We start from the raw sequence: 56738 nt of genomic DNA on the forward strand, positions 1-56738 counted from the left end.
AAGCGGAAAGCCTTTTAGGGTTGTTAGGATTTCCATAACACGAGTCATAAACATTAAAGTTAATACGGAATACCAGTCAGAGAAAAGCACACCGGATTATGAATATATTGGAAGGGGGTCTTATTGGGGAAACCCCTACTCTATGTATGAGCAGGGAGATGATCGTGAAGAGGTTATACGAAAATATAAATATGACTTTGATTATGAGAAATTCCCAAATAAGGAAAAATCAGAAGTGTACAAGTTAGCAGGAAAGCGCTTGGGCTGTTTTTGTAAACCACAAGCCTGTCACGGCGATGTTCTTGCTGATTTTCTAAATTCATGGGATGACGGCAAGTAAGCGCTTAACTAGGTGCTGCTGTCGGAAGATTTTTCCGCTGCGCTCCAAAATTGCCGCAGAGTATGGTGTTACATGAGGAAATATGAATTTCGCAAAACTTCTTGACTTAGCCAAAATAGACTTCACTAACTGCTTTGTTGAAGTGGATAGTGGAACCAGGCTTTCACACAGTTTTGACATTAATCCTTCAGAATTCCTTTCTTTCTCTAAGGCTGATTTAAAGGATAACTCTAAAAGAGGGTTGGTTAATGCCTTGTCTAATGCAAAAAGAACCATTGATTGCCAGATAGATAAAATATTCATGTCATTTGGATATGATCCAAAGAACTTCCCTAGTCATCTTGTTAAGTTTTCTGAGATCTTCTCAGATGCCAAAGATGGAAATAATATACCTATTAAGCTCAGAATAATCAATGCATTTGGCATGGCTCCAAGTGGCTTAGTTTCCCAAGTAAGAACTTTGAGGAATGGTTTAGAGCACAACTTTTCATCTCCAAATTATTCTGATGTTAAGAAGTCTATTGAAATTGCTGAGTTGTTTGTTGCTGCAACTGATAGAAAGTTAATGGACTTTTGGGGCTTTGAAATAACAGATATGAAACACAAGAAAAAAGCACTAGAAGGTAAGATTTCCGGAGTATATATTAATGAGGGTATGTATTTACCATCCTTAGATGTCAGGTACATAAATTCCTTTGCTGATGAAGATGTGAGGATAACAATTAGCCCGAATGATCCTGTTCATCCGCTACTCATGAGGCTTTGTATTTCCCTCGACCAATTTTCGGAATTTCAAGACTCTTTAATTGTACTTTTGAAATTCTGTAATCAAAGAATACCTCCAGATAAGGTATGTGTAATTCCTATTTAAAAAGTTCGTCCATGTGACGCCTTTGGCTCATCTGACGCAAGTATTATATTTACAGTGACACCCTTTTTTCTATCGCAATTCTTAGTGGCTATAGCTATTGGATTTGACCTGATGTCATTCCAGTTTAAAGACCGGAAAAGATTTTGGCGTGCCTGTTTTTTGCAGGCACGTTGATTTCGAGCCACTTTATTTTGCTGGAGCAGTAGACGACTGCAAGTTTGATGATTATCGCTGCTGTTCGCTATTTGGCGAGTGTGTTTTCTACGTCCTCAACGCTTAAATATCTATTTTGTACGGCGTCAGTTATTTCTGCTGTTGTGACTTACTCTGGTGTGGTGAGTATGTTGGTAGCGTTGCCAGCCCTTTTTATGGGGGTGAACTGGTCATCGGCAGCGCTGCTACGCAACGCTGCCCGCCACCGTCCGACATTGGGTAGATCAACCGCGTCATCATCGGCAGCAGCGAGCCAAGTGAAAGCTCAGGCACCCTACAAACGAAACTAGCCCGGCAGGGTAACTCCCTGCCGGGCTAGCGGTTGGATGCGCGTTACGTGAGCCGCGGTAGCGCTTAGTGGCGTTTGCCGTCCACCAAGCGCGTTACGTTGAGCGGGTTGTCATCGCGCAGCGCTTCGGGCAGCAGCTCGCCGGGCAGGTCCTGATAGCAGACCGGGCGCAGGAAGCGGAAGATGGCGGCGCTGCCCACCGAGGTAGTACGACTGTCGGACGTGGCCGGGTAGGGGCCGCCGTGGACCATGGCGTGGCCGACTTCTACGCCGGTGGGCCAGCCATTGACCAGGATGCGTCCGGCGCGCCGCTCAAGGGTCGGCAGCAGGCGCTTGGCCGCCTGCAGGTCAGCGTCTTCCATTTGCAGGGTGATGGTCAGCTGGCCTTCCACCTGCTTGGCGACCTTTAGCATCTCATCGGCGTCGGCACACTCAATGATCAGCGACGTGGCGCCGAAAATTTCTCCCTGTAGCGCTTCATCGGACAAGAAATCCTGGGCGCTTGCCACATAGAGGCCCGGCTGGCTGGTATGAGGGCCGTCGCCGGTTTTCCCGCGGGCGACTTCCTTCACACTGGCTTGCCTGGACAGTGCCGCCACACCGCTTTGGTAAGCGTCATGGATACCCGGTGTCAGCATGGTGAGGCCGGTGGTTTCCTTGACCGTCTCCCCGGCGGCGTTGATGAAGGTATCAAGCTCAGCGCCTTTGAGGCCGATCACCAGCCCAGGATTGGTGCAGAACTGACCGGCGCCCATGTTGAGCGAGCCGACAAAGGCTTCGGCGATTTGCTTGCCGCGTGCTTTGAGCGCCTCCGGGAGCAGGAAGACGGGATTGACGCTGCTCATTTCGGCGTAGACCGGGATCGGCTCGGGGCGCGCCTGGGCGGTCGCCATCAGGGCTTTACCCCCGCTACGCGAGCCGGTAAAGCCGACCGCCTTAATGTGCGGGTCAGCGACCAGCGCCTGGCCAATCTCTTTACCCGAGCCGAAGAGCAGCGAAAAGACGCCTTCCGGCAGCTTGCATTTCGCCACCGCGCGCTGAATGGCGCGGCCCACCAGCTCCGAGGTACCGGGGTGTGCCGAGTGGCCTTTCACGACGACCGGGCAGCCAGCGGCCAGGGCCGAGGCGGTGTCACCCCCCGCCACACTGAAGGCGAGCGGAAAGTTGCTGGCGCCGAAGACGGCCACCGGGCCGAGCGGAATGTGGCGCTGGCGCAGGTCACCCCGCGGCATCGGCTGGCGATCCGGAAGGGCCGGATCGTGGCGAATATCGAGCCATTCGCCGGCGCGTACCACGCTTGCGAACAGGCGCAACTGACCGCAGGTGCGGCCGCGTTCGCCTTCAAGGCGCGCTTCGGGCAGGCCCGTTTCCGCGACGCCGCGCTTCGTGAGGTCCGCGCCGATGGCGTCGATCTCGTCAGCAATGGCTTCCAAAAAGCGTGCGCGCTCCTCCAGCGAGGTGTCGCTATAGTGGTCGAAAGCCTGTTCGGCAAGTGCGCAGGCCTTTTCGACGTCGCTGCGCGTGCCGCCTGGGTACGTGGGCTCGAGCTGTTCGCCGGTGGCCGGATTGACCGCGTTGATGCCGGCGGCCGTGCCGATAACGGCCTGTTGGCCAATCAGTAGGGTACCTTCCAGATTCATCGTGCCTCCTTTACGTATTAATCGATGTCGTTACTTGATGACTGGTCGTCGCGGGAGTGTACTTTTGATCAAAGCGGCTGAATGTCGCCGGTCGCCCTGGTTGGCGTCGGGCGCAGCGTATTGCGCAGCGGGCGGCCAAAATCGTTGAGGGCTATCTCGAAACGGTCGCCTTCGCGGGTTTGGATCCCATCGGCAAAGCTGAGCGTTGCCGTGCCGAAGAAATGCACGTGCACATCGCCTGGGCGGCGAAAGCCTGGGTACTTGAAGTGGTGGTGCTCGAGGTTGGCAAGGCTATGCGCCATGTTGGCTTCGCCGGTGAGAAAGGGCTTTTCCCACAGCGTTTCGCCGTCGCGAACGATACGGCTGGTGCCCTCCAGGTGCGCGGGCAGCTCGCCCACCAGCAGCTCCGGCCCCATGCTGCAGGCGCGCAGCTTGGAGTGGGCGAGCCACAGGTAGTTGAAGCGCTCGGTCACGTGATCCGAAAATTCGTTGCCTACGGCGTAGCCCAGCCGGAAAGGGGTGCCATCGCCGCTGACGATATAAAGCCCGGCAAGTTCCGGCTCTTCACCGGCGTCTTCGGCGAAGCCTGGCGAGGGCATGTCCGCTTCGGGCGCCACGATGCAGTCGCCGTCGCCCTTGTAAAACCACTCGGGCTGGGCACCGATGCTGCCGGCCGCGGGTTTGCCTGCTTCGACGCCGAGCTTGAACATGCGCATGGAATCGGTCAGCTCATCGTCGCTCACTTGGGTCTTGGCATGCATGGCCGAGCGGGTGTCGGCGCTGCCCAGATGGGTCAGGCCCGTTCCCGTCACCAGGCAGTGAGCGGGGTCCGGGTGGGTGACCGGGGGGAGCAAGCGGCGTTCATCGATCAACGTTTGGTAGTCGATCAGCTCGTCGCTTTGGTGGGCCGTTGCCACTGCTTGCAAGGAGCGCCCTTCTGCCATGGCCGCTTGGGCAAGGCCATAGGTACCTCCTTCGATCTCGATAAGCCTGACCTGGTCATGGTTTTCGACGCAGGCGACCCGCAGGTCGTTGGCGTCGAGGTATTGAATAAGTCGCATCGTTATTTGTCCTTGTATGAGCTATTGCGTCTTGCTGCGTGCGGCGGGGCGTTGAGTCATTCTTTTAAATGTCTTACTTTATTTCTTTATGTTCAACATAGACTTTTGTATGTTTCTGGTAAAGCGAAAAGGCTGCTAACCGCCGAGTGACCGCTCGGCCGTCGAAGCCGCGGTTTTTAAAACGCGTGTCACAACCGTGGAGTGTCGTTGTTGAAGCAGGTGGGTGAGGCGCTGTTGGCGAGTCGCTGTGATGGCGCCCGGGTAATTACGTTAGGATGGATATGAATTGAAACAGGATCGATTTTAGTGACGTCATCTCTGAACAAGCCCACGGCTCGCCCCAGTATTGCGGAGCATTTGGTCAGCGAGATTCTGACCGGACAGTACCAGCCGGGTGACTTCGTGCCTCGCGAGCTGGATCTTTGTGAGCGGTTTGCGATGAACCGCTCGGCGGTTCGTAGCGACCTGCGCCAACTGGTCGACGTGGGCATTATCGAGCGCATTTCCGGCCACGGATCGAAAGTGCGCGAATACTCGGAATGGCACATTCTGGACCCGCAAGTGACCGATTGGCTAACCCGCTACGCGGTGCCCAACCCGGATATTCAACGCCAGATTCTCGCTTTCCGTTTGGATGTAGAACCCTACGTGGCCATGACCGCCGCCAAATGTGCCAAGGCACGGGATTTGGTCGCGATCGAAGAGGCTTTCGAGGGGCTGGGGCAAAACCTGCGCAATGCGACCTGCGCTGAAGAGCGCCGCCTGCACAGCGAGTACGACGTGGCCTTTCACGAAGCGATCTTCAAGGCCACCCACAATATCGTTTGGGCGCAGCTTTCGCATATTCTCCGGCCCTCCATCTACATGCTGATCTCCATGTCCAACGATAGCGCTTCCAACCCCGATGAAGCGCTGGAGCGCCATCGCGTACTGATGGAGAGCATTCGTATGCGCCGCCCCAGGGAGGCGTTCAACGCCGCCCTGGCGGTGCTGGCAGGAACCGCCGAAGCGTTAGGGCTCGAACACGGGGCCAGTTCCCTGGGGCGCAGCGTCGACCATCACTGACACAACGATTCATTTCTTTTCAAAAACAAGGCGAACGTATGTCGAAACTGAACATTGGGCTTGTTGGCGTCGGGAAAATTGCCCGCGACCAGCATTTACCTGCTATAGCGGCCACGTCAGCCTGCCAACTGGCGGCGACTGCAGATCCCCACGCATCCTTGGAGGGTGTTCCAGGCTTTGAATCGCTTGAAGCGATGCTGGATAACCAGCCGGATATTGAGGCCGTGGCGATCTGCACGCCGACCCACCTGCGCTATACCACGGCGCGAGCGGCGCTTTTACGCGGCAAGCATGTACTGCTGGAAAAACCGCCGGGGGCCACGCTCAGCGAAGTCGAGGCGTTGATAACCCTGGCCAACGCGCAGGGCGTCACGCTGTTTGCCGCCTGGCACTCACGCTTTGCCCCGGGGGTGGCGCGTGCTCGTGAGTGGCTTAGCCAGCGCGATGTACGCCGCGTCGAGATCGAGTGGAAAGAGGATGTGCGTGTCTGGCACCCCGGTCAGGCGTGGATCTGGCAACCCGGCGGAATGGGCGTGTTCGATCCGGGTATCAACGCGCTTTCGATTGCGACGGCCATTCTGGCACAGCCGTTTTTCCTGCGCGGTGCCACGCTACAGGTGCCCAGCAATTGCCAGACCCCCATCGCCGCTGAGCTGAGCTTTACCGACGCGCGTGAAGCCGTTATCGAGGCGCATTTCGACTTTCGCCAGACCGGGCCGCAAACCTGGGATATTCATGTCGAAACCGACGAAGGGTCGCTAAGCCTGACCCAAGGGGGCTGTCGTTTGACGATTAACGGTGAGGTCATCGTCGATGCCGAGGAGCGCGAGTACGCCGGGCTTTATGAACACTTTGTCGAGCTGGTCGGTCGTCATGAAAGCGATGTCGACGTAGCACCGCTTCGCCAGGTCGCCGATGCTTTTCTTTATGGCCACCGCGAAAGCGTCGATGCGTTCATCGAGTAGGGACTTCGTCGACCGGTTTTCATGCAGGCGTGAATTAAAAAAGCCCGGCGTTGGCCGGGCTTTTGGTTGGGTCGATGCCGCTTTAAAAGCGACACTTCTATTTTCATAGCGACGCTTCTATCACTCCACTGAGCCGATCTCGGTGCCCCAGTTGCTGATGATCTCTTTGACCAGGGTGCCGGAATCGGTCAGCTCGGATGCGTCCCACTGACCTGTAGGACTGGCGCCTGGCCTGATGATGGAGGCACCTTCATCCTTGTCGCTCACCGCCCAGTTGAGGTGCGTGATAGCGTTGTCGGCGAGAAAGTCCATCCATTCGCGAGTACTTTCCTCGGCCACGGCTCCGCCGCCATCGGCGTTGACGGCGCCCCACTCCGTCACCATCAGGGCGACACCGTTATTCAAGGCGGTTTCGGCCTTATCGCGTAGGGATTGACCGTGGGTGCCTGCGTAGAAATGCAGGGTATAGGCGATATTGTCGCCCTCGATCGGGTCGGCAGAGGCGGCATCCACGTCTTGCGACCAGGTGGGGGTGCCCACCACGATCAAATTGTCAGGGTCGATGTCACGGATAGCCGCGATCACATCTTCCGCGTAAGGCTTGACGACATCGCTCCAGCTCACCTGTAACGGCTCGTTATAGATTTCGTAGATGACGTTGTTGTAATCGCCATACTGCTGCGCCATTTGTTGGAAAAAGCGAATGGCATCCTCTTTTTTATCTTCACCGTGATGGGTGTGAAAATCGATGATGACATACATGTCATTGTCGATAGCCGCGTCGACGATCGTTTCCACCCGTTCGACATTGGCGTCAGGATCCTGCTGGTACGAGCCGCCTTCATCGGCGCCCATGGCCGCTCTAACGATCGTGGTGTTCCAATCCTCTTTTAACCACTGCACCACCTGCGCGTTATACATTTTTTCCTGGTCCCAGCCCGTATTGCTCCAGAAAAAGCTGTTACCGGCAAAGCTTTTGGCTTCTCCGCCGCTCAGGATTTGATTGCCTTCTACGCTCAGAGGCGGGACATCCGAAAAGGCTGCGGTACTCGTGACCATCGTGAGGGTGATGAATACGGGCTTTAGCCAGCCATGCTTCATCACACAGTAGAGGGGAAATTTCATTAAGCGCTCCTTTACTAACAGGTAAGTGACCTTTAGTGAAACGGCGAATGCTGAAGCAGCATTAAGAAAAGCTTAGGCCTTGGCTGGAAAAACACCCCCTGACTTTGCAAAAAATAACATTAATCTTTTAATACGCTGTAACGCGCTGGCGGGTTAGCGCCGCCAAACTTTAAGACGACGAGCCTCGTGTAACGGATGCGTTATTCGATCAGTTCGCGCAGCATGCTCATTAGCACCGCGGCCCCTGGCGAGAGACGTTGATGGCGCAAACTGACAAGGCCGTAGGGGGGCACGCTAAGGGTCTCGCTGAAGGGGAGTCGACAAAAGCGCTGCGGTGCACAGAGCAGGTCCGCCGTCTCCTGAGTGGTCACGGTGATCGTGTCCGATTTCGAGACCAGCGCCAGCGATACCAGCAAGTCGGCGGTGTCGACGACCTGACGCGGTGGCTCTATCCGATGATGCAGGAACAAGCTGTCGACACGCTGGCGCATCAGGGCACCCGGAGGCTGCAATGACCAGGGGAAGCGGGCCATATCGGCTAATGTCAGCGTCTCGGTACTCGCCAAAGGATGGCCCTCTCGGCAGACGAAGCAGAGTTTTTCCTCACCGATCTCCTCGAACACGAAATGCTCGATGTCATGGCCGGCAGGGATTCGCGTAATCGCGAAGTCGAGCTCGCCTTCCAGCAGGCGGGGGACAAGCGCTTTACTGACATCCACTTCAACGCTGATTTTTAGCGCCGGTCGATCGCGATGGACCTTTTCGATGGCGCTGGTCAGCAGCGTCACCGCGGGCGCCATGACGGTACCGACCGCGACGGTTCCCAGATGGCCACGTTGTAAAGCGTTCAGCTCTTCGCCGGTGTGGCGAAGCGTTGACAGTATGCTGTGCGCCTGACGAACCATCACCTCCCCATACCAGTTGGGCGTCAAGCCGCGGGAGTGGCGATCGAACAGGCGGACCCCCAGATTGAACTCCACATCGCTGAGTAGTTTGGAGGCGGCGGGTTGGCTGATATGGAGCTGGCGCGCCGCGCGGTGCAGGTTGCGCTGCTCCTCGAGCGCTAAAAATAGCTGAAAATGGCGCAACTTTAGTCGAGCGTCGAGAAACCAGTCATCCTCCAGAACACCCATGAAATAAGCCTTTTGTCGTTGTCGATAACTAAATGTATATGGATTTTAGCTTATCTTTGTATTGGTTGGTTATGCCCGAATTGTCTAGGGTTAGCGATGACCAGGCGGCATCTAAGTCGCCTTGATAATAACAATCACAAAGAGGGGAAGTGTCATGCCTCTAACGCACGCCACGCCGGGCCGTTTTGTCCCTGCGCTATTCATCGGAGTGGGTAGCGCGCTGCTGGTGATGAGCACCGCCCATGCGCAGAACGAGACGTCTACCATGGAGCAACAGCGCCCGACACATGCCGCTGAAAGCATCGAAAAAGCCACGTTCGGCCAACTGCCCGATGGTCGTGAGGTGGCGAGTTACCTGCTCACCAATGCCAACGGTGTCGAACTCAAGGTCATTACCTACGGTGGCACCATCGTGTCGCTTAAAGTGCCGGACAGTGCCGGCGATTTCGACGATGTCGTGCTGGGCTTCGATTCGATCGATGGCTATCTCTCGGACGCCTACCAGCAGGTCAATCCTTACTTTGGTGCGCTGATCGGGCGTTATGGTAACCGTATTGCCAGCGGCCAATTTGAGCTGAATGGCGAGACCTACATGCTTTCGACCAACGACGGCGACAACCACCTACACGGCGGCGAACAGGGCTTTGACCGCGTACTCTGGCAAGCCGAGCCGTTCGAGAATGAAAGTGGTCAGGGTCTGGTGCTGCGCTATACCAGCGCGGAGGGGGAAGAGGGCTACCCCGGCGAGCTGAGCGTCGAAGTGACGTATACGCTCACCGACCAGGATGAATTGATCATCGACTACCAGGCCGAGACCGACAAGGCCACCCCGGTCAATTTGACCCAGCACAGCTACTTCAACCTCAAAGGCGAGGGCAGCGATACCATCCTCGATCACCAATTGATGCTCAACGCCGAGGCTTTTACGCCGGTTAGTGAGTCGCTGATCCCAACGGGGGAGCTTCGCGACGTGGCGGGCACGCCGTTCGACTTTACCGAGCCAACGGCCATTGGCGAGCGTATCGAGCAGGACGACGAGCAGCTCGGTTTTGGCCAAGGGTACGATCACAACTTCGTGCTCGAGCGCGATGAAAGCCAAGAAGGCGAGCTGGTGCTGGCGGCGCGGGTATGGGAGCCCGAAAGCGGCCGATTGCTTGAAATCGAGACGACCGAGCCGGGTATTCAGTTTTACTCGGGTAATTTTCTGGGTGGCGAGCTCACCGGTAAAAGCGGCCAGGCGTATCAGCAGCGCTCGGGCCTGGCGCTGGAAACCCAGCACTTTCCCAACTCGCCCAACCAGGCCGACTTCCCCAGCACTACTTTAGAACCCGGTGAGCATTATCACTCGCGCACCGTGATGCGTTTCTCCACCCGGCAGAGCAGTGACACCCAGTGATACTCGCGGGCAAGCCAGCCTTGCCCGTCCGGCGACAAACAACCCGCCGCGATTGAAACAGCCAACAAAACAATGACGATAAAAGGAGCTTCACCATGCGACTAGCCACCTCTTTTGCACGCCTGGCACTATGCAGCGCCATCATGATGGCGCCATTGAGCGTTCAGGCACAAAGTGACGAGGATGTAAAAATCGGCTTTATCGTGAAAAAGCCGGAGCAGGCGTGGTTCATCAACGAGCAGCGCGCGGCGACCGAGGTGGGCGAAGAGCTCGGTTTCGAAGTCGTGCGGCTCGGCGGTGAGGATGGCCAGCAAGTACTGAGCGCCATCGATAATCTTTACGCCCAAGGGGCTCAGGGCTTTGTGATCTGCCCGCCGGACGTGCGCCTGGGGTCGGCCATCATGAACCGCGCCAACCAGTACGGTATGAAGGTCATCACCGTGGACGACCAGTTCGTGAATTCCAGCGGCGAGCCCATGGCGGACGTGCCTCATCTAGGTATGTCGGGCACCAAAATTGGCCGCCAGGTGGGCGAGGCGATTGCCGCGGAGATGCAGGCGCGGGGCTGGGACAGTGAACAGGTGGCCGCGCTGCGCATCACCAATAACGAATTGCCCACGGCGGTGGAGCGCACCGATGGCGCCACCCAGGCGCTGCTCGAGGCCGGCTTCCCCGAAGAGAACATTTTCGACGCGCCCCAGCAAAGCACCGATACCAACGGCGCCTTTTCCGCCGCATCCCCGGTACTTTCTCAGCGCGGCGGTTACGAGCACTGGGTGATCTACGCGCTCAACGAGGAGAGCGTGCTGGGTGGCGTGCGTGCGACAGAGCAGTATGGGCTGGCGCCGGAAGACGTGATCGGCGTGGGCATCAACGGCTCTGGTGCTGCCTTTGCCGAGTTCTCGCGCAACAACCCCACCGGCTTTCACGGCACGGTGGCCGTTAGCTCGACCATGCACGGCCGCCAAACCACAGAGGATCTGTACCACTGGATTAGCGAAGACCGCGAGCCCGAGGCCAATACGGAAACCACCGGCACTCTGATGACCCGGGATAACTGGGAAGAAGTGCGTGAGGAACTGGGACTTTAATGCGCTCTGTTCGTGGAGGGTCTGGATATGTCTGAACCGTATCTTCGTTTCGACGGCATTAGCGTGGTATTTCCTGGTGTGCGCGCGCTGGACGATGTGAGCTTCTCGGCCCACACCGGCCAGGTGCATGCGCTGATGGGCGAAAACGGCGCCGGCAAATCCACGCTGCTGAAAGTGCTTAGCGGCGTGAACCGGGCCGCCGAAGGAGCGCTTTGGATCGATGGGCAGCGTCACGTCTTCGGCAATGCCCGGGAGGCGCTGCGCGAAGGCATCGCGATCATCTATCAAGAGCTCACCCTCTCACCGAACATGTCGGTGGCGGAAAACCTGTTGCTGGGGCAGCTACCCACTCGCAGTGGGTTCGTGGACCGCCGCCGGTTGAAAGAGCGGGCGCTGGCGATTCTGAAAGATTTGGGCGAGGGCGCGATTCATCCCTCCACGAAAGTACGCGATCTATCGATCGGCCAGCAGCAGATGATCGAGATCGGCCGCGCGCTACTGCGCGATGCGCGGGTCATCGCCTTCGATGAGCCGACCAGCAGCCTCTCGGTACAGGAGACGCGCCAGCTCAAGCGTATCGTCCAGCGCCTGCGCGATGAAGGTCGGGTAGTGCTCTACGTGACCCACCGCATGGAGGAAGTGTTCGAGATGTGCGATGCGGTCACGATATTTCGCGACGGGAAGCACATTCGCACCCACGAGGACATGAGTACGCTCACCCACGACCTGCTGGTCAGTGAAATGGTCGGCCGCGATATCAACGATGTTTACGGCTACCGCTTTCGTGAAGCCGGCGAGACGGTGCTCAGCGTGGACGGCATCGAAGGCCGGGGGATCAAAGGCCCGGTGAGCTTCTCGGTGAAGAAGGGGGAAGTATTCGGGCTATTCGGCCTGGTGGGGGCCGGGCGCAGCGAACTTTTGCGCCTGGTGTGCGGGGTCGAGACACCCAAAGCGGGCAGCGTCACCTTCAAGGGCACCACGCGGCGCTTCAAAAGCCCCGGCGAGGCGATTCGTGCCGGGATCGCCATGTGTCCGGAAGACCGCAAGTCCCAGGGCATTTTTCCCGTGGCAAGCGTCGCTGACAACCTGAACATCAGCTGCCGGCGCTTTTTCAAGCGCTGGGGCGTGTTTCGCCACCCCGGGCGCGAGCGGCGTAATGCCGAAGACTACATCCGGAAACTGAGCATCAAGACGCCGGGCCCGCGGGCGCCGATCGGCAAGCTCTCCGGCGGCAACCAGCAGAAGGTGATTCTTGCTCGGTGGCTCTCTGAAGAGATCGATCTGTTCGTAATGGACGAACCCACCCGGGGCATCGACGTGGGCGCACGGCGCGATATTTATAGCCTGCTTTACGATTTGGCCGAGCAGGGCAAGAGCGTACTGGTGATCTCGAGCGACCTTGCCGAGGTGAGCTCGATCTGTGACCGCATTGCCGTCATGCGGGATGGCGAACTGGTGGAGGTGGTCCCGCGGGACGCCGCTACCCCCGAACGCCTGCTGGGGCTGGCGCTGCCGGCGTAACCGTCTCTGGGCTCAGGCTTTCTTTTAGGATTAACATAATGACAACCAATAAATTGACTCAGGATAGCGCAGCGCCAGAACGGCCTGCCGGGCGCCAGGGGCTGATCAAGCCGCTACGCACACTGCTCGATACCTCGGGGCTGATCGCCATTTTTCTGCTGCTGTTCGTGGCATTGGCGGTCTTCATTCCCGACTTCCTCACCGGGCGCAACATGGTCGGGCTGCTCTTGTCGATCACGCTGATCGGGAGTCTCGCCACCACCATGATGCTGGTACTGGCGCTGGGGGAAGTCGATCTTTCGGTGGCCTCCACGGTAGCGTTTGCCGGGGTCGTCGCGGCGGTGGTGACCTCCAGTACCGGCAGCGTGTTGACCGGTGTGCTCGGCGGCATCGTGGCCGGCGGCGCGGTCGGGGTCTTTAACGGGCTGGTGATCGCCCGATTCGGTATCAACTCGCTCATCGCCACGCTGGCCGCCATGGAGTTCGTGCGCGGGCTTGCCTACATCACCTCCGGCGGCGATGCGGTCATGATTACCGTACCGGGCTTTTTCGACCTGGGCAGCGCCGCGTTTCTGGGCCTGACACTGCCGGTCTGGACCATGCTTGCCTGCTTCGTGATCTTTGGCGTGGTGCTCAACATGACGGCGTTTGGCCGCAACGTGCTCGCCACCGGGGGGAACTCGGAAGCGGCGTCGCTTGCCGGGGTGAACGTGCGCCGTTTGAAAATTATCGTGTTCGGCCTTCAGGGCGTGGTCGCCGGGGTCGTGGGGGTGCTACTCGCCTCGCGCATGGGCTTGGGCGACCCTAACACCTCCATGGGGCTGGAGCTTGCCGTCATCTCCGCGTGTGTGCTGGGCGGGGTCGCGCTTTCCGGCGGGGTGGCCACGATTACCGGCGTGGTGGTCGGGGTGTTGATCATGGGCTGTGTGCAAAACGCCATGGGGCTTTTGAACGTGCCGACCTTCTACCAGTACCTGGTACGCGGGGCGATCCTTCTGCTGGCGGTGATGTTCGACCGCTGGAAGCAGACCCGCCGACAGCGCGCTTAACGCTTACCCACTCTCTTTTTAGTCACCCAATTTTGTCACCGGCATCGATACGGAGAGACTTTCATGTCCGCTCAAAAAACGCCTCTACGCTCCGCCCAGTGGTTCGGCACCGCTGATAAGAACGGCTTCATGTACCGCAGTTGGATGAAAAACCAGGGCATTCCCGACCACGAGTTTCAAGGCAAGCCGATCATTGGTATCTGCAATACCTGGTCGGAGCTGACGCCTTGCAACGCTCACTTTCGCAAGCTCGCCGAGCACGTCAAAAAGGGCGTACTGGAAGCGGGAGGCTATCCGGTCGAGTTCCCGGTGTTCTCCAGCGGTGAATCCAACCTGCGGCCCACCGCCATGTTCACCCGCAACCTGGCGAGTATGGATGTCGAGGAGGCGATTCGCGGCAACCCCATCGATGCAGTGGTGCTGCTGGTGGGGTGTGACAAGACGACCCCGGCACTGCTGATGGGCGCGGCCAGCTGCGATATCCCCGCCATCGTGGTGACCGGCGGGCCGATGCTCAACGGCAAGCATAAAGGCAAGGATATTGGTTCCGGCACCGTGGTCTGGCAGCTCTCCGAGCAGGTGAAGGCCGGCGAAATCTCGCTTCACGACTTCATGGCCGCCGAGGCGGGTATGTCGCGCTCGGCGGGCACCTGCAACACCATGGGCACCGCCTCGACCATGGCGTGCATGGCGGAATCATTAGGCGTGTCGCTGCCCCACAACGCCGCCATTCCCGCGGTGGATTCGCGGCGCTACGTGCTGGCGCATCTCTCCGGTAATCGTATCGTCGAGATGGTCCACGAGGATCTCAAACTGTCCAAAATATTGACCCAACAAGCTTTCGATAACGCCATTCGGACGAACGCCGCGATCGGCGGCTCCACCAACGCGGTCATTCACCTTCAGGCGATTGCCGGGCGCATCGGTGTCGATCTGAAGCTTGACGACTGGAGCCGCGTCGGTCGCGGCACGCCCACGGTGGTCGACCTGCAGCCGTCGGGGCGTTTTCTGATGGAAGAGTTCTACTACGCCGGTGGTCTGCCTGCGGTGCTCAAACGCTTGGGCGAGGCGGACCGGCTGCCGTTCAAGGACGCGCTGACGGTGAATGGAAAAACCCTCTGGGAGAACGTACAGGACGCGCCGCTCTATAACGACGAGGTAATCCGGCCGCTGGATAATCCGCTCACCGCGGACGGCGGGATCTGCATACTGCGCGGCAACCTGGCGCCCAACGGCGCGGTGCTCAAACCCTCGGCGGCGACGCCTGCGCTAATGCGCCACCGCGGCCGGGCGGTGGTATTCGAAGATTTCGACGACTACAAAGCGCGCATCAACGACCCGAACCTGGACGTCAACGCCGACGATATTCTGGTCATGAAGCACTGCGGCCCGCGGGGGTATCACGGCATGGCGGAGGTGGGCAACATGGGGCTTCCGCCCAAGATTCTTGCCCAGGGCGTGACCGATATGGTGCGCATTTCGGATGCACGCATGAGCGGCACCGCCTACGGCACGGTGGTGCTGCACGTAGCGCCGGAGGCCGCGGCGGGCGGGCCGCTTGCCGCAGTACACAACGGCGACTGGATCGAGCTCGACTGCCAAAGCGGGCGACTGCACCTGGATATCAGCGATGAAGAACTGGCCGAGCGCCTGAGCGCTGACGATGCCACGGCGGCCTCCACGATGATTGCAAGCCAGGGCGGCTACCGCCAGCTCTATATCGAACGGGTGCTGCAAGCCGACCAGGGGTGCGACTTCGACTTTCTGGTGGGCTGTCGCGGCGCCGAAGTACCCCGTCATTCGCACTAAAAGATAGCCAATGCCTTGCGAGGATCCCCCGGGCGCATTAACTGCAATTGACATGACCAACGCGGCCCATGTGCCAACCTTAAACATTAAAATACGTATTAAATGCAGGTTTGAGTACAGGTTGGCACACGCTTTTTTCTTTTTAAGTTTTTGATTTTAAGTTATTTTCCATTTTTTATTGAAAACCTGGTACGCCCGCTGCACTGGTTTGGCCAAGAGCGCAGCGTCAGGATGGCACGGTGCTCTTGTTTAAACTCAACGTACGATTTTTTACCGGGTAACGCTTTTATTGATACCCGTGTCGAAAAGCTGGAAAGTAAAGCCAATCAGGAGGCACGATCATGAAGAAGGAATCTCTCAAGAAACTAGGCATCCTTGGTGTATCTTTCGGCCTAATGGCCAGCCCGCTAGCCTTTGCTGGCATGGAAGAAGACACGGCGCCGCAAGAGCCGGTACCGCAGGAAGACACCATGCAGGATGAGCAGGGCACGTACAACTCCTACGACACCGAGCAGGAGCAGGGTGCGACAACCGAGTACGAAGAGGAAGAGCAAGAATTCACTTACGAAGAAGAGGAGGAGGAGCAAGAAGATTGGGATACCGATACTGACACGGATGCCGACTCTGACAGCAATTGGTAAACCCCGCTTGCTAAAGGACTAACCGCTTCCCTGGTTCAAGGATGAGCCACGAAATGCCCCGCCGAATGCGGGGCATTTTTGCGTTTAAACGTCCGCTACCCCTGTTACGGGCGATAAGCTAAAGTTGAGGCCCTCTCACTATAGCTTGGGTGATCGACATCGAATCGACGCCGTTTACAGGGATGTACGCCACGTGCTGAGCTTAAAATCGAGCTTAAAAGAAGTACCTGTTCTCCCCAGGGCACAAGGGCGGATCGAGGCAATCGACCTGGCCCGGGGGATAGCCATTGGTTTGATGATCATAAGCCATACCGTCAGCGGCCTGGTGGGGATTCCCAACGTGCCCGAGTGGGGCATGGTACCTGTACACCTTCTCACCAAGTTCTCCTCCTCGCTTTTTATCCTGGTGTTCGGCATGGCGCTGGCGGTGGCATTTTTACCGCGTACCCAGGACGAAGACTGGCCCAAGCGGCGTTTGAAACTGTGGCTGCGCGCCCTTGAAGTGTGGTTTTGGTACAAGGCGCTCACCATCGTCGAAATGCTCCCATTCAACGCGCCAGCGGATATCGTCGATACGCTGCTCTACGCCAACTTTGCCATCTGGGTCGAAATCCTCGGCTTCTACGCCATCGCGCTTTTGTGGGTGCCGCTGATACTTCCGTTCTGGGCCCGGGCACCGCTATGGTCGCGCCTGGCGGCTATCGCGGTGCTCACCGCACTCTCGGCCTGGTTGCAGGGGTTCGATTTTGGCGGCAACCCCCTTTTGAAAGCGCTGCTGGTCGATCACGAAGCGTATTACACCTGGGGGCAGCTAAGCCGCGCGCCGCTGATTCTTGCCGGGCTTTTGATAGGCGAGGCCATGCTTCGCTGCGTTTTCGAGCGCGCCCCGCGCCTTCGCCTGGTCGCGATATTGATCGCGCTGGGTGGTGCAATGATCGGCGCCTTTTATGGCCTGGCGGCACTGGATGATGGCCCCTATGCGGCCATGGTGGCGGTGGCGAACAATGCCGGTAAGCACCCGCCACAGCTTGCCTTCATGCTGTTCAGCGTGGGTGGGGCGCTGGTTGTTCTAGGGCTTGCGTTGGCCGGCGGCGCGGCGGCGGCCAAGGCACTTTTGCCGCTGAGCATTGTCGGAAGCGACGCGCTCAAGGCGTTCATTTTCCATATCATGCTGATTTTTTTAGTGCTTCGTTTTCTGCTGGAGCTTAACGGCACCTATACCTACCCGCAGGCGCTGGGCGTCGGTGGGCTTTTGATTCTCGGGGCCGCGCTGTGGATTTGGGTAACACGCTGGATAGCGGCGCACCGATAGCCACATGACAAACGATCGAGGTGACGATTTGCGATGGTTTAAATGCACGCTGATTGTCGCGGCGCTTTGTATAGCGCTGCCGGTACAAGCGGATTGGTACTACGAGACCGACAAACAGAGCTATTGGCAGGGGAGCCTGAGCACTCGCCTGGCCGCTATCGAGGATGCCTTTGGCGGAGCGCTCGGCGTTTACGTTCAAAACCTGCAAAGCGGCGAAGCCTTCTCCTGGCAAGCCGACATCCCCTGGTACCTGGCCTCGCTGATCAAGGTGCCGGTGGCCGCCGAGGTCTTCGCAAAGCGCCAGGCCGGTGGGCTGACGCTCGACGAGCGCATCACGCTCAACCAGAGCGACTACGTGGATGGCGCCGGGCCGGTGAACTGGCACGACCCCGGCACGCCGATCTCGATTACGTATCTGCTGGAGCAGATGATCACCGTTAGCGATAACACCGCCTCGGACATGCTGATCAACCGGGTCGGGCTCGAATCGGTCAATGCGCGCGCCAGGCAAATGGTGGCGGCCAGTGGCGGTGACCCCAATGAGCTGGGGCCGATCACCCGGCTGGTGGGCGTGCGCCAGGGGGTGTATGGCGCGCTGCACCCACAAGCGAAAGCGCTGGGCGGCAGCGATTTCATGGCGCTTCGCCGAAACGGTATCGGTCAGCGCCCGGCGGCGCTTGCGCGCCTTTTAGGCGTTGCCAGTAGCGATTTACGCGAGCCCGATTACGACCGCGCGTTCGATGCCTACGAGCAAACCGGTGAAAACACCGGTACGCTCAAAGCCTACGGCGACCTGCTCGCCGCGCTCCACCAGGGGGGAGTGAGCGACCTGGCTTCCGACCAGCGTCAGGCGCTGATCGCCCTGATGACGCGTACCCGCTCCGGCGAGGCGCGCTTGAAGCGGGGCATGGGCGAGGCCATCACGTTCGCTCATAAAACCGGCACCCAGCACCGGCGTAGTTGCGATGCTGGGCTGGCCTCGCGGGGCTCTTTGGGCTCGGCCGAGCAGGGCCCCTGGGTGGTCGTTGCCTGTGCCCGGGGGCCGCTTTCGCGCAGCCAGCACGAACAGGCCCTGGCCGGCGTGGGCGAGGCGCTGAGGGTGACCGGCGCGCTAGGTACGCCCTAGCGATCTGTAACGTGTTCAAAGCGGGTGTCGAGCCCAGCGTGACCAACCGGGTTAACGCCACCCACCCAAGCACAGCCGTGATAAACTAGTGACCCCTTAAAACCGATGTTCAGGAGGCTTATATGGCCAGTGCCAGCGCCCGTCATATTCTGGTAAATAGCGAAGAGCAGTGCCTTGCCCTCAAGCAAGAGATCGAAAACGGCCGCGATTTTGCTGAGGTTGCCAAGGAGCATTCGAGCTGCCCGTCCGGTCGCCAGGGCGGCGACCTGGGCACGTTCGGCCCGGGCCAAATGGTGCCGGAGTTCGATAAGGTCGTCTTCAGCGGCGAGCTCAATCAAGTCCATGGTCCGGTTCAAACCCAGTTTGGCTACCATCTGCTCGAAGTCACCAGCCGCAGTTAATCTGCCCTTGGGCGCTGGCGGCCCTCTTCCTTGCGCGTGCCAGTCGCCCTTGGCAGTCAAGCACCGCGGCCCGGCCGCGGTGTGAGGAGCACGCCTTGAACGACCCCATTATCTCTATCGAGGGCTTGAACAAAACCTACAGCGGTGGCTTTCAAGCGCTCAAGCACGTGGATCTCACTATCCAACGTGGCGAAATTTTTGCTCTGCTCGGCCCCAATGGCGCGGGCAAGACTACGCTCATCAGCCTGGTGTGCGGGCTGGTCAATCCAAGTGAAGGCCACGTGACCGTCGACGGTTTCGATAACGTCAAGCAGTACCGCCAGGCGCGTCAGCGCATCGGGTTGGTGCCTCAGGAACTCACCAACGAGGCCTTCGAGACGGTGTGGAACACGGTCAGTTTCAGCCGCGGCCTGTTCGGTAAGCCGCCAAGCCCGGCGCATATCGAAAAAGTGCTCAAGTCGCTTGCGCTGTGGGACAAACGCAACAACCGCTTGATTACCCTCTCCGGCGGTATGAAGCGCCGCGTACTCATCGCCAAGGCGCTCTCTCACGAGCCGCGCATTCTGTTTCTCGATGAACCCACCGCCGGCGTGGATGTGGAGCTTAGGCGCGACATGTGGCAGGTGGTGCGTGGGCTGCGCGATAACGGCGTGACCATCATTCTCACCACCCACTACATCGAAGAAGCCGAAGAGATGGCCGATCGCATCGGCGTGATCAATCACGGCGAAGTGGTGCTGGTGGAAGAGAAAGCGGCACTAATGAAAAAGCTCGGCAGCAAACAGCTCACCCTGGAGCTGCACACCCCGCTTGCCGCATTGCCTTCGCGCCTCGAGGGCGACACGCTGAGCCTGACCGACGATGGTCAAATGCTGGTGTACACCTACGATGGTCATCAGGAAGAAGAAGGCCGCGGCGTGTCCGGCTTGTTGGCCGCGCTGAGCGAAGAGGGCATTCGTGTGAAGGACCTGCACACCCGGCAGAGTTCGCTTGAGGATATTTTCGTCGATTTGGTCAAGGAGCGCTCATGAATCTCTACCCCGTCCGTTCGATCTACATGGCGGAGATGGCGCGCACCCGGCGCACGCTTTTGCAAAGTATCGTTTCACCGGTCATTTCCACTTCGCTCTACTTCGTGGTGTTTGGCGCGGCGATCGGCTCGCGTATCAGTGAAATCAACGGGGTCAGCTACGGCGCCTTCATCGTGCCCGGGCTGATCATGCTGATGCTACTGACGCAAAGCGTTTCCAATGCGTCCTTCGGCATTTTCTTTCCCAAGTTCTCCGGCAGTATTTACGAGATCCTTTCCGCGCCCATTTCGTATCTGGAAGTGGTGGTGGGCTACGTGGGGGCCGCAGCGTCCAAATCGATACTGCTGGGGCTGATCATTCTGGGCACATCGAGCTTTTTCGTGCCGCTTCAGATCGCCCACCCGTTCTGGATGCTGACCTTTTTGGTGCTCACCGCCGTCACCTTCAGCCTGCTGGGGTTCATCATCGGCATCTGGGCGGATGGCTTCGATAAACTCCAGCTGGTGCCGCTTTTGGTGATCACCCCGCTGACCTTTTTGGGCGGAAGTTTTTACTCTATCGACATGCTGCCGCCGTTTTGGCAAAGCGTGACGTTGGCAAACCCGGTGGTCTATCTGGTCAGCGGCTTTCGCTGGAGCTTTTACGGCATCAGCGACGTAAGTCTTGGGGCAAGCGTGGGTATGATTACGCTCTTTCTCGCCGCAAGCCTGGCCATGATCGGCTGGATTTTCCATACCGGCTACCGGCTGAAGCCCTAAGCGTCTCAATTTTTGATCATTTAAAAGGCAAGATTCCCCTATGCCGCTTTTGCAAAGCATCGTTCACCGCCTGGAACCCACCCTGGACGGCGAGCGCCTGACCGTGACCACCGCGCCAGCCGTTGGCGAAAGCGACGACCCGGTGATGGCAAACCTGGTGGGTAAATTGAATGATACCTACAACACCAAGGCCAAGGGTTGGGGGCGCTTCGCTCTCGAGGGCGAGCAGGCCGGGCCTCTGGTGGCCTGGCTTGCCGCATACCTTAAAGGTGATCAGGACTTTATGGCGTTCTCCACCGCCCTGACCGAGCGCCTGGCACGCGAGCTGCAGGAGGCGCTTTCGGTGAGCGGGTATCTGGTGATCGCCCACCAGCGCCAGGGCGATACCGAAACGCTCTTCTTTGCGCTCGTGCATCAGCGCGAAGGCATCGGTATTAGCGAATCCCACCAGGCCGTGCCTGCTGCCCAGCTCAATACCCAGCAGCTCACCCTGGCCGCGCGGGTCAACATTACCCAGTGGCAGGGCGATGAAACCGCCAGCCAACAGTACGTCTCGTTTCTAAAGGATCGCGGCGCGAAGAAGCTGGCCGATGGCGTGGCGGCGGTGCTCGGCATGGAGGAGGGCGTCGATGCGCCTGCCGAGACCCGCACGCTGCTCAAGGCCTTTAGCGACTTCGTCGAGCAGGAAGAATTCGACGAAGAGGCCAGCCGCGAAAAGACCGATACGCTGGTGGACTACGCCAACGAGCAGATGCGCCGCGGCGAGCCGATGACCCTGGAAGAGCTCTCCGGGCTCGTCGACGAACAGCAGCCCAAGGCGTTTTATGAGCACATCCGCAACGCCGACTACGGCCTTTCGCCGGAGATTCCGCCGGACAAGAAAACGCTGAGCCAGTTTCGCCGCTTTACTGGCCGCGCCGGTGGCGTCTCCATCAGCTTCGATTCGCACCTGCTGGGCTCCAGCATCGAGTACGACGAGGGCCAGGACCGGTTGATCATCAAGCAGGTGCCCAAGCAGCTCAAAGAACAGCTTGCCAAGCGTAAGGAGTGAGCCATGCTCGACGCGATTCGGGATTTTTTTCAGGACGCGCTCGCCGAGCCCGAGCGGCGCGAAAACCAGCACCTGACGCTGGAACTTGCCTCGGCGGCGCTGCTTTGCGAAGTGATGCGCGCGGACTTCGAGCAAACCGATGCCGAGCGCCAAACGCTCAAGCAGATACTCATGGCCCGCTATCGGCTGGGCGACGCAGAAGTCACCGAGCTGATGGCGCTGGCGGATGCCGAAGTGGAGGAGGCGGTGGACCACTACCAGTTCGTAAGCCTCATCAAGGAGCACTACGACTACGCAAAGCGCTGTGAGTTGGTGGCGCTGATGTGGCAACTGGCCTGGGCGGATGGCAGTATCGACCCCCAGGAAGAGCACCGCATTCGCCGCCTGGCGGATCTTCTGCATCTAAGCCACAGCGACTTCATTCGCAGTAAACTCGCCGCCGAGGAGCGCCAACGCCCCCATGAGTGACGACTCCCAGGCCGCGAGCTTGACTGAACTGCTCGACGCCATGGCGCAAATGGAAGAGGAAAAGCGCCGCGTCAGTGTCGAGGACATTCTCGACGCCGTCGGGCGGCGCTCCTTTGGGCCGCTGCTGCTGGTGGCGGGCATCATTACCCTGGCCCCCGTTGTGGGGGATATTCCTGGCGTGCCCACGCTCATGGCGGTGCTGGTGCTTCTAACCTCGAGCCAATTGCTTTTGGGGCGCAAGGCCTTCTGGCTGCCGGGCATACTCCTGAACCGGTCGGTCTCGCGCAAAGGCTTCGATAAATCACTGGGACTGATGCGCAAGCCCGCCAAGTGGGTCGACGGGCTTTTGGGCGTGCGCCTGGCCTGGATGAGCGGCTATATCGGTATGCGCGCCACCGCGCTTGCCTGCTCGTTGGTGGCACTGGCCATGCCGCCGATGGAGTTCATTCCCTTCACCGCCAACGGCGCGGGGCTTGCGCTAACGCTCTTCGGCCTGGGGTTGGTGGCAAAGGACGGACTGGTGCTCTCGCTGGGTTTTCTGATCACCGGCGCCACCTTCGCCGCCATTCTCATGTATCTGCTTTAAACCCCGCGCTGCGCTCGAGAGTTGAAGGGAGCGTTAGCGGTAGGTCAGTAAGTTCATCACCAGCCGGTTCAACTGCTGCTGAAACTGCCCGCCCGGCGAGGGGGGCGTGGGGTCGGAGGTGATCACCACGGTCATGTCACGCTCGGGAATGACGAACAGCGCCTGGCCGCCGTAGCCGCGCCCGTAATAGACCGGCGTGGTGCCAAGGGTGGTAACGAACCAGCCAAGCCCATAGCCATCCCCGGTCCACTGAGAGCTACCCCGCGGTGTCCAGGAGTCCTCCACCCAGCCTTCGGGCAGAATGCGTTCGCCGTCCACCACGCCATCATTGCGGTAAAGCTCGCCGATTTCCACCAGCGCCCGGGGCGAAAGCTGCATATCGTTGCCGCCAAAGTAGATGCCCTGCGGGTCCTGCAACCAGCGGGGGATGGCAATGTTCAGCGGCTCGGCCAGAAGCCGCTGGGCAAGCTGGTAGGTCGACTCACCGCTTGCGTAGGTGAGCGCGGCGGATACCAGGTGGCTCGAGCCGGTGGAGTAGAGCATGCGCCCGCCGGGTTCATCCACGAACGGCCGGCTCAGCGCATCCTCTACCCAGTTGGAGCTCGCCACCCAGCCGCTGTAGTTGCCGCCCGAGGTGCGCTCGAGCCCCGCCTGCATGGCGAGCAGGTTCTCGATGCTAATCTCGCTAACCTTCGGGTCCACACCTTGGGGCACGTGGCTGCCTAAAAGCTCGACCAGCGGCTGGTCGATCGAGTCGATCACACCGGCCTGGATAGCGGCGCCGGTAATCGCCGCCAGCACGGTTTTGGAGAGCGACTTCACGTTCGCCGGGGTGGCGACTCCCGGGCCGCCCTGATGAAATTCGTGAACGATTTCACCTTCGACCGCGACGACCACCGTATGCAGGCGGCCAAGCGCGCTGGCTTGCTCGTCCAGCACGTTAAACGCCTCTCTCGAGGGCGCGTCGGCCTGAGCGGTAAAAGGCAGCCCCATGGCCATCACCACCCCTAACCCCATTAACATTGCGCGCATTGGCATTCCTTTTTGACGACGACTCGACTGTTAAAAAGCGTAGAGTCTTCGCCACGCTAGCGCACGTAAATTACGCAAAGAACCCAAAAGCCTGCTAGGATGTGGGTGTTGCCCCGATGGGGAAAGCAACCCGTTGATTTTTCTAAACGCAAAAAAGCAAGGAGCGCCGTTATGCGTAATATCATCTACATCGTGGGTCTGGTAGTCGTCGTACTGTTTATTCTTTCGATGCTTGGCCTTCGTTGATCACAACGCCGTGCCAAACACAAACGCCCGCATTCGCGGGCGTTTTTGCGTTTAGAGCGCTTTTTTAAGCGTGTTAGGCTATCCCTAGGCCCTAGGCGCAGTCCGCCGCCCCCTGGCCAAACATATCGAACATGATCTCGCGGCCCAGCGCCGTTAGTACGAATCGCCCTGCTGTGTTGAGGGTACCCGCTTCGCTCGCCTCGAGGGTTTTGCGACACCTGGCCCAGCCAGCGTTTTGCTCTTCCAGTACGGCCATCTCCCGCTTCGCCAGCCCACAGCCAGGTAGCGTAATGGTTTCCAGCACGTGGCCGTTCACATAGAGAAGCTCCGCCACGTTAAAAAGGCATCCACGCAGCTGCTCTCGGCTAAACGGGGCGGGGTGGGCAGTCGGGGTTTTGCCTTGGGCAGACATGAGGCTCTCCAGCAGTGAACGCGAAATACGCAGGCCAGTGTAAGTCACTCATGGGCATTAGACCAAGGTCTATATAAGACGATGGTTCAACGAACGCTTTTTAGCGAATTCTTTGGGTAGCGACGTAGTCTCAAAATTTCCAAACATTACAGAAAATAACCTTTTAATGAGTTAAAACAGGTCAAGAGCTAAAGAAAAAGCGCCGGATGCCGATATTCAATGCATCAACGCAGGCAAATTTCAGGTCGCGCGGTTAATTGAGCGACGCTAATCGAAGGGGCACTAATCTATGGCTTCCATTACCTCACTGGGTGTAGGGTCCGGGCTGGATCTAACTGGGCTGCTGGATCAGTTGGAGGATGCCGAGCGTGGCAAGCTCGAACCCATCGAACGCCAAATCGAGACCCAGGAAACCAAAATTTCCGCCTATGGCCAGATGAAAAGCACGCTAGCGCAGTTTCAAACCGCTGCGGCGGAGCTAAACGACTCCGCACTCTATGAAAGCCTTTCCACTAACGTGGGGGGGAGCGCCGCCACCGCCGCTGCCGATGCCGAGGCACTACCGGGCAGCTATAATATCAGTGTCGAAACGCTGGCCACTCGCGGCACGCTGGCCTCGGAAGGTGTCTCGCAAGACCAGTATGAACAGCCGCTGACCTCTACCGAGCAAAAGCTGACGCTTACGTTTGGCAACGGCGAAAGCGAAGACGTGATCATTGCGGCGGATAGCACCCTCGAGGACATGCGTGATGCGATCAACGCCGCCGATGCCGGCGTCAACGCCACCATCATTTTCGACGGCGACGACTACCGCCTAGCGCTCAGTTCCAGTGAGACCGGCGAAGATGCTTCGATCAGCGACTTCAGTTTTGGTGCGGAAGGTAACGCGCCCTTTGCCGCCGATACAACGACGCATCAGGCGGGCACCAACGCAGCGCTGGAAGTCAATGGCATCACTATTACCAGCCCCACCAATCAGGTCGAAGGCGCCATTCAGGGCGTGACGCTCAACCTGCAGGAAGAGGGCGAGAGCACCGTGGCGGTCGAGCAGAATACCCGCGCGGTGCGCGACGCCGTCAACGGCTTTGTGGATGCGTATAACGATCTAAAAGAGACCATTGGTACGCTGACGAGCTTCAACGCCGAGACCGGCGTAGCGGGTGAACTGAATGGCGACAGCGCCACGCGTAGCGTAGAAAACCAGCTGCGCAGTGTGTTGAGCGGGGGGATAGGGGGCGAGTACTCGCGACTGGCCGATATCGGTATCACCCTGCAGCGCGACGGCACCCTGGAAGTCGATGATGGCCAGCTCGATAATGCGATCGCCAATAACCAGGAAGCACTCTCGGCGTTCTTCGCCGGCGATGCCAGCGACGCGGGTATGGCAGGCCAGGTCAACCAGACGATCGAACAGCTGTTAGGCAGTAGTGGAGCGGTGAACGGTGCGATTAGCGGCGCAGAAAATCGCGTGGAATCGTTAGGCGAGCGCTATATACGCACCGAGCAGACCATCGAGCAGACCATTAGCCGCTACCGCACCCAGTTTGGCCAGCTCGACGGCATGGTGGCCCAGATGAACCAGACCAGTGATTATCTAACCCAGCAGTTCAGCGCAATGGATGCCCAGCTGGGCCGCTAGGCAGTAAAACTGAGCCGTTAGGCAGTAAAACGTAGTTAAAAGCTGGTAAGCCTTCCATTAATAAGGTATTAAACGCGCCAAAGCACGTTGAGTACCGCTTAAACGCCTGCTGTAAAGCAGGCGTTTTCGTGTCACTAAAGAAATCACGGCGTTGGCCGATACTAGTTATAGGTAAGTTTTAAACAGGCGGAGCACGCAGGCCGTGTCTACGCACCCTGGTTTAGCCTTTTGCATATAGGAGCCCCCTTGCATGGCGACGATAACCTCTTTAGGCGTAGGCTCTGGCCTCGATCTCACCGGCTTGCTGGATCAGCTTCAAGACGCCGAACGCGGCCGGCTAGCTCCCATTACCCAGCAGAAAAAAGATCAAACCGCTAAAATCTCCGCGTTTGGGCAGCTTCAAACCTCGCTGAATGGCTTTCAAGACGCGCTGGGCAAGGTCAACGACCCCAAGCTCTACCAAAGCCTTTCCGCCAATGTGCGCGGCGATGCCATTAAGGCGACCACCAGCGCGGAAGCCCTGCCCGGCAGTTACCGGGTCGAAGTGACCCAACTGGCCACCGCTGGTACTTGGGCCTCCACCGGTGTAGCCAATCGCGATCAACCGGTAGAGCTAAACGGCTCCGACCAAATGACGCTGACCCTGGGGGATGGCAAAAGCGTTACGCTTGCGCTGAAAGAAGGCAGTACGCTCGAGGATATTCGCAACGCCCTAAACGCCAATAAAGAGGCGGGCGTGAATGCGACCATCGTCAATGACGGCAGCGAAAACGGCTTTCGCCTGGCGCTAAGCTCTAAAACAACGGGGCAGGAAGCTTCTATTGAGAGCCTCACCTTTTCAAATAGCGCCACACCCGATGACGCCATTGCCACGGCCATCAGTGAAGACATCAAGCGCGTAGGTGAAAACGCCCGGCTCACCGTCAACGGTATCGCGATCACCAGCGAGAAAAACGAGATCGCCGGTGCCATTCAGGGCGTGACGCTTAATTTGAACGAGCTCAGCTTGGGCAAAGACGAAACCGCCACCAGCACCGTGGTGGTGGAGCGCGACACGCTTAAGCAGCGCGAGGCGGTCAACGGCTTCGTCAAGGCGTTTAACGAGCTGAAAACCACCATCGGCAAGCTCACCAATGTCACTGGCGAGCGCGCGACCGCCGGCGAGCTAGTGGGCGATAACTCCGTACGCATTATCGAATCGCGCCTGCGCAGCGTACTCACCGGCGGCGTACAAGGCGGCGAGTTCAACACGCTCAACCAGTTGGGCATTACGCTGGAAAGCGACGGCAAGCTGAAAGTGGACGATAACAAGCTTAGCGACATCGTGGCCAATAACCCCAAAGCGCTCAGTGACTTTTTCGCCGGCGATAAAAAAGAAGGGGGCTTAGCCGGCAAGCTTGGCAGCACCGTCGAGCAGATGTTGGGCAGCAACGGGGTGGTAAAGCTTGCCATTACCGGTGCGGAAAGCCGCGTGAAAGGCCTGGACGACCGCTTCGCGCGCATGGAAAAAACGGTGGATGCTACCATTGCCCGCTACCGCAGCCAGTTTGGCAAGCTCGATGCCATGGTCGCGCAAATGAACAGCATGAGCAGCTATCTCACACAACAGTTCGACGCCCTGGACAGCCAACTAGGCCGTAAAAAGTAGTAGCGCTCCCCTCGCGTTAACGCGGCTGTTATAACGCCCATACAGCAATATTCGACCCCCTGCCCGTAGGAGCAGGCTTCAGCCAGCGAAGCAGCGCGCCAAGCGCTGCCGGGGTTAAGCCTCTCATAGCCCCCGTTACAAAGGCCACTGCCCCTACCCCTGTAGGAGCAGGCTTCAGCCAGCGAAGCAGCGCGCCAAGCGCTGCCAACCAACCCCGGCACCCAAGCGTGATCAGATAAATGCCTCACCCCGCCATCCACCAACATTTAAACAAATTTTTTTACCACCCACCCTAAAGATTCTCCCACCCGCGCCGTTAATTAATATAACGGCGCACAACACGCCGCAAAGCAGGCCAAGTGGCCAATCTTATTGAAAGGGGAATACCACCATGTCAGTAATCAATACCAACATCACTTCCATGATTGGCCAGTCCAACCTGTCCAAATCACAAAGCTCTCTGGCCACTTCCATGGAGCGTTTGAGCTCTGGCCTGCGCATCAACAGCGCCAAAGACGACGCTGCCGGCCAAGCCATCGCCAACCGCATGAGCAGCCAGATCACCGGTCTGGGCCAGGCCCAGCGTAACGCCAACGACGGTATCTCCGTTGCGCAAACCGCTGAAGGTGGTTTGAACCAGATCAACGACAACCTGCAGCGCATTCGTGAGCTAAGTGTTCAGGCGTCCAACGACACTAACAGCCAGCAGGATTTGGGCTCTATCCAGGACGAAATCGATCAGCGTCTTAACGAAATTGATCGTATCTCCCGTGAGACCGACTTTAACGGCACAAAAGTACTTGGTGCCGATACTCGCAACCTGAGTATCCAGGTAGGTGCTGACGATGGCCAAACTATCTCGGTTGGTTTGGAAACTATCAACCGTGAGACTCTTGGTTTGACGGGCTTTAGCGTTGCTAATGGTATTGACGCAGATAACGTGGCTGAAAATGCTCCCACTGATCTAAGTGGCATTGAAGGTCTTAACGACGGCGCTACATTATCTGGTGACGATGCGGATAACGTCCGTGCTTACACTGGTACTGGCGACAACGATCCCGCATTCGTTATTGCGGTTGAAGACGGTGATGAGACCTCTTACTTCACCGCTAACATTGGTGCAGATGGTGCAGTAACTCGTGGTGCGGCTCTTAGAGAAGGTGGTCCTGCAACTGACGGTCCCATGGCAGCGCTTGACTCTGCGCTGAACAAGGTTGACAGCATGCGCTCCGAACTCGGTGCGGTGCAGAACCGTTTCGAGTCTGCTATCGAGAACCTGAACACCAACGAGACCAACCTCTCCGCGGCCCGTTCGCGCATCGAAGACGCCGACTATGCAACGGAAGTGGCCAACATGACTCGTAGCCAGATCCTGCAGCAGGCCGGTACCTCGGTTCTGGCCCAGGCGAACCAGATCCCGCAGAACGTTCTTTCTCTGCTGGGTTAATTGGTTAGCTACATCGCTGATCAAACGATACCTAACGGGGCCAAAAGGCCCCGTTTTTTAGTATGTCAGAAATCATAAAGCTTACTGACATACTTTCCTTGGGTATGTTTGCTTTTCTTCGAGGTTGTCATGGCATTTCGCGTTTCTAAGATTGACTATGTACCTGATGTTCCAGGGTTCGATTTTTATGTTTTTGTTCTTGGGAAAAACTGGCCCGGTGGGAGTTTGAGTGAAGTTGAGAGGAGCATGAATTGTTTGGGCGAGAAGATGTCAGGCAAAGGGGCTATTATAAGAGGTTACAATGATGACGAAATGCGGCGAGAGCTGGATGAAAAATTTCCTTCGCCGGGGTTTGGGTCAAGAGACTTCAATAGTTTTGTAGGGCTGGGGCATAAGGATGGAGCAGCACTATTTATAACAAGCGCTCATCCAAACAACTTCGTCGCAGAAAAGGATTTATCGATCTATCTTCCGCTGGATTTAATTCATAAAAAATACGACAGTATGGATAAATTCTACGATGATTTATGTCAGTTGGTCACTGGCCAAGACCAAGAGGTTTTGGATAAGTTTATAGATTTAAGTAAGGATGACACATACTTTAAAGCCTTTAAAGGCGCGGTTGAAGTAAAGCCAGGGTTTATGGGTGTTTCCTTCAATCTGGGAGAGTTTTTCAGGAAAATAAAAAAGCAGTAACGCTAATTACGATATCAGGCTAGCCAGCGCTTCTGCCCAAGAATGCTAGCTTATCCATGTAAAAATAAAACGATATTTTGTTAGCTCGCGACATTGATTGTCGCTTGCTTGTAGACGTCTTTTGTTACCCGATCCATGAAATTTGCAGGCCCACGAGATTCAGGCCCGCTAAAACAGGAGTATTATTATGCGCAAGCATTTATCCGTTGTTGCCTTACTAGCTATATCATGCAGTGCTGAAGCTCAGCCAAGCACTGGGTTGGATGCAGTCTTTAACGGGGACATGCTGGGCACTAACCTGCGTTACTTCGAGTCTGTCGCTGGTATCGCTCGGGAGTCTTGGGGCGACCAGCATACTTATATAGTTGATGGATGCCAGGTTGTCGCAGAAGCGCCGGGTGGAAGCATCACCAGCTTGGGTTTGGATATTAACGAGCGATGCCAAGTAGATTTAACTTCTTTTCTCGGAGAGTCCTTCGCGCCGGATATTTCTCGCCCATTAACGTTTGGCAATTTCATGGAGCACGCTGGCGAGGGCTTCTACTTTTATTCGGACTGCCTAACTCGCTGTGGCAATGCCTTCGATCCATCAGTATATGCTTACTGGGAAGGGCCGCGCGCTGTTGGCTTTATCAATATGAAGCTGGGCGCGAAGCTAATCAGCGGAGAGGCTTCTGATGCCGCTTCGCAATGGGCTGATGTGATGTATCAACAGCGTGGGGAAGATTATGTCATCGACACTGAGTTCAATTGTGATCGAGCCTTTGACGATGTTGCTGCTCAACTGTTATATGATGTTGAGATTACCCATCTGACTTTGGGCAATGTGGCAGGCGCCCGTTGCGAGTAATATATTATATTGTCATCATTTTTTAACGGCTTCGATGCTGATAATAGTTTGATTGGTAAGGCTAGTCAGTCACGACTGACTAGTTTAGAAGCTTCATTAGTGCTGTTTCTTTAGCCATAATTATAAAACAGATGTCGATTGCAGTTGAAGTGGCTGGCTAATATGGCTGTAGTAAGCAGGTGCTTCTGTACTGGCTCAAGCTAACGAAATCTCACAATCTATTCTTTCTCTGCTGAATTGGCCCCAGTCTTGGCTAAGGTGAGGTAACCACCTTATCGCTAATATGTAATATTTTGTTAAAGTTTTTCAAAATTGGGCCGATAAGCAAGTAATTACTTCTAATGCAGGCCCTCGAATGGCGTCTATCAACACTAACCTGCTCTCCTTGACCGGTCAGGCAAACCTGACGCGCTCTCAGTCGGCGCTTGCGACCTCCATGGAGCGTTTATCTTCAGGGCTGCGTGTGAACAGCGCAAAAGACGATGCGGCGGGCCAAGCCATCGGTAATCGCATGACCAGCCAGATCAACGGTCGCGCCATGGCCATCAAAAACGCAAGCGACGGCGCGTCGCTGTCACAAACCGCCCAGGGCGTTCTGGAATCGGTCAATAACAATTTGCAGCGTATTCGCGAGCTAACCGTGCAGGGGCTGAGTGAGATCTATAACGGCGAGATGGGGGATCGGATTCAGGCGGAGATCAACCTGAATCTGAAAGAGATCGATCGGCTGAGTCGCACTACCGAGTTCAATGGTATTCCGCTGCTGGATGGCTCGGCAGGCAAAATTCCTTTGCATGTCGGCGCCAATGATGGTGAGACGATCGATATCAACCTGGGGCAGCCAGGCTTTGGCGTCGAGGCCCTAAACCTCAAGGACTTTACCTTTCAGGGCGAGCCCGGCACGATCAATCACATCGATACCTTATCGGGGAGTGCGTCGCGTATTCCTATCGATGATGCGACTTACTCTAGCGTGAACTATGTACCTGAGGAAAACGAGCCTCACCTGGTGCGCTTTGGCGGCAGTGATGTCATTCAGCTAGGTGGCGAGGGCGGTCAGCTCCAAAATGTTTCGGTAAGTGCGCGTCACGATACCGATACGCGTAATAATAGGGTTACGATTAGTGTTCGCGAAGCGGCTACCGAGCGTACCTCGAGCGAGACCATTAACTCCCTGGCGTTTTTAAATGAAGAGGGCGTGGCTTGGCCATCGGGTAGTACGCGCCTGGTCGGGTCCGGAGGGCAACACTGGATTGAAGACACGCGCGCGGGAGAGCCACGCTATACACCCGCTCGGCTCTCAATGGACAACAGCCAGAGAAGCGTGGTCGCCCAAGCGCTGGATGAGCCCACCGTGTCGTCAGGCGATCTCCCCCGTAGTATCGGCGAAGTACGTTACATGCCCTCGGTCAGTAAGCAGAGCTCGCAATACAGCTTGACCCTTGATGGCCAGGATGAAAGCGCCAGTGACCGGATCGAGCTCGTTCGGTTAGGCAGCACCTATTACGTGGAAGAGCAGCTGGATAGCGGCGACTACGCATACTACTCAGCCAGCGTAACCAGTGAAACCGGCGGCGAGGAGGATATCTTTACCGTGGTGAGTGAGCGGGGGGCGATGGGGCCAGTGACCGATCAGCCTTACGTATCGGGTTCCTCTACGGTTCATCTGAAGCCCAGTAACAACAACGTACAGGTCAACTACCGGGAGTTGAACGGCACAACGCATCGCGACGTGATGGGCAGGGATCCTGACAACGGCTATGTTTTTAATCTGAACGCCTTTGAGGATGGCAGCGGAGCTTTCAAGACCGCCAATCTTGTCACGAATCAAGATAACGAGACGCTGCTCCAAACGGTGAACGGCAACGGCGAGGTGATTCTCTATTATCCGCTCAGCCGCTCCGTTAGTACGGATGTCGATAGTAATTTAACCACGGTCACGCTGACCGAAACCGACCAGGCACGCCGTATTCGTAACCCGCCCGACCCGTTGGCGGCGCTGGATCGCGCCATCGCGCAAATCGACAGTAAGCGCAGTGAACTGGGCGCGTTGGACAACCGCCTGGAGGCCGTCGTCGACAACCTGGGTGAAATGAACCAAAACCTTACGGCCGCTCGATCACGCATTCTGGATGCCGACTACGCCGTGGAAGTCGCCAACATGACCCGCGCGCAAATCCTGCAGCAGGCCGGTACCACGGTACTCGCTCAGGCGAATCAGATCCCACAGAATGTGCTTTCTCTGTTGGAGTCATAGGTTGGGTGCTCAATCCCGTGGATAGGAGTACCGGACTCGCGCATGATTTTACGGGGTGTAAGTAAGTATTCGGAGCCACTTTTAAATGAGAAAATTAAATGCGCGAGCACGAACATCAGCAGGTTATTGCCAAGCTGCAGCAGGTGATCGATGACACCCAAGCCACCTTGTGCCGTGCCGAAGATCATGGGCTGGATGTGAGCATGCCCGGTGACTATGCCCATCTGCTCGATATTCTGGATAATGCCATCAAGCAGCAGCGCGAACATACTAACGTTATGTTGTTTAGCACTGAGGGGGGAGCTTCTCGATAACGCTTCTATGAATCCAGGATAAGAAAAGAAGCAATAGAAGCGATATAGGAGTTGGGTGGACAGGTGTGAGGAAATCCAATAAAGCTATCTTTAAAGTTTAATGCATCGAGCTGTGGGGCTAGCGACGCTTTTGAAGTGAGTGCTGATTGATAGAAATAATTCTCGATAGTCGCTTGGGATATGCTGACCGAATAATCTTAAAAATAAAGCGCGCCAGCTTCCTTGGCGTTACCCTCGATATCATCAGGATTGATGTAAGCGCCTTTCTGATGAGAGGGAATCACGTGATTGATAGTGCTTTTACCCGAACCGTTCGGCCCGGCAAACATTCGTAGCCGTGGTATTTGATCCATCAGGTCACCTTAAGCTTCGTACCCATTGATACCTTATGTTTGGCTGGCGCTTTTTTTAGAATATGCACTTCTCCATTGGGTAAAACGCGAACGAAGTTACCATCGACAATCTCGATCAGCGTTTGCCCACTGTTTAATGCGGCTTGGCGGGCGCGACGCGTGTGAAGCGAAGCTTGGGCTGCAAACCGCTGCTCTGCATCTGGCAGGGTGACCATAGGGCCTCCTTGAACATAGAGTACATTGTACAGAATACTATAATCATGCGGGCGCAAGCGATAGGGACGGCGTTCGAGCCATCATGAGCCCTGGATACCGCAAAGTGGCTGTTATGGAATGTCCATGTAACGTATAAGCGCCTGCGCGCGTACGGATATCAGTACGTCATAGACATTGAGCGTTTGATCGGCAATACCCCATCCTGGAGCGACGAGCCCCTACATACCGCCTGCCGGTCGCCAGTAAGGCACACCTTCCCGATGAAAGTATGTTTTCTTTAATGTTTGATCTGTAAATTTAGCAGTCTACCCTCTTCCGACCTGATAGCTTAACCTGTGATAATAAATGGTTAATGTGTTTGTAAGTCGAGGCTGCACGCAATGGACACCGTCACTCTAACCCTTATTTTCGCCATTCTGGCGGCTTGGCTTAGCTTTACCTGCGCACTGGTCGTGGTGTATCTGCTGCTCAGCGGCCAGCCCACCGGGTCGGCCTCTTCTGGCAAGGGGGCGGGAGAAGAGAGCAATAGGGGAAGCGAACCCGATAAAAACGCCCCTGTGCTGGTGAATGATAGCGGCGCCGCCTGGGGAGTACAGGTACTCTTCGAAGACCCATCGACCGCCACCAATCAGCGCCTGATCACCGTACTGGCTTCGCTAGGGGCCGAGTACGAGAGTGCCGCCAGGGTCTATACGGTCTCGGGAGAGACGTCGCGCACGCCCATCGTGGTTGAAAACGCCGCGCCCCCCGCGCCGTTACCGGCGCCAGACGATGTCGATAGCCCCTATATAGTAAAGGGCGTAAGCGTTCAGATACGCGCGAATAGCGAGGTTATGAAACCCGGCAAGCTGCAGCTAGCGCGCCTGGTCAAAATCGCCAAAGCGGTGACCCGGGTGGGGGGTACCGTAGTGGATGCCCAGAAAGCGCCGATTACTAAAGCGGGTTTCAAGGCCGTTATTGCCGGTAAAGCCAGGATGTAGTTACGCTGTTTAACGAGTGCCATGCTTTTGAGGTTACTGCGGCGAAGCCGCGTCTCCCTGCGCGAACTTCGCGCGCTCTCTTCGATATTTTCCTCTTCGTTAAACCAGAGTTTCATGTATCGGTAAATCATTTTTCAAGCTACTATGTAGACATTAACCACATATTTTGATGTGGTTGTTGATGTCTTGGGGCCTCATGAAGCAGAGCGAAACCCTCAAATGCCTTGCTGCCTTCGATCAGCGTGGCCGCTACGTGTTTTCTACACGCGACATGACCAAAGTGTTCCCGGGTGAGTCGGCCCGGGCGTTGGAAGCAACGGTGAAACGCTTGGTGGAAGCCGGCATTCTCGAGCGCCCATCCAAGGGTGTATACGTATACGCGTTATCGAAGCATAAAGGGCCGAATACGTTGGAGCTGATCGCTAAAACATTACGCCGCGGCGAATACAGCTATATCAGCCTGGAGTCCGCTTTGTCAGAGTATGGGATAATCTCTCAGATTCCTGTTGGTCGGCTAACCGTAATGACGACCGGTCGAAAAGGGGAGTACAAGACACCCTATGGCGTTATCGAGTTCACGCATACCAAGCGTGCCGTATCGGATATTCTCTCCAGCATCAAGGAGCGTCGACGACCTTTGAAAGTAGCCGCCAGGTCTACAGCGCTTCGGGATCTCAAGCGAGTGGGCCGTAATACCCATCTGATCGACGAGGACGCTTTGTATGATGATTGAGACGGTCGATTTCAATGCTCTGGTAGATGAGGCCATGAAAGAGCCCGCCTTGGCGCGTCTGCGGCCAGTCGTTGAAAAAGAGTTGCTGCATTACGATCTGCTGTTTGCCTTGGAGAAGGAAGGGCTGCTGGATGGGCTGGTTTTCCAGGGCGGTACGTGCCTGCGATTATGCCATGGAGGTAGCCGGTTCAGTGAAGATCTGGACTTTGCGGGTGGTGCAGGCTTCACGTCCCGATCGCTCATGGATATGAAACATTGTCTTGAAGACTACCTGACCAAGCGCTATGGGCTTGAAGTAACTGTCAAAGAGCCAGCATCGCTGAAAAAGGATGTAAGGTACGCCGAACTTAACATCGAAAAATGGCAAATCGCTATCACGACCTCACCTGAGCGTCGGGATCTTCCTCGGCAGAAAATCAAGTTGGAAGTGGCCAATATTCCTGCCCATACCAAAGAAGCACTGCCTTTGGTCCGAAACTACGCATTTCTGCCCGATGGCTACGAAGATCTGCTGATCATGGTAGAAACCCGTGATGAAATCATGGCGGATAAGCTGTTCTCGTTACCTGCCACCCAAAAATACGTTCGACATCGCGATATATGGGATTTGGTCTGGCTTACGCAGCGGGGCGCCCAGATAAATAGCGATCTGGTCAAACGGAAAATAAACGACTATCGGTTAGAGGATTACCCGGCCAGGCTTGGCAGCATGATTTCAAGAATTCCCGATATCATCAGCAGTAGGGGCTTCAATAACGAGATGGAGCGGTTTCTTCCCTATGATGTGTATGCACGGACGCTTGGTCAGGACAAATTTCAATCCTATATGTCAACGACTTTGACAAGCCTACTAACCACGGTACAGGCAGCACTGGAGTCAAGGCAGCCGATAAGGCCGCCTTTTCAGATGTAATCGTTGTTTTGAGCCAGTCAGTTCCCACCTCGGGCGGATCGGGGGGAGGGGGCAATGGCTAATATCTCTGAGAGCCTGTCACCTTTGCCGCACTACTGCGCCGAGTGCGCCAATGTAAACCCCTGGTGTTCACCACCCACCTTGAAGCGGCTGACCATGCTGGCCATGTCGCTTGCCTGGCCATCCAGTGCGCCGCTCGCCGTGGCGACCTGCTCTACCAGCGCCGCGTTTTGCTGGGTGACGTCGTCCAGCTGGGTCAATGCCTGATTGATCTGCTCGATGCCGGAGGACTGTTCCGCCGTGGCGGCGGAGATTTCCGCGACCAGCGCGGCGGTGTGCTGGGCGCGCTCGGCAATGGTTTTGAGCGTGTCGCTGGTCGAGGTGACCAGATTTTCGCCTTCCTGAATGCTTTCGACGTTGTGGTGGATGAGCTGGCGAATCCGTTTGGCTTCTTCGGCGCTGCGGCTGGCCAGGTTGCGTACTTCCGCCGCGACCACGGCGAAGCCGCGGCCCTGCTCACCCGCGCGGGCTGCCTCGACAGAGGCATTCAGTGCCAAAATATTGGTTTGGAAGGCGATGCCGTCGATCGCTTCGATGATCGCGGTGACCTGCTGGTTAGCCCGGTGGATTTGTTCCATGGCCAGGCGGGCCTGTTCGGCGATATCGTTGGCCGCTTTGGCTTGCTCGGCCATGTCCTGGGTGGAGTGGCTTGCCTGCTGCGCGGTGCTCGCGCTTTGCTTAACGGTTGCCGTGATTTGCTCCATGCTGGTTGCCGTTTCCACCAGCGAGGAGGACTGCTCTTCGGTGCGCTGCGCCAGATCCGCATTGCCCTTGGCGATCTCTTTGCTGGCCACTTCGACGGACAGCGCGCCTTGTTTGATACCGGCCACCAACTCTTCTGTTTTGGCCGTCGATTCATTGAAAGCCAGATAAAGCCTTGAAAGCTCATCACTGTCAGGAACGATCAAACGCTGGGTAAGATCGCCGCCGCGGGTTTGAATGTTGTGAAGCGCCACGTTCAATGGCCTTACGATGCTGCGCACGATCAGTATGGAAAGCACGATGGCGAGCATCGCGGCGGCCAGGGTTAAAACCAGGTACGACATAAGCTCGCTCAGCGCATCGTCGTGAAGGTTTCGGGCCGTCTCGAGCAGTTGGTTCGCGGCGCGGGTCCCAATGCCCGCCAACTGGTCGATCAGGCGGGTTTGCTGCTCGAACCATTGCTAGTGGTCCACATTGAAATTGCCAGCGCTCCCTTGGGCTATCGCGATATCCCGCATGGCGTTCAGGGTTTGGGCCAGCGGGCTTGCCAGTATCTCGCCGAGTTCGCTTTGAAGACGGGGCGTCGAGAATTGGTTGAACGTACTCACGTACGCCTGGGAGCGGCCGGTCAGCGAAAGCAGGTTGGCGTACGTGGCGGGCAGCATACGGTCGACACTAAACGCAGTGGTGAGCAGCGCACGCTCGATTCCGGCCAACTCCTTGATATTCAGAAGGCTATAATAGGCGTTGAGCTGCCGGACGATTTCCCCGCGTTCGATGCTAAAGGTCACCGTGCTGACAATATCGATCAACAAGGCGTTGATGTTCGTGTAGTAGGACGTCGACTGTTCACCCGCCATGGCCAGTCGATCGATCTGCTGACGGTACGATGTGACTTATCGGGGAGTGACAAGAGGACGGCAAAGGAAGATGCAGACAGTCCTTTCAAACGTATCGGCTTTAGGTCTGCACTCTTGATGAGGAAAGAAAAGCGTTAAAAATATCCATAACATAGATCAATATTATTTAAATATGTTGGCTGATTTTTTTGTTTTGACGCCAACCAGAGAGGTTCCTGGTCGTTCTGACATAAAAGGTGCGTTTCCAGGAATATGTTTTGCTTATTTATTATTTTAACTTATATCAAATAATGAGTTTTACTTTACGTGTTCTGCTCTTGGTAGCTTAGTAACGCGAGGTGATTGTTTAGCAGAATAAGTATATTATATTTTTATTTTGACAATATAAGAAATTGTTTTTTATAGTAAAATTTGTTTTAAAAGATATAAAAATCAATAAGCTGGGGAAAATGAGGAAGTTGAGGCTGTCATTATAACGTGCGTTAGCCATTAGTGTTTCAAGGGTTGCAAGCCTGCTTATATTGGCTACTTTTGTTATTACACAGTTAGTAGCGTTTCAAAAACGCTTCTGGACCTGAAGTTTAATCATACAAGGAGTGGATTAGATGACAGTCACCAACACACCTCTTAATGTTGTGACCGCTCATAAACAGTATAGCGAGATGGGCGATATGGCCTCTTCGCAAAATGTGAAAGAGCAGGATTTATATCCTACGCGCTTGCCCAAAAAGCCCGCCTCCCTCAGCCAGCCGCGCCGCGATGCGGTGGTGAAAGGCGGTGAGCTAAGCGGGCCGCTATCCAAAGCGCAGCTCGATGAGTTCGAGCGTAATGGGTTTTTGTTTATCCCCAACCTGATTAGCGGCGACGAGCTCGACGAGCTTTGCGATGACATCACCGAGCTCATGAACACCGACGAATTCCGCAACCGGGAATTCAGTATCACCGAGCCGGAAAGTAACGAGATCCGCTCGCTCTTTGCGGTGCATAAGCTCTCTGAGCGGCTGGGCCAGCTTGCCAATGACGAGCGCGTGGCCGGGGCCGCCCGCCAGATCATCGGTGACGACCCCTACGTGCATCAGTCGCGTATTAATTACAAGCCAGGCTTTGCCGGTAAAGGCTTTGATTGGCACTCGGATTTCGAAACCTGGCACGCGGAAGACGGCATGCCGAATATGCATGCGGTAAGTGCCTCGCTGATCCTGACCGATAATCATGAGTTCAATGGCCCGCTGATGCTGATCCCCGGTTCGCACAATGAGTTCGTGCCGTGTTTGGGTGAAACCCCGGAGGACAACCACAAGAGCTCATTGAAAGCTCAGGAAGTGGGCGTTCCCAGCGCCGAGGCGCTGACCGAGCTTGTGGCCAAATACGGTATCGAGGCACCCAAGGGCAAGGCAGGGGGCTTATTGTTGTTCGATTGCAATACGCTTCATGCTTCCAACGCGAACCTGTCGCCGGACCCGCGCAGCAACGTGTTCTTTGTTTTCAACCGCCCGGATAACCGTTGCGGCGAGCCCTTCGCGGCACCCAAGCAGCGCCCTGGCTTTTTGGCCCATGGCCCTGACGGCAACTGGTCACCGGAACAAGGTTGAATGCCTTGACTGGCCAGGCTTTCATTTAAAAGAAACGCCCGGGTCAAAATAGCGCCGCCCGAATCAGGCTTTACGCCTGGTTCGGGCGTTTTTTTATCGAGACACTGCCCGTTGACTCAGGAAGGGGCGAATGACGAGTGACTATTCACTGCTTTTTGGATCTGCCTTGTTATTCTCTTGGTCGATATTTTCCTTGTGTGCCTTCTTCTCCTTGACGACCTGAGCACCGGAAAAAGGCGCATTCTTCATGGAGGTGTTGTGTGCCGGCGACGTCGAATGGCTCTTTTGGTCATCTACGTTTTCGTCAGGCCGATAAGGCTTTGGCTTTTGAGTGTGCGAGCCTTCTTGCGGCGCCTCCTCGCTATTGGGCACGTCTCTCTCCATTAGCCGTTCGGCTTCTTTAACGTCACCACGTTTTTGATCGCTGCGTTGATCGTTCATCAGGACACTCCATTGCGGATGAAAAGCAATTTAAAAGATAGTATCTCTCTTTTTTTTATCAATCCTTATTTAGAAATTTTTGAATATTCTAAAGTAAAGGGAAATCTTAACGTAAGTTATTTTATCGCTGAGCGTTGAGAGTCCTTGATAATATTTATTGAACTATCCTGTCGTCCAGCTACTCTCAATTTTAAGTCGACCCTGATTTTTTAGTGGTGGTTTTTCTAAGAATAGTTTTTCTAAAAATAATTAGTTAAAAATGCTTTTCGGTTTCTCTGAGCAACGCATTTCGATAGAGAGACTCTCGGTTGAGATAGATAAGCGCTCAATGGGTATGCAAGAGGTCTTTGTTTATAATGAAGTAGCTGGCGATTTAGCGGAAATCGTTTTTTTACTGAAATGTTGTTAAGACATACGTAGTCATTAATACGTATAACGCTTTTTAATCGAGGAGTAAGCACCATGGAAAACAAACATCTTTTGGATTGGCTTCGGGATGCCCACGCGATGGAGAAGCAGGCCGAGCAAATGCTAAGCGCTCAGGCGCGGCGGCTTGAAAGCTACCCTGAACTTCAAAAGCGTATCGAGCAACATATAGATGAAACGCAAGGTCAGGCCCGAAAACTCGAGCACTGTATTGGGCTTTTGGATGCCAACACGTCGACCATCAAGGATATTGGCGCGCAGATGACGGCGTTCGGTCAAGCCATTGGCGGAATGATGGCGGAGGACGAAGTGATCAAAGGCGGTATTGCGTCTTACGCTTTCGAGCATTTCGAGATTGCCTGCTATAAGTCGCTCATCGCAGCGGCGGATATGGCAGGAGAAGCGGAAATATCGCAAATTTGTCATGAGATCCTCGAAGAGGAAGTCGCTATGGCCCAGTGGTTGAGTAAAAATCTTGAGGATACTACGCGCGAATTTTTAGAACGTTCGGACAGCGAGGGTGTACGCTCTAAAACCTAGCCTTGTAATGGGCCTATAACGATAGTGTCATTTAAAACGATCACCCCGGCTTGCCGCCGGGGTTTTTTATAGTTCATTATCGGGGTATGTGATTTTAATAACCTTTTATAATGTATTTAAGATTAAAAAGAGTTATTTAGATTTTAATAAAGTCTTTCTTTTCAATAACATAAGTTATGACTTTTGCGTGCTTTATTCTTTGACACAAAAAGCCTTTTTGTTTAATCATTCAACCTTGGTTGAGAGATGTAAGGACTTTAAATATACAGGCTGAGAAGTAGGCGTATTTTATTAACATTTGTTAAATATATGCTATTTGTCAGGGTGGGCCTGGTTGTGAGTGTTGCTATATTTTCCGTCCATTGGGCTTTTCCGCTATATATGTGTACGCGTCCTGTATTTTTTCTTTTAAAAGCATAACTTTTGTATAGCGGTAATGGAGTATTGAGAATGCGTAGCAGGTATGGCGCTGATGGACAGAACTTGATGGAAGATAGTAATTATACTTCGTCGCCAAACACTATTTTAAAGCATGAGAAAAACACCTCGCTTGCGAAAGCGCTAAGTCTTTATGGTGTTATTAGCGAGAAGTCCAGTGAGTTGTTGACTCGAATTGCTGTCAAAAAAGTCGAACTAAAGCGCCATCAAAAACTGTTTTTTCTACAGGAAGGGAAGCCCAAGCTCTTTATCGTTAAAAAGGGGTGGGTCAGTATTTGTCAATCAGTTAAAAACCACGGGCAGGATATATGTAACGTTTATATGCCTGGCGATATCGTAGGTCTGCGTGAAAGTTTTTTCGACAATAACGATATCGCCATAGTGGCGCTACAAAACTGCGAGCTGGAGCGTGTATCCGCTGAAGATGTGCACGCACTGTTTGAAATACACGATGACATAAGAAAGGCGATTATTTCTTATGTCATGGTCAATGACAATATCGCCATTGCACGGTTAAGAAGCTGCACTCACCACAAGGCAGAAGAGCGGGTCGCCCACTACCTGCTCGAAGTATATGCCCGCTACCGGTTCAAGCAGGCCAGCGATACAGACTTTTTTACGCTTCCTGTTACTCAAGAGGTCATTGGTGAGCTTTTAGGGATGACCAGCGTGCACGTTAGCCGCTGTATGACCACGCTGGAGCAGAAAAAGCTGATCCGAAAAAATCGTACCGTCATAAAACTGCTCGAACCCGAGCGTTTGATCGAGGCCACGGGCTTTGACGAGCGGCTGATTTATGGGCATGTGTATGTAGCATGAAGCGTGACCAGGCGCGTGCTCTTCAAAAAAGCGGGGCAGGGTTGTCGTACGGGTAGTCGGGTGGGGTAGACTAATGCGCCTGTCGTTGTGTATGCGGCACGTATAATGAGAAGGAGAGTACCCGCCATGCGTTTTGTTCCACAGTTTACCGATGGCCAGGAATTTCCCCACGCGCTGGGTAAGGTCGTGTGCGTTGGTCGCAATTACGCCGACCACGCCAAAGAGCTGCAGAATCCGGTTCCGAGCGAGCCGTTGCTGTTTATCAAGCCGGCGACCAGCGTGGTCGATATTACCAAACCGTTGGATCCTCCCTTCTCCCGCGGTGATGTGCATTTCGAGGCCGAGCTTGCGCTGTTGATCGGCGAAACGCTGACCCACGCGACCCACGAACAGGCCGAGCGCGCGATTGTCGGCATTGGCCTGGCGATGGATCTAACCCTTCGCGACGTGCAAACCCAGCTCAAAGAGAAGGGCCACCCCTGGGAAACCGCCAAGGCCTTTGACGGGGCGTGCCCGCTTTCGGCGTTTTTGCCGCTTAGCCGTGTGCCCAACTGGAACGCGCTGTCATTTACGCTCGATATCAACGGCGAGCAGCGCCAGTACGGCGAAGGCGCGGATATGCTGTTTGCGATCCCGACGCTGGTGGCGGAAATGAGCCGCCACTTTACCCTGGTGCCGGGGGATGTGATCTTGACCGGTACGCCGGCGGGTGTCGGCGAGCTGCCCCGGGGCGCGGCGCTCAAACTGACACTGACCGGCGGGCTCGAGGTAAATACTACCGTCGTCGAATAAAAGCAGGTATTAAAAACGCCGCCGGCCCCAGGGCCGGCGGCGTTTTTGCGTCTGCGCTACATGTTTGCCGTTCGAGCGTCATTCAAGCTAGAGGCCCATCATTCAAGATAGGTGTAGCCTTCCAGGCCTTCGTTGAGGCTCGCGGCGAAGCTCTCTTGTTCGGTCTCGGATAAGCCGCTTCGCGTTAGTTGATCGAATAGTTTGCGCTTGAGGGCCGCGGCATCGAAGTTCACGTAGCCCAGCACGTTGGCCACCGTGTCGCCGGCTTGCGGGTTGGAGAGCACCCACTCGCCGTTCTGGCCTAGGGCGGCGTCGACGGAGTCGGTGTCGCCGAACAGGTTGTGCAAGTCGCCCAGAATCTCCTGATAGGCGCCCACCAGGAAAAAGCCGAGCCAGCGCTCTTCGTTTTCGGGCCATTCGGGTAGCGGCAGGGTGCTTTCAACGCCCTGGCCGTCCACGTAGCTGTCGATGCGCCCGTCGGAGTCGCAGGTGATGTCCTGAATCACCGCGCGGCGGGTGGGCGCCTCGTTCAGCCCGGTCAGTGGCAGCACCGGGAAAATCTGCTCGATCCCCCAGACATCCGGCACCGACTGGAACAGCGAGAAGTTCACGAAAAGCTTGTCGGCGAGTTTCTCGGCCAGCTCGTCCATGATTTCGCGGTGGGCGCGGTTGCGGGTATCCAGCTGGCCGCGCAGGCGCGCGCAGGTCGCCATATAGAGGCGCTCGCCCTGGGCGCGGGCATCGATGTTGGCAAGCCCCATTACGAAGCGTTCGTGCAGCTCGCTGACCGCCTGTAGCACGTCGTGCCAGGCTTCCACCAGCACGCGGGGCTCCTGAGCGCTCTCGAGCTGGTCGAAAACGCGCCAAAGCGCTTCCACCTGGGGGGCGTCCTGTTGTTCGCGCGCCGGCGGGGTGTCGTCGATGCGCTCCTCGCCGATCACGTTGGTAATCAGCACCGCGTGGTGGGCGGTCAGCGCCCGGCCGGATTCACTGATCAGGTGCGGGGCGGGCAGGTTCGCCTCCTGGCAAAGCTGGGCGAAGGCGTTGACCACGTTGCGGGCGTACTCGCGCATCGAGTAGTTCACCGAGCAGTCGCTTCTTGAGCGCGTGCCTTCGTAATCGATCCCCAGGCCGCCGCCCACGTCCACCGTATCCACCGGCGCGCCCAGCGCGATCAGGTTCTGGTAGAAGCGGGCGCACTCGCGCAGGCCGCGCTGAATATCGCGAATGTTGGCGATCTGCGAGCCCAAGTGGAAGTGCACCAGCTGCAGGCTTTCCAGGGCGTTTTGGCTTCGCAGGGTGTCGACCACCTGCAGAATCTGGCTGGCGGTGAGACCGAACTTGGATTTCTCGCCGCCGGTGTTTTGCCATTTGCCTTTGCCCACCGAGGCGAGCCGGGCGCGCAGGCCGATACGCGGGGTCACCTCGAGCGCGCGGGCCTCTTCGAGAATCATCGAAAGCTCGGAGAGCTTTTCGACCACGAGATACACCTTGTGACCGAGCTTTTCGCCCAGCAGCGCCAGGCGCACGTACTCGCGGTCTTTGTAGCCGTTGCAGACGATCAGCGAAGAGCCGGCATCCGACAGCGCCATCACGGCGATAAGCTCGGGCTTGCTGCCCGCTTCCAGGCCTACGCGACCGCTGCCGCGCTCGGCGGTGGCGAGTATTTCCTCCACCACGCGGCGCTGCTGGTTTACCTTGATGGGATACACCGCGGTATAGCCGCCGGCGTAGTCCGCTTCCTGCATGGCACTGTCAAAGGCGCTGCAAAGCTGTTCGACCCGGTCGTGAAGAATATCGCTAAAGCGCACCAGTACCGGTAGACGAAGCCCGGCGTTTTGCAGCTCCCGGGTCAGCGTGCTGATCGCAAGTGCCGGGCCCTCGGCGTCGCTGCCCAGCGGGCGCACCAGCGCCTGGCCCTGCTCGTTGACGTCGAAATAGCCGCTGCCCCACTGGTCGATGTTCCAGGTGCGGCGCGCGCGCTGGGCAGCGCTTTGGGAGCTTGAAGAGTCACTCATTCATCATTGGCCTCAGGCAGCGGCAAGGCCCCGTGGGCGATGCGTGCCTTCAAGATGGTGCGAAAACGCTCCGGGTCGTGGGGCGTCAAATCGTGGGCCGGCGGGTCGACATAAACGACCAGAAGGCGCGAGAGCCAGTAACGAAGCGCGGTCATGCGCAGCATCGTCGGCCACAGCGCGCGCTCTTGCGCGGTGAAGGGCCGCCGCGCCATGTACGCCGATAAAAGGGTGTCGTAACGCTCGGCGTTGAGCGTGCCGTCTTCATCGGTTGCCCAGTCGTTGATCACGATGGCGACGTCGAATAAGAGCTCGCCGGTGCAGCCGTTGTAAAGATCGATAATACCGCCAAGCCGGTCGCCCTCGAACAGCGTGTTATCACGAAAAAGGTCGCCGTGAAGCGCCCCGGTGGGCAACGCATCCATCTGGCCAAACGCGCTTTGAAAGTCGTCCACCTCGTCTTTCATCAGCGCCTGATCGGCGGGGCTCAAATACGCCAGCACCTTGTGGTGTACCGCTTCCAGCCAGTTCAGATCCCGCGGGTTGGGGCGCTGTCCCGGAAAATGTTGAGAGACCACGTGCAACTGGCCCAGTGCCTCGCCCAGCGCCCGGCATTGCGCCAAATTGGGGCTGGCGGGGTGGCGCCCCGGCATACGGGGAAACAAAAGCGCCGGCTTGCCCGCCAGGCTTTGTAGCGCCGTACCGTGATGGTCGTGCACCGGGCCGGGTACCGGAATGCGGTGCTCGTCCAGGTAATCCATCAGGTCGACGAAAAACGGAAGCTCTTCGTGCTCGCCTTGCTCGAAAAGGGTCAATACCAGCTCCCGCTGGTCGGTCGTGACGAAAAACGTCGAATTCTCCGTGCCGCCGGCCACGCCCTCCAGCGCGACCAGCCGGCCCACGTCGAATCGTTCCAGAAAAGTGGCGACCTGCGCGTCGCTAAGCGGGGTGAATACAGCCATCGTTTTCTCGCCCGGGTTTTGGTTGGCTCATTGTAGCGACTCGACTCGCCAGTTGGCAGCGTTATGGTGATTTCCTCGCCGTACCCATTCTGCACCCTGGCCCACGAACGCGTATCATGGCCGCCCACAGCTTGCGTTTTGGCCTATAGTGACCACCATTAACGCTCAAGCGATACCGCTCATTTCACCCGATCTGCAATAGGGACTGGTTATGGCCCGCGCTCCAATCGTGCTCGTCGATGGCTCTTCGTATTTGTACCGCGCCTTTCACGCGCTGCCTCCGCTCAATGCCTCCAACGGCCAGCCCACCGGCGCCGTGAAGGGCGTTTTGAACATGCTCAAGCGGCTCATCAAGGACTACCCCCAAAGCCCCATGGCGGTGGTGTTCGACGCGCCTGGCAAGACCTTTCGCGACGAGATGTACAGCGAGTACAAGGCTCACCGCCCGCCCATGCCGGACGACCTGCGCGGCCAAATCCAGCCGCTGCACGACTGCGTCAAAGCGCTGGGCCTGCCGCTTTTGTGCATCGAAGGCGTAGAAGCGGACGACGTGATCGGCACGCTCGCCTTTCACGCCACACAAGCTGGGCGCGACGCGGTGATCTCCACCGGCGACAAGGACATGGCGCAGTTGGTCAACGCCCATATCACCCTGGTCAACACCATGAAGGATGAGACCCTGGATGTGGCGGGCGTGGAAGACAAGTTCGGCCTGCCGCCGTCCTTGATCATCGATTTTCTCGCGCTGATGGGCGATAAGGTGGATAACATCCCCGGCGTGCCCGGGGTGGGCGAGAAAACCGCCATCGGCCTTTTGCAGGGTATGGAAGGCGGGCTCGACACCATTTATGGTGATCTGGATAAGATCAAGACGCTGAGCTTTCGCGGCGCCAAGACGCTGCACAAAAAGCTCGAGGAGCACCGCGACCAGGCCTACCTTTCCTACCAGCTCGCCACCATCAAGACCGACTGTGAGCTGCCGGTGGGCCTCGATGATCTCGACATCGCCCACCCTGACCGGGAAAAGCTCACCGAGCTCTATCAGATGCTGGAGTTCAAGCAGTGGCTGGTGGAGCTACTCGAGGGCAAGGATGAAGGCGTCGACGACGTGAAAGGCGGCGAACCGGCCCCAAGTGAGGCCGGGGAGGTCGAAACCACCCCCAGCGCGGCGCGGGAAGACCACGTCATCACCGACCAAAAAGCGTTCGATGCGTGGCTCGAGCGGCTTAAAAGCGCCGAGCGTTTCTGTTTCGATCTGGAAACCACCAGCCTTAACTACATGGAGGCGGAGATCGTCGGCGTGGGTCTTTGCCTGCAGGCGGGGGAGGCGGCCTATATACCGCTCGCCCACGACTACCTCGACGCCCCGGCTCAGCTCGACCGAAGTGATGTACTCGCCGCGTTGAAGCCGATTCTTGAAGGTACGAAAACCGTCAAGATCGGCCAGAACTTGAAGTACGATATCTCCGTGCTCGCCAACTATGACATTTCAGTTGCCGGCCCCCTGGCGGACACCATGTTGGCGTCCTACGTGCTTAACTCCACCGCCACCCGCCACGACATGGATTCCCTGGCGCTCAAGTATCTCGGCGAGAAAACCATCTCGTTCGAGGAGATCGCCGGCAAGGGCGCCAAGCAGCTCACCTTCAACCAGATTGCGCTCGAAGAAGCCGCGCCCTACGCCTGCGAAGACGTGGACATCACCCTGCGCCTGCACGACACTCTGCGCCCGCTGGTTGAAAAAGAGGGCCGCCTGGCCGAGGTGCTCGACCGGCTGGAGCTTCCGCTGATCAAGGTGATCTCGCGCATCGAGCGCAACGGCGTGGCCATCGATGACGAGCGCCTTCACACGCAAAGCCAGCAGCTCGACACGCGCATTCGCGAGCTCGAGCAAAAGGCGTTCGAGCTCGCCGGGCGGGAATTCAACCTGGGCTCGCCCAAGCAGCTCGGCGAAATTCTGTTCGATGAGCAAAAAATCCCGGTGCTCAAGAAAACCCCGAAGGGCGCCCCGTCTACGGCGGAAGCCGTGCTCGAGGAGCTGGCGCTCGACTACCCGCTGCCCAAGGTGATCATGGAGCACCGCGGGCTTTCCAAGCTCAAATCGACCTACACGGATAAGCTTCCGCGCTTGATCAACAAGCAGAGCAAGCGGGTGCATACCAGCTACCACCAAGCGGTGACCGCCACCGGGCGGCTGTCGTCATCCGACCCGAACCTGCAGAACATCCCCATTCGCACAGAAGAGGGGCGCAAGATTCGCCAGGCGTTCGTCGCCCGGCCCGGTTACAAGATCGTCGCCGCCGACTACTCCCAGATCGAGCTGCGCATCATGGCGCATCTTTCCGAGGACAAGGGCCTTCTGGAAGCGTTCGCCGAAAACCGGGATATCCACACCGCCACCGCCGCCGAGGTCTTCGGCACGGCGCTTGATAAAGTCAGCAATGAGCAGCGCCGCAGCGCCAAGGCGATCAACTTCGGGCTGATCTACGGCATGAGTGCCTGGGGGCTGGGTAAGCAGCTGCACATCGAGCGCAATCAGGCGCAGACCTACATCGACCGTTATTTCGACCGCTACCCGGGCGTGGCGCGCTATATGGACCGGATCCGCGCCCAGGCCGCCGAAGATGGTTTCGTCGAGACCGTACTGGGCCGGCGGCTTTACCTGCCGGAGATCCACTCGCAAAACCGCAACCGCCGCCAGGGCGCCGAGCGCACCGCGATCAATGCCCCCATGCAGGGCACCGCGGCGGACATCATCAAGCAGGCGATGATCGACGTCGACGCCTGGCTCGCCGAGGGTGAATTCGACGCGCTGATGGTCATGCAAGTACACGATGAGCTGGTGTTCGAGGTGAAGGAGGCCCAGGTAGAGTCGTTCATCCAACAGGTGCAAAAACGCATGCAAGGCGCGGCGGAATTGAAAGTACCGCTGATCGTCGAGGCCGAAACCGGCGACAACTGGGACGAGGCGCACTAGAAGCGGTGACATGCGCCGCGAAATCGGCCCGCTTGGCGACGGGCCGTTGCGCGTTACGCCAGGCTAGGCTAGCTTCGTGCCGATGGGTACGGGCTGGTCCGGCACGCATAGGGCTACCTCGCCCTGGTCGTTATGAAAACCGGTCACCAGGCACTCGGACATGATGGGGCCGATCTGCTTGGGCGGGAAATTAACCACCGCCACCACGTGCTTGCCCACCAGGGTTTCCGGCGTGTAGAGCTCGGTGATCTGTGCGCTCGACTTTCGCTGACCAATCTCCGGGCCGAAATCCACCAGCAGTTGATAGGCGGGTTTGCGCGCCTCGGCAAAGGGCTCGGCCTTGATGATCTTGCCGACGCGAAGCTCGACCTTGCTGAAGTCATCCCATGTAATCGTGTCCATCAGAGCCTCTCTTGTTGGCGGTTTGTCTCGTTTGAGTATGTTTTTGGCCGTCCGCCTTACGTCTGGCCGGCGCGGCGTGCACTCGTGCGCGCCAGCGCCGCCCAGTCCAGGTGGCCTTCGCCATGGGCCAGGCTTTCCACGTGGGCGTCGCGCAGCGTGCCGGCCAAGGGCAGCGGCACGTTCACAGCTTCTGCCGCTTCCTGCGCCAGGCGCACGTCCTTCAGGCCCAGTGAGAGTTTGAAGCCGGCGGGCTCGAAGCGGCTTTCAGCGATGGCCGCGCCATAGCCCTTGTAGACTGGAGCCGCAAATACCGTCGAGGTGGCCAACTCGATAAAGTCGGCGGCGTCCACGCCGTGCCCCCTGGCAAGCGCTGCCGCCTCGCCCATCGTGCCGATAGCGCTGGCGATCATGAAGTTGATCCCCAACTTGACCGCATTGGCCTGTTCCGGGCGCTCGCCGATGTGCCAGGTGCGTTGGCCTAGCGCATCAAACAGCGGCTGGACCTTCGAAAGCGTAAGCGCGTCGCAGCCCGCGAGAATATTAAGCTGGCCCGAACGCGCCACATCGACCCGCCCGAGTACGGGCGCGGCCACGTAGTTGATGGCGTGGGCACGGTGCGCGTCGGCAAGCTCGGTGGCGTATTGCACCGACACCGTGGCCATGTTGACGTGAATAGCGCCTGGGCGCATGGCGGCCAGTACCGTTTCGCTCATTACGGTGCGCGTGGCGTTATCATCGGCCAGCATCGAGATTACGATATCCGCTTCGTCGACCGCCTCGATCGGCGTATCGAACGCCGTGGCGCCGTGGGCGGCAAGCGCTGCCGTCGCGGAGCGGGATCGATTCCAGATGCGCAGCGAATGGCCCGCGTCGAGCAGGTTGGCCGCCATGGGGTATCCCATGATACCCAGGCCCAGAAAGGCAACGTTCATACGAACTCCTGTTAGTCAGCATTATGAAAACGATCATTTCCAAAATAGACAAAAATTAATCTACAACGCGCATCGCAACCTCTACCACGGCCTGCAACTCTTCGCGGCTGCGCCCGGTCTTGCCTACCACGCGTATGCCCTGGGTCAGGCATAAAAGCGTGCGCGCCGTGGCATCGATTTGAAGCTCGGGGCGAAGGGAGCCGTCCGCCTGGCCCTGACGGAGCAAATCGGCGACCAGCTCTTCGTTGCGCTCGAGCGCGTCGGTAATATGGGCGGCCATGTCTGCATCGAAGGCTGACAGCGAGATGGCGCTACCCACCACCAGACACCCTTGCCGGCCTTGTTCGCCCTGGGCCGACTCGGCATAAAACAAAAGCGCCCGGCGTAGCCGTTCGCGCCCGGTACCGTCCACGCCCAGGGCGTCGCGAAGCTGTCGCGTCCGCCGCTCCCGATAGTGATCGAAGGCGGCCAAAAAGACGGCGCGTTTGTCTTTGAACGCCTTGTAGAGACTCCCCTGAGAGAGCCCCATCGCTTTGGTCAGATCGGTGATCGAGGTGCCCTGGTAGCCGCGCTCGCTGAAGACCTCGATGGCCCGGTCCAGCACAGGCGCCAGATCGAACTCGCGGGGGCGTCCGCGACCGCGCGAGACGAGAGGGGCTTGTCGGTTCGAAGTCGTCATGAATGCCATATTGGAAGTGATCGTTTTCTAAATTAGCACAGAAAACGCTTCAGATCACGTCGCCGCCCGAAAGGGCGGCGGTGGAAAGCTCAATAACCGATCATCACGCTTGGCAGCCCCGTCACCAGCACCGGGAAGAACGCCATCAGCACACAGGCGATTAGAATCAGCACGCAGAAGGGAATTACCGCCTTGTAGAGGTCGACGATCTCCACCCCGGGCGGGGCGACGCCTTTCAGGTAAAACAGCGCGTAGCCGAAAGGCGGGGTGAGGAAGGACGTTTGCAGCACTACCGCCACCATCACCACGAACCAGAGCGGATCGATCCCCATTTGCTGGATGATCGGCAGCATGATGGGAAAGCTCAGCAGCACGATGCCGGTCCAGTCCAGAAACATGCCCAGCACGAACACCAGCAAAAACATCATGATCAGCGCCCCGGTCGTGCCGCCGGGCATTGCCAGCAGCAGATCCTGAATTACCTGCATGCCGCCGCCCCGGGAGAACACGCCGGTAAAGGCGGTGGCGCCCACCAGCACCAGCATCACCATGGTGGTGGTCTTGCCTGCGTCGATCAGCGTGCGACAGCAGGTCGAGAGCTTGCGATCACCAAAGATTAGAAACAGCAGGAAGGCAATGAAGACACCAATCGCCGAGGCTTCTGTTGCCGTCGCAATACCGGTAAACAGCGCCCCAAGCACGCCGAGAATCAGCGCCATGGGCGGCACCACGTACTTGCCGAGCATCGTCAGAAGCTCCATCGTACTCACGCTGGCGCGCTCTTGTCTGGGTACCGGCGGCCCATAGGAAGGCTTGAAGTGGCAGATGAGCAGCACGTAGAGCGCGTACATCACGCCGAGCATGACGCCGGGCACCATCGCGCCGGCGAACAGCGCCCCGACCGACACCGGCGAGTAGCTTGCCATCAGAATCAGCATGATGCTGGGCGGTATCAAAATCCCCAGGCAGCCGCTGGCCATGATCACCCCGGCGCTGAGTTCCTTGTTGTAGCCGTATTTCAGCATCGGCACCAGCGCGATCATGCCCATCACCGCGATCGAGGCGCCGACGATACCGGTGGTCGCCGCCAGCAATATCGAGACGATCACCACGGTTAGCGCAAGCCCGCCGCGCAGGTTGGCCAGAAGCAGCCGCATGGCGTCGAACATGCGCTCGGTGACGCCGGAGTCGTTGAGAAACCGCGCCATGAGCACGAACAGCGGAATGGCCACCAGCACGTAGTTGTCCATGGCGTTGCCGAAGATATTGTTGATCAGCGTACCCAGCACCCGCTCGCCGGGGCCGAGAAAGGCGCCGATCACCGCGACCCCGCCCAGCACGAAGGCCAGCGGGTGGCCCATGAAGAGCCCAACCAACAGCCCGCCGAACATGCAAAGCGCCAACAGTTCAGGACTCAGGTTCATAGCGCCTCTCCTCACGCAGGGCGATAACGGCGCGCAGCACGATGGCGATGGCCTGCAGCAGAATCAGTACGGCGGCCACCACGATCACACCCTTGATGGGGTAGACGGGAATGGCCACCATGCCGTAGGTGGTCTCGCCCCGACTGAAGGAGCGCTCGAAAAACAGCCAGCCGTATTTCAACAGCATCCAGATGAACGGCACGAAGAAGATCGCATAGCCCAGAAGGGTCAGCACCGCCTGGCGCTTTAGCGAGAGCAGGCGCTTGAGTACGTCCACTTCGACGTGGGCGTGGTGTTTCAAGCCGTAAGCGGCCATCAGCATGAAGTGGGCGCCGAACAGCATCTTGGTGACGTCGAAGGCCCAGTCGCTGGGTCGGCCCAGGAAAAAGCGCGAGGCGATATCGAACAACACGATCAGGGTGATGACGGCAATCAAGGGTGCGATGAGACGCCCAAAAAGCTCGTTCACGGCATCGATCGCCTTGGCAATGGCGTACATGAAAAACCCTCCGCAGTCAGCAAAGCCGCCCCGTGGTTAGCGAAGCGGCCAACGCGCCTTACAGGCAGGCTTCGATTTCTGAAAGCGACGGCAGGCTCTCCATGGTCCGGCTCATGTTGAACGGGGCGGAGACATCGCGCCAGGTGGCGTATTCCTCCAGGTAGCTCACCATCGACTGGTAGACCTTGGCGTGGTCCGGGTTCTCGCAGGCGCCCTGAACGATCACCTCGTTGGTGACCTCCTGAATCCGTGCCAGGTCCTCCTCGGAGAACTGGTTGATGGTCACGCCGTCTTCGATGAACTGGCGGGTCGCCTCGTTGGACGCGCGCTCGGACCAGGCCAGCGACCAGGCCATGGTGGCGTCGGCGGCGATGCGCAGCTTTGCCTGGGTCGTCTCATCGAGCGCGTTCCAGGCCTCCATGTTGATCATCACGCCGAACACACTCGCGGACTGATGCCAGCCTGGCGTTGCCCAGTTGTCCGCCACCTCGGAAAAGCCCGCCTTGTAGTCCACGCCGGGGGTGGAGAACTCGCCGGCATCGATCACGCCGCGCTCGATGGCCTGATACACCTCGCCGCCGGCAAGCGTCACCTGGGAGCCGCCCAAGCGTTCGAGCACCCGGCCCTGGTCGCGGCCGGAAAGGCGCAGGCGCTTGCCTTCAAGGTCCGCGATGCTCGCGATCGGCGTGCGGCCCATGAAGCCGGATTCGTTGTTGGTGATCCCATAGGGCAGGTACATCATGTTGAACTGGCCGTAGATCTCCTCGTAGAGCTCACGCCCGCCCCACTGCTGAATCCAGTTCAGGTAATCGACGCCGTTGAACAGGCTCGTGGTGGTGGCAAGCGGTGAAAACGCCGGGTTGAGCCCCGCCCAGTAGCCCGGCCAGTCGCCGGCGGCCTCTATGCTGCCGGTTTCGGTGGCATCGAACACCTCGGTGCCGGGCATTAGCGTGCCGCCGGCGCGAAAATTGATCTGTAGCTCCTCGCCGGCCAGCCGATTGACCAGCTCCACCCAATGGCGGTCGATCTGAATCAGGTCCAGGTTGTCCGGCCAGGTGGAGGTCATGGTCCACTGCTCCTGGGCCTGGGCGGTGGAGGCGAAGAGCACGCCGGTGGCCAGCGCGCTTAGGGCGAAACGAGAGATCGTCGTCATGATGAGTTTCCTTAGCGTGTGATGTTGTTGGTATTGGTAAACGGTCAGGAAAACGAACGCAGCCTTACGTATACGTCAACTTGGGTGCGCTACAGCGATAAGCTAGCATACTCCCCGGGCCCGCGCGCCATAGCCGTTGGTGGTAGACGCTGAAAGCTGGCCTTGCCGGGTTGAACGCGTATCCCGGGGCAGGCGTCGCGTTGCAGGACGTGCATTGCAGAACCGGTTACGCCGGTGCTTAACGACCCAGACCCACCTGTTCAGGAAGTTCCATGATAGAGCGCCCCGCTAATGCATCGGCCCCCTTTTCCAAGCGCTGCGCCCAGGTCGTGGCCGCCCACGCCAAACGCCTGAAGCGGCGCCGCTGGCGCCAGCTGGTGTGGCTTCACGGCGAGGCTGGAGCGTGCCGAGAAGCGGCGCTGGCGCTCTGGCAAGCCCACGCCTGGCAAGCGCCGCTTTGGGTGGCAAGCCCGGAAGACGCCCCGGTCGCGGCGCTATCCAACAAAAAAGCGCGCAGCCGGTTGGGGGGCGAGCACCAGTTGGTGGTGATTGACGCAAGCGCAGCCCAAGGCTTCGACCCGGACGCGCTCGGCGTGCTGGCGGGCACGTTAACCGCAGGCGGGCTTTGCGTGCTGATCACCCCGGCGGACTGGGGGCGTGCGCCGGACCCGGACTACGCTCGCTTTACCGACCACCCCTGGCATTGGCAGGGGCTAAGCGCCTACTACCTTCAGCGGCTGGCGGGCATTTTGACGGCCTCTGCTGATGTCGTCCGCTGGCCGGTAGCGCTCCGGCCCTGGCTGCCCAGGCTTGGCCCGGTACCACCCGCCCCGCACTACGTGGAAGACCCGGCCTGCCAAACCCCGGACCAGGCGCGGGTGGCTTCTCTCATTACTCGCTTGAAGCGCCGCCGGCCGCTGGTGATTACCGCCGACCGCGGCCGGGGCAAGAGCGCGGCGCTGGGCATCGCCTGCGCGCGGCTGCTGCAAAGCGGCGTAAGCGACATCGTCGTCACCGCGCCGTCGCTTGGTGCTATCGTAAGCCTCACCGAGCGGCTCGGCGCGCTCTGCCCCGCGGGGCGCTGGCAGGGGCCTGGGCATTTCGAATTACCCAGCGGGCAAACGCTGCGCTACTTGACGCCCCAGGCACTCGGCGAGCAGGTAAGCGACGGTGTGCTTGGCGGCGATGGCCGCTACCTGCTCGTGGATGAAGCAGCGGCGATCCCCGCCGCGCTGCTGGCCCAGTGGCTCGAGGCGTTTCCGCGCATTGCGTTTGCCACCACCGTGCACGGCTACGAAGGTTCCGGGCGCGGCTTTGCGCTGCGCTTTCGCGAGGTGCTCGAGCGCCAAACCCCGCTCTGGCGCGAGGTGTGCCTGGATGCGCCGGTGCGCTGGGCGGCCCAGGACCCACTGGAAGCGGTGCTAAAAAAACTGCTGCTGCTGGACGCGCCGCTTCCCAGGCTCCAGCGCGGCGCCCCTGACGCGACTCAGGCACTCACCCAGCCAATGCTTTCCCGCGACCCGGTGCTGATGGAAACCCTCTTCGGGTTGCTGGTTCAGTCGCACTACCGCACCACGCCCAATGATTTACGCCAGCTAATGGACGGCCCGGGCACCGGCTTTCGCATGATGGGCGAGGGCGCCGCGCCCCAGGCCGTACTGGTGACCCGGGAAGAAGGGGGCTTCGAGGCCGAGCTCGCCGACCAGGTCGCCCGGGGCGAGCGTCGCCCGCGCGGGCACCTGCTCGCGCAGTCGCTGGCCGCCCACAGCGGCAGCCGCGACGCACTCATCGCCCGCTGGCGCCGGGTCGCGCGCATTGCCACTCACCCGCAGCGCCGCCGTGAAGGGTTGGGTCGGGCGCTGATCGAGGCGGATATCGCGGCCGCGCGGGAAAGCGGCCTGGCACTTTTTGGGGCGACCTTCGGTGCCGAGGCCTCGCTTTTACGCTTTTGGCGGGCGCTGGGGTTCAAACCGGTGCGGCTGGGCGTTACCCGCGAAGCCTCCACCGGCGAGTACGCGGTGATGGTGGCGCGCGCGCTCAACCCGGAAGGCGAAGCGGTGCTAAAGGAGCTCGACGCCTCCTTTAGCGCGGGGCTTGAAAGCCTGCTCGCGTTTGAGCTACCAAAGCTCGCCCCGGATGTCGTAGTGCTACTGCTCGGTGCGCTAAAGCCTGCGCCTTTGAACGCGCAGCAGCGCCAGGACGTGCGGGACGTGGCCTACGCCCACCGCGACCCGGCGCTGGCCCGACCCGCACTTGCGTTGCTGGCACGTTTGGCAAGCGCCGAGCAAGCAAAGCCGGGCGCGCCTTCGGATGCAGCCCACGCCCTCGAAACCCTGACCGCGTGGGC

51 protein-coding genes and 3 pseudogenes (2 of these 54 cut by a window edge) are annotated in these 56738 nt (G+C 57.8%); 34 read left to right on the forward strand and 20 right to left on the reverse strand.

The annotated features are described in order from the left end of the window. Positions 1-340 carry the 3' portion of a DUF4326 domain-containing protein gene (locus ACWHVV_RS02435; protein WP_447927918.1) on the forward strand. Its footprint begins 266 nt before the window's first position, so only the last 340 of its 606 coding nucleotides appear in the window; its start codon lies off the left edge, out of view; its stop codon occupies positions 338-340. An 82-nt stretch (positions 341-422) separates the two neighbouring features. Then, positions 423-1211 carry a hypothetical protein gene (locus tag ACWHVV_RS02440; RefSeq protein ID WP_447927919.1) on the forward strand — a complete coding sequence of 263 codons (789 nt, stop codon included), beginning with the start codon at positions 423-425 and terminating at the stop codon, positions 1209-1211. Between the two features lie 567 nt (positions 1212-1778). On the opposite strand, the gene ACWHVV_RS02445 is transcribed toward ACWHVV_RS02440, so the two are convergent. Together ACWHVV_RS02445 and araD1 are read right to left on the reverse strand one after the other, a co-directional pair. Then, positions 1779-3353, reverse strand: coding sequence for an aldehyde dehydrogenase (NADP(+)) (locus tag ACWHVV_RS02445; protein ID WP_447927920.1), 1575 nt, complete (start codon positions 3351-3353; stop codon positions 1779-1781). A gap of 68 nt (positions 3354-3421) precedes the next feature. Beyond that, positions 3422-4414: an AraD1 family protein gene (gene araD1, locus ACWHVV_RS02450; RefSeq protein ID WP_447927921.1), complete on the reverse strand. Its 993-nt coding sequence runs from the start codon at positions 4412-4414 to the stop codon at positions 3422-3424. 306 nt (positions 4415-4720) lie between these two features. Between araD1 and ACWHVV_RS02455 the strand changes: the two genes are divergently transcribed. Both ACWHVV_RS02455 and ACWHVV_RS02460 read left to right on the forward strand, forming a co-directional pair. Beyond that, positions 4721-5479, forward strand: coding sequence for a FadR/GntR family transcriptional regulator (locus ACWHVV_RS02455; RefSeq protein ID WP_447927922.1), 759 nt, complete (start codon positions 4721-4723; stop codon positions 5477-5479). Between the two features lie 38 nt (positions 5480-5517). Next, on the forward strand, positions 5518-6444 hold the full coding sequence (locus ACWHVV_RS02460) for a Gfo/Idh/MocA family protein (RefSeq protein WP_447927923.1): 927 nt from the start codon (positions 5518-5520) through the stop codon (positions 6442-6444). A gap of 120 nt (positions 6445-6564) precedes the next feature. Here ACWHVV_RS02460 and ACWHVV_RS02465 read toward each other — a convergent pair whose 3' ends face one another. Both ACWHVV_RS02465 and ACWHVV_RS02470 read right to left on the reverse strand, forming a co-directional pair. After that, positions 6565-7569: a glycoside hydrolase family 5 protein gene (locus tag ACWHVV_RS02465; RefSeq protein ID WP_447927924.1), complete on the reverse strand. Its 1005-nt coding sequence runs from the start codon at positions 7567-7569 to the stop codon at positions 6565-6567. A gap of 200 nt (positions 7570-7769) precedes the next feature. Beyond that, positions 7770-8702, reverse strand: coding sequence for a LysR substrate-binding domain-containing protein (locus ACWHVV_RS02470; protein ID WP_447927925.1), 933 nt, complete (start codon positions 8700-8702; stop codon positions 7770-7772). Between the two features lie 154 nt (positions 8703-8856). Here ACWHVV_RS02470 and ACWHVV_RS02475 point away from each other — a divergent pair, with 154 nt between their 5' ends. The 14 genes from ACWHVV_RS02475 to ACWHVV_RS02540 all read left to right on the forward strand — a co-directional run bounded on the left by ACWHVV_RS02475 (position 8857) and on the right by ACWHVV_RS02540 (position 22942). Further along, positions 8857-10098 (forward strand): aldose epimerase family protein, encoded by a 1242-nt coding sequence (locus ACWHVV_RS02475; RefSeq protein WP_447927926.1) that lies wholly within the window; start codon positions 8857-8859, stop codon positions 10096-10098. A 95-nt stretch (positions 10099-10193) separates the two neighbouring features. Beyond that, positions 10194-11189 carry an arabinose ABC transporter substrate-binding protein gene (locus tag ACWHVV_RS02480; protein WP_447927927.1) on the forward strand — a complete coding sequence of 332 codons (996 nt, stop codon included), beginning with the start codon at positions 10194-10196 and terminating at the stop codon, positions 11187-11189. A gap of 27 nt (positions 11190-11216) precedes the next feature. Continuing rightward, positions 11217-12710: an L-arabinose ABC transporter ATP-binding protein AraG gene (araG, locus tag ACWHVV_RS02485; RefSeq protein WP_447927928.1), complete on the forward strand. Its 1494-nt coding sequence runs from the start codon at positions 11217-11219 to the stop codon at positions 12708-12710. 38 nt (positions 12711-12748) lie between these two features. Further along, positions 12749-13759, forward strand: a complete 1011-nt coding sequence (araH, locus tag ACWHVV_RS02490; RefSeq protein WP_447927929.1) for an L-arabinose ABC transporter permease AraH — start codon at positions 12749-12751, stop codon at positions 13757-13759. A 63-nt stretch (positions 13760-13822) separates the two neighbouring features. Beyond that, positions 13823-15568, forward strand: coding sequence for an IlvD/Edd family dehydratase (locus ACWHVV_RS02495; protein ID WP_447927930.1), 1746 nt, complete (start codon positions 13823-13825; stop codon positions 15566-15568). A gap of 341 nt (positions 15569-15909) precedes the next feature. Further along, positions 15910-16209, forward strand: coding sequence for a hypothetical protein (locus tag ACWHVV_RS02500; RefSeq protein WP_447927931.1), 300 nt, complete (start codon positions 15910-15912; stop codon positions 16207-16209). A gap of 193 nt (positions 16210-16402) precedes the next feature. Next, a complete protein-coding gene (locus ACWHVV_RS02505; RefSeq protein ID WP_447927932.1) occupies positions 16403-17521 on the forward strand; it encodes an acyltransferase family protein in 1119 nt (372 codons plus the stop codon). Positions 17522-17549: 28 nt separating this feature from the next. Continuing rightward, positions 17550-18647, forward strand: a complete 1098-nt coding sequence (locus ACWHVV_RS02510; protein ID WP_447927933.1) for a serine hydrolase — start codon at positions 17550-17552, stop codon at positions 18645-18647. Positions 18648-18769: 122 nt separating this feature from the next. Continuing rightward, the gene (locus tag ACWHVV_RS02515; RefSeq protein WP_447527704.1) at positions 18770-19048 is read left to right on the forward strand and encodes a peptidylprolyl isomerase; all 279 of its coding nucleotides are present in this window, start codon (positions 18770-18772) and stop codon (positions 19046-19048) included. Positions 19049-19143: 95 nt separating this feature from the next. Next, complete coding sequence (locus tag ACWHVV_RS02520; RefSeq protein WP_447927934.1) at positions 19144-20079, forward strand: ABC transporter ATP-binding protein; 936 nt, start codon at positions 19144-19146, stop codon at positions 20077-20079. Next, positions 20076-20837, forward strand: coding sequence for an ABC transporter permease (locus ACWHVV_RS02525; RefSeq protein WP_447927935.1), 762 nt, complete (start codon positions 20076-20078; stop codon positions 20835-20837). Before ACWHVV_RS02520 ends, ACWHVV_RS02525 begins: the two co-directional genes overlap by 4 nt. A gap of 40 nt (positions 20838-20877) precedes the next feature. Then, positions 20878-21888, forward strand: a complete 1011-nt coding sequence (locus ACWHVV_RS02530; protein ID WP_447927936.1) for a nucleoid-associated protein — start codon at positions 20878-20880, stop codon at positions 21886-21888. Positions 21889-21891: 3 nt separating this feature from the next. Further along, a complete protein-coding gene (locus tag ACWHVV_RS02535) occupies positions 21892-22356 on the forward strand; it encodes a tellurite resistance TerB family protein (RefSeq protein WP_447927937.1) in 465 nt (154 codons plus the stop codon). Further along, entirely contained in the window at positions 22349-22942 is a 594-nt protein-coding gene (locus ACWHVV_RS02540) for an exopolysaccharide biosynthesis protein (protein WP_447927938.1), read from the forward strand. Before ACWHVV_RS02535 ends, ACWHVV_RS02540 begins: the two co-directional genes overlap by 8 nt. Before the next feature lie 33 nt (positions 22943-22975). Here ACWHVV_RS02540 and ACWHVV_RS02545 read toward each other — a convergent pair whose 3' ends face one another. Further along, positions 22976-23974, reverse strand: coding sequence for a serine hydrolase domain-containing protein (locus tag ACWHVV_RS02545; RefSeq protein ID WP_447927939.1), 999 nt, complete (start codon positions 23972-23974; stop codon positions 22976-22978). Positions 23975-24311: 337 nt separating this feature from the next. After that, complete coding sequence (locus ACWHVV_RS02550) at positions 24312-24632, reverse strand: hypothetical protein (RefSeq protein ID WP_447927940.1); 321 nt, start codon at positions 24630-24632, stop codon at positions 24312-24314. 289 nt (positions 24633-24921) lie between these two features. On the opposite strand from ACWHVV_RS02550, the gene fliD (ACWHVV_RS02555) reads away from it, so the two are divergent. The 7 genes from fliD (ACWHVV_RS02555) (at position 24922) to ACWHVV_RS02585 (ending at position 33483) form a co-directional block, all read left to right on the forward strand. Next, the gene (gene fliD, locus ACWHVV_RS02555) at positions 24922-26271 is read left to right on the forward strand and encodes a flagellar filament capping protein FliD (protein ID WP_447927941.1); all 1350 of its coding nucleotides are present in this window, start codon (positions 24922-24924) and stop codon (positions 26269-26271) included. A 250-nt stretch (positions 26272-26521) separates the two neighbouring features. Continuing rightward, positions 26522-27919, forward strand: a complete 1398-nt coding sequence (fliD, locus tag ACWHVV_RS02560) for a flagellar filament capping protein FliD (RefSeq protein WP_447927942.1) — start codon at positions 26522-26524, stop codon at positions 27917-27919. 391 nt (positions 27920-28310) lie between these two features. Further along, the gene (locus ACWHVV_RS02565) at positions 28311-29366 is read left to right on the forward strand and encodes a FliC/FljB family flagellin (RefSeq protein WP_447927943.1); all 1056 of its coding nucleotides are present in this window, start codon (positions 28311-28313) and stop codon (positions 29364-29366) included. Positions 29367-29495: 129 nt separating this feature from the next. Beyond that, on the forward strand, positions 29496-30062 hold the full coding sequence (locus ACWHVV_RS02570; protein WP_447927944.1) for a hypothetical protein: 567 nt from the start codon (positions 29496-29498) through the stop codon (positions 30060-30062). 187 nt (positions 30063-30249) lie between these two features. Next, a complete protein-coding gene (locus ACWHVV_RS02575; protein WP_447927945.1) occupies positions 30250-30912 on the forward strand; it encodes a hypothetical protein in 663 nt (220 codons plus the stop codon). 355 nt (positions 30913-31267) lie between these two features. Next, on the forward strand, positions 31268-33169 hold the full coding sequence (locus ACWHVV_RS02580; protein WP_447927946.1) for a flagellin N-terminal helical domain-containing protein: 1902 nt from the start codon (positions 31268-31270) through the stop codon (positions 33167-33169). A gap of 98 nt (positions 33170-33267) precedes the next feature. After that, positions 33268-33483, forward strand: coding sequence for a hypothetical protein (locus ACWHVV_RS02585; protein WP_447927947.1), 216 nt, complete (start codon positions 33268-33270; stop codon positions 33481-33483). 197 nt (positions 33484-33680) lie between these two features. On the opposite strand, the gene ACWHVV_RS02590 is transcribed toward ACWHVV_RS02585, so the two are convergent. Both ACWHVV_RS02590 and ACWHVV_RS02595 read right to left on the reverse strand, forming a co-directional pair. Continuing rightward, entirely contained in the window at positions 33681-33836 is a 156-nt protein-coding gene (locus tag ACWHVV_RS02590) for a hypothetical protein (protein WP_447927948.1), read from the reverse strand. Further along, entirely contained in the window at positions 33836-34051 is a 216-nt protein-coding gene (locus tag ACWHVV_RS02595; RefSeq protein ID WP_447927949.1) for a hypothetical protein, read from the reverse strand. The genes ACWHVV_RS02590 and ACWHVV_RS02595 overlap by 1 nt, the downstream gene beginning before the upstream one ends. A gap of 381 nt (positions 34052-34432) precedes the next feature. Here ACWHVV_RS02595 and ACWHVV_RS02600 point away from each other — a divergent pair, with 381 nt between their 5' ends. The 3 genes from ACWHVV_RS02600 to ACWHVV_RS02610 all read left to right on the forward strand — a co-directional run bounded on the left by ACWHVV_RS02600 (position 34433) and on the right by ACWHVV_RS02610 (position 36678). Continuing rightward, entirely contained in the window at positions 34433-35032 is a 600-nt protein-coding gene (locus ACWHVV_RS02600) for a hypothetical protein (RefSeq protein WP_447927950.1), read from the forward strand. Between the two features lie 196 nt (positions 35033-35228). Then, the gene (gene abiEi / locus ACWHVV_RS02605; RefSeq protein ID WP_447927951.1) at positions 35229-35765 is read left to right on the forward strand and encodes a type IV toxin-antitoxin system AbiEi family antitoxin; all 537 of its coding nucleotides are present in this window, start codon (positions 35229-35231) and stop codon (positions 35763-35765) included. Next, the gene (locus ACWHVV_RS02610) at positions 35755-36678 is read left to right on the forward strand and encodes a nucleotidyl transferase AbiEii/AbiGii toxin family protein (RefSeq protein ID WP_447927952.1); all 924 of its coding nucleotides are present in this window, start codon (positions 35755-35757) and stop codon (positions 36676-36678) included. Before abiEi ends, ACWHVV_RS02610 begins: the two co-directional genes overlap by 11 nt. Before the next feature lie 92 nt (positions 36679-36770). On the opposite strand, the pseudogene ACWHVV_RS02615 reads toward ACWHVV_RS02610, so the two are convergent. From ACWHVV_RS02615 to ACWHVV_RS02625, 3 pseudogenes are all read right to left on the reverse strand, one after another. Continuing rightward, positions 36771-37397 (reverse strand): annotated as a pseudogene (locus tag ACWHVV_RS02615) (methyl-accepting chemotaxis protein); the annotation flags it as partial. 207 nt (positions 37398-37604) lie between these two features. Then, positions 37605-37784: pseudogene (locus ACWHVV_RS02620) on the reverse strand (methyl-accepting chemotaxis protein); the annotation flags it as partial. Positions 37785-37901: 117 nt separating this feature from the next. Next, a pseudogene (locus ACWHVV_RS02625) lies at positions 37902-38321 on the reverse strand (nitrate- and nitrite sensing domain-containing protein); the annotation flags it as partial. A 584-nt stretch (positions 38322-38905) separates the two neighbouring features. On the opposite strand from ACWHVV_RS02625, the gene thpD reads away from it, so the two are divergent. Further along, entirely contained in the window at positions 38906-39892 is a 987-nt protein-coding gene (thpD, locus tag ACWHVV_RS02630; RefSeq protein ID WP_447927953.1) for an ectoine hydroxylase, read from the forward strand. Positions 39893-40033: 141 nt separating this feature from the next. Here the strand turns inward: thpD and ACWHVV_RS02635 are convergent, their stop codons facing one another. Continuing rightward, a complete protein-coding gene (locus ACWHVV_RS02635) occupies positions 40034-40333 on the reverse strand; it encodes a hypothetical protein (RefSeq protein ID WP_447927954.1) in 300 nt (99 codons plus the stop codon). Between the two features lie 462 nt (positions 40334-40795). Between ACWHVV_RS02635 and ACWHVV_RS02640 the strand changes: the two genes are divergently transcribed. From ACWHVV_RS02640 to ACWHVV_RS02650, 3 genes are all read left to right on the forward strand, one after another. Beyond that, entirely contained in the window at positions 40796-41299 is a 504-nt protein-coding gene (locus ACWHVV_RS02640; protein ID WP_447927955.1) for a ferritin-like domain-containing protein, read from the forward strand. Between the two features lie 486 nt (positions 41300-41785). After that, positions 41786-42556 carry a Crp/Fnr family transcriptional regulator gene (locus tag ACWHVV_RS02645; protein WP_447927956.1) on the forward strand — a complete coding sequence of 257 codons (771 nt, stop codon included), beginning with the start codon at positions 41786-41788 and terminating at the stop codon, positions 42554-42556. A 126-nt stretch (positions 42557-42682) separates the two neighbouring features. Then, positions 42683-43348 carry a fumarylacetoacetate hydrolase family protein gene (locus tag ACWHVV_RS02650; protein WP_447927957.1) on the forward strand — a complete coding sequence of 222 codons (666 nt, stop codon included), beginning with the start codon at positions 42683-42685 and terminating at the stop codon, positions 43346-43348. A 98-nt stretch (positions 43349-43446) separates the two neighbouring features. Here ACWHVV_RS02650 and speA read toward each other — a convergent pair whose 3' ends face one another. Further along, positions 43447-45366 (reverse strand): biosynthetic arginine decarboxylase, encoded by a 1920-nt coding sequence (speA, locus tag ACWHVV_RS02655; protein ID WP_447927958.1) that lies wholly within the window; start codon positions 45364-45366, stop codon positions 43447-43449. Next, positions 45363-46325, reverse strand: a complete 963-nt coding sequence (locus ACWHVV_RS02660; protein WP_447927959.1) for a homoserine kinase — start codon at positions 46323-46325, stop codon at positions 45363-45365. Before ACWHVV_RS02660 ends, speA begins: the two co-directional genes overlap by 4 nt. A 211-nt stretch (positions 46326-46536) precedes the next feature. Here ACWHVV_RS02660 and polA point away from each other — a divergent pair, with 211 nt between their 5' ends. Continuing rightward, entirely contained in the window at positions 46537-49302 is a 2766-nt protein-coding gene (polA, locus tag ACWHVV_RS02665; RefSeq protein WP_447927960.1) for a DNA polymerase I, read from the forward strand. Positions 49303-49365: 63 nt separating this feature from the next. Here the strand turns inward: polA and ACWHVV_RS02670 are convergent, their stop codons facing one another. The 6 genes from ACWHVV_RS02670 to dctP form a co-directional block, all read right to left on the reverse strand. Continuing rightward, positions 49366-49704, reverse strand: coding sequence for a tRNA-binding protein (locus ACWHVV_RS02670; protein ID WP_447927961.1), 339 nt, complete (start codon positions 49702-49704; stop codon positions 49366-49368). 56 nt (positions 49705-49760) lie between these two features. Continuing rightward, positions 49761-50636 carry an NAD(P)-dependent oxidoreductase gene (locus ACWHVV_RS02675; protein WP_447927962.1) on the reverse strand — a complete coding sequence of 292 codons (876 nt, stop codon included), beginning with the start codon at positions 50634-50636 and terminating at the stop codon, positions 49761-49763. A 55-nt stretch (positions 50637-50691) separates the two neighbouring features. After that, complete coding sequence (locus ACWHVV_RS02680; protein WP_447927963.1) at positions 50692-51315, reverse strand: TetR/AcrR family transcriptional regulator; 624 nt, start codon at positions 51313-51315, stop codon at positions 50692-50694. A gap of 89 nt (positions 51316-51404) precedes the next feature. Continuing rightward, the gene (locus ACWHVV_RS02685) at positions 51405-52739 is read right to left on the reverse strand and encodes a TRAP transporter large permease (protein WP_447927964.1); all 1335 of its coding nucleotides are present in this window, start codon (positions 52737-52739) and stop codon (positions 51405-51407) included. Then, complete coding sequence (locus ACWHVV_RS02690; protein WP_447927965.1) at positions 52723-53238, reverse strand: TRAP transporter small permease subunit; 516 nt, start codon at positions 53236-53238, stop codon at positions 52723-52725. Before ACWHVV_RS02690 ends, ACWHVV_RS02685 begins: the two co-directional genes overlap by 17 nt. Positions 53239-53296: 58 nt before the next feature. Beyond that, on the reverse strand, positions 53297-54391 hold the full coding sequence (gene dctP / locus ACWHVV_RS02695; RefSeq protein WP_447927966.1) for a TRAP transporter substrate-binding protein DctP: 1095 nt from the start codon (positions 54389-54391) through the stop codon (positions 53297-53299). A gap of 272 nt (positions 54392-54663) precedes the next feature. Here dctP and ACWHVV_RS02700 point away from each other — a divergent pair, with 272 nt between their 5' ends. Then, positions 54664-56738, forward strand: the 5' portion of a protein-coding gene (locus tag ACWHVV_RS02700) for a GNAT family N-acetyltransferase (RefSeq protein WP_447927967.1). 112 nt of this gene lie beyond the right edge of the window; only the first 2075 of its 2187 coding nucleotides appear in the window; it begins with the start codon at positions 54664-54666; its stop codon lies off the right edge, out of view.

The sequence above is a fragment of the Vreelandella sp. EE27 genome (genome assembly GCF_968206495.1).

Bases quoted from the DNA above. Each gene is read 5' to 3' on its own strand.
- ACWHVV_RS02460 (WP_447927923.1), top strand. From the start codon at position 5,518: ATGTCGAAACTGAACATTGGGCTTGTTGGCGTCGGGAAAATTGCCCGC.
- ACWHVV_RS02565 (WP_447927943.1), top strand. From the start codon at position 28,311: ATGTCAGTAATCAATACCAACATCACTTCCATGATTGGCCAGTCCAAC.
- ACWHVV_RS02650 (WP_447927957.1), top strand. From the start codon at position 42,683: ATGCGTTTTGTTCCACAGTTTACCGATGGCCAGGAATTTCCCCACGCG.
- ACWHVV_RS02670 (WP_447927961.1), bottom strand. From the start codon at position 49,704: ATGGACACGATTACATGGGATGACTTCAGCAAGGTCGAGCTTCGCGTC.
- ACWHVV_RS02550 (WP_447927940.1), bottom strand. From the start codon at position 24,632: ATGTCTGCCCAAGGCAAAACCCCGACTGCCCACCCCGCCCCGTTTAGC.
- fliD (WP_447927941.1), top strand. From the start codon at position 24,922: ATGGCTTCCATTACCTCACTGGGTGTAGGGTCCGGGCTGGATCTAACT.
- ACWHVV_RS02465 (WP_447927924.1), bottom strand. From the start codon at position 7,569: ATGAAATTTCCCCTCTACTGTGTGATGAAGCATGGCTGGCTAAAGCCC.
- ACWHVV_RS02585 (WP_447927947.1), top strand. From the start codon at position 33,268: ATGCGCGAGCACGAACATCAGCAGGTTATTGCCAAGCTGCAGCAGGTG.
- ACWHVV_RS02480 (WP_447927927.1), top strand. From the start codon at position 10,194: ATGCGACTAGCCACCTCTTTTGCACGCCTGGCACTATGCAGCGCCATC.
- ACWHVV_RS02590 (WP_447927948.1), bottom strand. From the start codon at position 33,836: ATGGATCAAATACCACGGCTACGAATGTTTGCCGGGCCGAACGGTTCG.
- ACWHVV_RS02470 (WP_447927925.1), bottom strand. From the start codon at position 8,702: ATGGGTGTTCTGGAGGATGACTGGTTTCTCGACGCTCGACTAAAGTTG.
- ACWHVV_RS02570 (WP_447927944.1), top strand. From the start codon at position 29,496: ATGGCATTTCGCGTTTCTAAGATTGACTATGTACCTGATGTTCCAGGG.
- ACWHVV_RS02545 (WP_447927939.1), bottom strand. From the start codon at position 23,974: ATGCGCGCAATGTTAATGGGGTTAGGGGTGGTGATGGCCATGGGGCTG.
- abiEi (WP_447927951.1), top strand. From the start codon at position 35,229: ATGAAGCAGAGCGAAACCCTCAAATGCCTTGCTGCCTTCGATCAGCGT.
- ACWHVV_RS02660 (WP_447927959.1), bottom strand. From the start codon at position 46,325: ATGGCTGTATTCACCCCGCTTAGCGACGCGCAGGTCGCCACTTTTCTG.
- ACWHVV_RS02540 (WP_447927938.1), top strand. From the start codon at position 22,349: ATGAGTGACGACTCCCAGGCCGCGAGCTTGACTGAACTGCTCGACGCC.
- ACWHVV_RS02495 (WP_447927930.1), top strand. From the start codon at position 13,823: ATGTCCGCTCAAAAAACGCCTCTACGCTCCGCCCAGTGGTTCGGCACC.
- ACWHVV_RS02685 (WP_447927964.1), bottom strand. From the start codon at position 52,739: ATGAACCTGAGTCCTGAACTGTTGGCGCTTTGCATGTTCGGCGGGCTG.
- speA (WP_447927958.1), bottom strand. From the start codon at position 45,366: ATGAGTGACTCTTCAAGCTCCCAAAGCGCTGCCCAGCGCGCGCGCCGC.
- thpD (WP_447927953.1), top strand. From the start codon at position 38,906: ATGACAGTCACCAACACACCTCTTAATGTTGTGACCGCTCATAAACAG.
- ACWHVV_RS02640 (WP_447927955.1), top strand. From the start codon at position 40,796: ATGGAAAACAAACATCTTTTGGATTGGCTTCGGGATGCCCACGCGATG.
- ACWHVV_RS02525 (WP_447927935.1), top strand. From the start codon at position 20,076: ATGAATCTCTACCCCGTCCGTTCGATCTACATGGCGGAGATGGCGCGC.
- ACWHVV_RS02680 (WP_447927963.1), bottom strand. From the start codon at position 51,315: ATGACGACTTCGAACCGACAAGCCCCTCTCGTCTCGCGCGGTCGCGGA.
- ACWHVV_RS02610 (WP_447927952.1), top strand. From the start codon at position 35,755: ATGATGATTGAGACGGTCGATTTCAATGCTCTGGTAGATGAGGCCATG.
- ACWHVV_RS02690 (WP_447927965.1), bottom strand. From the start codon at position 53,238: ATGTACGCCATTGCCAAGGCGATCGATGCCGTGAACGAGCTTTTTGGG.
- araD1 (WP_447927921.1), bottom strand. From the start codon at position 4,414: ATGCGACTTATTCAATACCTCGACGCCAACGACCTGCGGGTCGCCTGC.
- ACWHVV_RS02635 (WP_447927954.1), bottom strand. From the start codon at position 40,333: ATGAACGATCAACGCAGCGATCAAAAACGTGGTGACGTTAAAGAAGCC.
- ACWHVV_RS02530 (WP_447927936.1), top strand. From the start codon at position 20,878: ATGCCGCTTTTGCAAAGCATCGTTCACCGCCTGGAACCCACCCTGGAC.
- ACWHVV_RS02675 (WP_447927962.1), bottom strand. From the start codon at position 50,636: ATGAACGTTGCCTTTCTGGGCCTGGGTATCATGGGATACCCCATGGCG.
- dctP (WP_447927966.1), bottom strand. From the start codon at position 54,391: ATGACGACGATCTCTCGTTTCGCCCTAAGCGCGCTGGCCACCGGCGTG.
- ACWHVV_RS02475 (WP_447927926.1), top strand. From the start codon at position 8,857: ATGCCTCTAACGCACGCCACGCCGGGCCGTTTTGTCCCTGCGCTATTC.
- ACWHVV_RS02440 (WP_447927919.1), top strand. From the start codon at position 423: ATGAATTTCGCAAAACTTCTTGACTTAGCCAAAATAGACTTCACTAAC.
- araH (WP_447927929.1), top strand. From the start codon at position 12,749: ATGACAACCAATAAATTGACTCAGGATAGCGCAGCGCCAGAACGGCCT.
- polA (WP_447927960.1), top strand. From the start codon at position 46,537: ATGGCCCGCGCTCCAATCGTGCTCGTCGATGGCTCTTCGTATTTGTAC.
- ACWHVV_RS02500 (WP_447927931.1), top strand. From the start codon at position 15,910: ATGAAGAAGGAATCTCTCAAGAAACTAGGCATCCTTGGTGTATCTTTC.
- ACWHVV_RS02595 (WP_447927949.1), bottom strand. From the start codon at position 34,051: ATGGTCACCCTGCCAGATGCAGAGCAGCGGTTTGCAGCCCAAGCTTCG.
- ACWHVV_RS02600 (WP_447927950.1), top strand. From the start codon at position 34,433: ATGGACACCGTCACTCTAACCCTTATTTTCGCCATTCTGGCGGCTTGG.
- ACWHVV_RS02645 (WP_447927956.1), top strand. From the start codon at position 41,786: ATGGAAGATAGTAATTATACTTCGTCGCCAAACACTATTTTAAAGCAT.
- ACWHVV_RS02515 (WP_447527704.1), top strand. From the start codon at position 18,770: ATGGCCAGTGCCAGCGCCCGTCATATTCTGGTAAATAGCGAAGAGCAG.
- ACWHVV_RS02535 (WP_447927937.1), top strand. From the start codon at position 21,892: ATGCTCGACGCGATTCGGGATTTTTTTCAGGACGCGCTCGCCGAGCCC.
- araG (WP_447927928.1), top strand. From the start codon at position 11,217: ATGTCTGAACCGTATCTTCGTTTCGACGGCATTAGCGTGGTATTTCCT.
- ACWHVV_RS02575 (WP_447927945.1), top strand. From the start codon at position 30,250: ATGCGCAAGCATTTATCCGTTGTTGCCTTACTAGCTATATCATGCAGT.
- fliD (WP_447927942.1), top strand. From the start codon at position 26,522: ATGGCGACGATAACCTCTTTAGGCGTAGGCTCTGGCCTCGATCTCACC.
- ACWHVV_RS02445 (WP_447927920.1), bottom strand. From the start codon at position 3,353: ATGAATCTGGAAGGTACCCTACTGATTGGCCAACAGGCCGTTATCGGC.
- ACWHVV_RS02580 (WP_447927946.1), top strand. From the start codon at position 31,268: ATGGCGTCTATCAACACTAACCTGCTCTCCTTGACCGGTCAGGCAAAC.